At 62.6% G+C, this 57,671-nt stretch carries 48 protein-coding genes, 2 tRNA genes and 3 pseudogenes (1 of these 53 running past the window's edge); 14 read left to right on the top strand and 39 right to left on the bottom strand.

The window, feature by feature from the left end; translation table 11 throughout:
• The 3 genes from livM to ACLEJU_RS15475 form a co-directional block, all read right to left on the bottom strand.
• Positions 1–1,029, bottom strand: the 5' portion of a protein-coding gene (gene livM, locus ACLEJU_RS15485) for a high-affinity branched-chain amino acid ABC transporter permease LivM (protein ID WP_152956978.1). The gene continues 273 nt to the left of window position 1, outside the view; only the first 1,029 of its 1,302 coding nucleotides appear in the window; its start codon is at positions 1,027–1,029; its stop codon lies beyond the left edge, outside the window.
• A gap of 2 nt (positions 1,030–1,031) precedes the next feature.
• On the bottom strand, positions 1,032–1,946 hold the full coding sequence (locus ACLEJU_RS15480) for an ABC transporter permease subunit (protein WP_060477936.1): 915 nt from the start codon (positions 1,944–1,946) through the stop codon (positions 1,032–1,034).
• 154 nt (positions 1,947–2,100) lie between these two features.
• Positions 2,101–3,237 (bottom strand): branched-chain amino acid ABC transporter substrate-binding protein, encoded by a 1,137-nt coding sequence (locus tag ACLEJU_RS15475; protein ID WP_085676782.1) that lies wholly within the window; start codon positions 3,235–3,237, stop codon positions 2,101–2,103.
• Between the two features lie 469 nt (positions 3,238–3,706).
• On the opposite strand from ACLEJU_RS15475, the gene pncB reads away from it, so the two are divergent.
• A complete protein-coding gene (gene pncB / locus ACLEJU_RS15470; protein ID WP_435425192.1) occupies positions 3,707–4,912 on the top strand; it encodes a nicotinate phosphoribosyltransferase in 1,206 nt (401 codons plus the stop codon).
• Positions 4,913–4,915: 3 nt separating this feature from the next.
• Entirely contained in the window at positions 4,916–5,743 is an 828-nt protein-coding gene (gene nadE / locus ACLEJU_RS15465; protein ID WP_435425193.1) for an ammonia-dependent NAD(+) synthetase, read from the top strand.
• Positions 5,744–5,870: 127 nt separating this feature from the next.
• Here the strand turns inward: nadE and azu are convergent, their stop codons facing one another.
• Positions 5,871–6,320 carry an azurin gene (azu, locus tag ACLEJU_RS15460; RefSeq protein ID WP_435425179.1) on the bottom strand — a complete coding sequence of 150 codons (450 nt, stop codon included), beginning with the start codon at positions 6,318–6,320 and terminating at the stop codon, positions 5,871–5,873.
• Positions 6,321–6,668: 348 nt separating this feature from the next.
• On the opposite strand from azu, the gene ACLEJU_RS15455 reads away from it, so the two are divergent.
• A complete protein-coding gene (locus tag ACLEJU_RS15455; RefSeq protein WP_294332704.1) occupies positions 6,669–7,256 on the top strand; it encodes a TIGR00730 family Rossman fold protein in 588 nt (195 codons plus the stop codon).
• A gap of 128 nt (positions 7,257–7,384) precedes the next feature.
• Here the strand turns inward: ACLEJU_RS15455 and ACLEJU_RS15450 are convergent, their stop codons facing one another.
• From ACLEJU_RS15450 to rnr, 8 genes are all read right to left on the bottom strand, one after another.
• Positions 7,385–9,688 (bottom strand): YgiQ family radical SAM protein, encoded by a 2,304-nt coding sequence (locus tag ACLEJU_RS15450; RefSeq protein WP_435425173.1) that lies wholly within the window; start codon positions 9,686–9,688, stop codon positions 7,385–7,387.
• 104 nt (positions 9,689–9,792) lie between these two features.
• Complete coding sequence (gene dnaB / locus ACLEJU_RS15445; protein WP_103446235.1) at positions 9,793–11,190, bottom strand: replicative DNA helicase; 1,398 nt, start codon at positions 11,188–11,190, stop codon at positions 9,793–9,795.
• A 111-nt stretch (positions 11,191–11,301) separates the two neighbouring features.
• Positions 11,302–11,748, bottom strand: coding sequence for a 50S ribosomal protein L9 (gene rplI / locus ACLEJU_RS15440; RefSeq protein WP_008101037.1), 447 nt, complete (start codon positions 11,746–11,748; stop codon positions 11,302–11,304).
• A gap of 20 nt (positions 11,749–11,768) precedes the next feature.
• Positions 11,769–12,632 (bottom strand): hypothetical protein, encoded by an 864-nt coding sequence (locus ACLEJU_RS15435; RefSeq protein ID WP_060485666.1) that lies wholly within the window; start codon positions 12,630–12,632, stop codon positions 11,769–11,771.
• A gap of 33 nt (positions 12,633–12,665) precedes the next feature.
• The gene (gene rpsR, locus ACLEJU_RS15430; protein WP_003249563.1) at positions 12,666–12,896 is read right to left on the bottom strand and encodes a 30S ribosomal protein S18; all 231 of its coding nucleotides are present in this window, start codon (positions 12,894–12,896) and stop codon (positions 12,666–12,668) included.
• Between the two features lie 28 nt (positions 12,897–12,924).
• Entirely contained in the window at positions 12,925–13,350 is a 426-nt protein-coding gene (gene rpsF / locus ACLEJU_RS15425) for a 30S ribosomal protein S6 (protein ID WP_013974420.1), read from the bottom strand.
• 282 nt (positions 13,351–13,632) lie between these two features.
• Positions 13,633–14,379, bottom strand: a complete 747-nt coding sequence (rlmB, locus tag ACLEJU_RS15420) for a 23S rRNA (guanosine(2251)-2'-O)-methyltransferase RlmB (RefSeq protein ID WP_027920757.1) — start codon at positions 14,377–14,379, stop codon at positions 13,633–13,635.
• Positions 14,376–16,961: a ribonuclease R gene (rnr, locus tag ACLEJU_RS15415; protein ID WP_435425174.1), complete on the bottom strand. Its 2,586-nt coding sequence runs from the start codon at positions 16,959–16,961 to the stop codon at positions 14,376–14,378. Before rnr ends, rlmB begins: the two co-directional genes overlap by 4 nt.
• Before the next feature lie 271 nt (positions 16,962–17,232).
• Between rnr and ACLEJU_RS15410 the strand changes: the two genes are divergently transcribed.
• The 4 genes from ACLEJU_RS15410 to ACLEJU_RS15395 all read left to right on the top strand — a co-directional run bounded on the left by ACLEJU_RS15410 (position 17,233) and on the right by ACLEJU_RS15395 (position 20,315).
• Positions 17,233–17,319, top strand: a tRNA-Leu gene (locus ACLEJU_RS15410).
• 88 nt (positions 17,320–17,407) lie between these two features.
• A tRNA-Leu gene (locus ACLEJU_RS15405) sits at positions 17,408–17,494 on the top strand.
• Between the two features lie 242 nt (positions 17,495–17,736).
• Positions 17,737–18,750 carry an extracellular solute-binding protein gene (locus tag ACLEJU_RS15400; RefSeq protein ID WP_435425175.1) on the top strand — a complete coding sequence of 338 codons (1,014 nt, stop codon included), beginning with the start codon at positions 17,737–17,739 and terminating at the stop codon, positions 18,748–18,750.
• Entirely contained in the window at positions 18,750–20,315 is a 1,566-nt protein-coding gene (locus ACLEJU_RS15395) for an ABC transporter permease (protein ID WP_435425176.1), read from the top strand. Before ACLEJU_RS15400 ends, ACLEJU_RS15395 begins: the two co-directional genes overlap by 1 nt.
• A gap of 423 nt (positions 20,316–20,738) precedes the next feature.
• Here ACLEJU_RS15395 and ACLEJU_RS15390 read toward each other — a convergent pair whose 3' ends face one another.
• The 16 genes and pseudogenes from ACLEJU_RS15390 to ACLEJU_RS15315 all read right to left on the bottom strand — a co-directional run bounded on the left by ACLEJU_RS15390 (position 20,739) and on the right by ACLEJU_RS15315 (position 37,664).
• Entirely contained in the window at positions 20,739–21,710 is a 972-nt protein-coding gene (locus ACLEJU_RS15390; RefSeq protein ID WP_435425177.1) for a hypothetical protein, read from the bottom strand.
• 9 nt (positions 21,711–21,719) lie between these two features.
• Positions 21,720–22,209: pseudogene (locus tag ACLEJU_RS15385) on the bottom strand (Hcp family type VI secretion system effector).
• Between the two features lie 249 nt (positions 22,210–22,458).
• The gene (locus ACLEJU_RS15380) at positions 22,459–22,911 is read right to left on the bottom strand and encodes a DUF2867 domain-containing protein (RefSeq protein ID WP_435425178.1); all 453 of its coding nucleotides are present in this window, start codon (positions 22,909–22,911) and stop codon (positions 22,459–22,461) included.
• A 233-nt stretch (positions 22,912–23,144) separates the two neighbouring features.
• A pseudogene (locus ACLEJU_RS15375) lies at positions 23,145–23,660 on the bottom strand (methyl-accepting chemotaxis protein); the annotation flags it as partial.
• Positions 23,661–24,050: 390 nt separating this feature from the next.
• Positions 24,051–24,263 (bottom strand): annotated as a pseudogene (locus ACLEJU_RS15370) (methyl-accepting chemotaxis protein); the annotation flags it as partial.
• Between the two features lie 1,112 nt (positions 24,264–25,375).
• Positions 25,376–26,668 carry an adenylosuccinate synthase gene (locus ACLEJU_RS15365; protein WP_003249542.1) on the bottom strand — a complete coding sequence of 431 codons (1,293 nt, stop codon included), beginning with the start codon at positions 26,666–26,668 and terminating at the stop codon, positions 25,376–25,378.
• Positions 26,669–26,723: 55 nt separating this feature from the next.
• On the bottom strand, positions 26,724–27,911 hold the full coding sequence (locus tag ACLEJU_RS15360) for an ATP phosphoribosyltransferase regulatory subunit (protein WP_103445891.1): 1,188 nt from the start codon (positions 27,909–27,911) through the stop codon (positions 26,724–26,726).
• Positions 27,912–28,212: 301 nt separating this feature from the next.
• Positions 28,213–29,082: a protease modulator HflC gene (gene hflC, locus ACLEJU_RS15355; protein ID WP_060510648.1), complete on the bottom strand. Its 870-nt coding sequence runs from the start codon at positions 29,080–29,082 to the stop codon at positions 28,213–28,215.
• Positions 29,082–30,260, bottom strand: coding sequence for an FtsH protease activity modulator HflK (gene hflK, locus ACLEJU_RS15350; RefSeq protein WP_110633495.1), 1,179 nt, complete (start codon positions 30,258–30,260; stop codon positions 29,082–29,084). The genes hflC and hflK overlap by 1 nt, the downstream gene beginning before the upstream one ends.
• A gap of 96 nt (positions 30,261–30,356) precedes the next feature.
• A complete protein-coding gene (gene hflX / locus ACLEJU_RS15345; protein WP_435424838.1) occupies positions 30,357–31,658 on the bottom strand; it encodes a ribosome rescue GTPase HflX in 1,302 nt (433 codons plus the stop codon).
• A gap of 12 nt (positions 31,659–31,670) precedes the next feature.
• Positions 31,671–31,931, bottom strand: coding sequence for an RNA chaperone Hfq (hfq, locus tag ACLEJU_RS15340; RefSeq protein ID WP_060510654.1), 261 nt, complete (start codon positions 31,929–31,931; stop codon positions 31,671–31,673).
• Between the two features lie 95 nt (positions 31,932–32,026).
• Complete coding sequence (miaA, locus tag ACLEJU_RS15335; protein ID WP_435424839.1) at positions 32,027–33,010, bottom strand: tRNA (adenosine(37)-N6)-dimethylallyltransferase MiaA; 984 nt, start codon at positions 33,008–33,010, stop codon at positions 32,027–32,029.
• 1 nt (position 33,011) lies between these two features.
• A complete protein-coding gene (gene mutL, locus ACLEJU_RS15330) occupies positions 33,012–34,904 on the bottom strand; it encodes a DNA mismatch repair endonuclease MutL (protein ID WP_435424840.1) in 1,893 nt (630 codons plus the stop codon).
• Positions 34,901–36,331 carry an N-acetylmuramoyl-L-alanine amidase gene (locus ACLEJU_RS15325; protein WP_103445897.1) on the bottom strand — a complete coding sequence of 477 codons (1,431 nt, stop codon included), beginning with the start codon at positions 36,329–36,331 and terminating at the stop codon, positions 34,901–34,903. The genes mutL and ACLEJU_RS15325 overlap by 4 nt, the downstream gene beginning before the upstream one ends.
• Before the next feature lie 11 nt (positions 36,332–36,342).
• The gene (tsaE, locus tag ACLEJU_RS15320; RefSeq protein WP_435424855.1) at positions 36,343–36,801 is read right to left on the bottom strand and encodes a tRNA (adenosine(37)-N6)-threonylcarbamoyltransferase complex ATPase subunit type 1 TsaE; all 459 of its coding nucleotides are present in this window, start codon (positions 36,799–36,801) and stop codon (positions 36,343–36,345) included.
• Positions 36,802–36,803: 2 nt separating this feature from the next.
• Complete coding sequence (locus tag ACLEJU_RS15315; RefSeq protein WP_435424841.1) at positions 36,804–37,664, bottom strand: NAD(P)H-hydrate dehydratase; 861 nt, start codon at positions 37,662–37,664, stop codon at positions 36,804–36,806.
• Between the two features lie 64 nt (positions 37,665–37,728).
• Here ACLEJU_RS15315 and queG point away from each other — a divergent pair, with 64 nt between their 5' ends.
• Positions 37,729–38,793 carry a tRNA epoxyqueuosine(34) reductase QueG gene (gene queG / locus ACLEJU_RS15310; protein ID WP_435424842.1) on the top strand — a complete coding sequence of 355 codons (1,065 nt, stop codon included), beginning with the start codon at positions 37,729–37,731 and terminating at the stop codon, positions 38,791–38,793.
• Positions 38,794–38,919: 126 nt separating this feature from the next.
• On the opposite strand, the gene ACLEJU_RS15305 is transcribed toward queG, so the two are convergent.
• Both ACLEJU_RS15305 and orn read right to left on the bottom strand, forming a co-directional pair.
• A complete protein-coding gene (locus ACLEJU_RS15305; protein ID WP_103445901.1) occupies positions 38,920–39,531 on the bottom strand; it encodes a trimeric intracellular cation channel family protein in 612 nt (203 codons plus the stop codon).
• Between the two features lie 91 nt (positions 39,532–39,622).
• Positions 39,623–40,165, bottom strand: coding sequence for an oligoribonuclease (orn, locus tag ACLEJU_RS15300; RefSeq protein WP_435424843.1), 543 nt, complete (start codon positions 40,163–40,165; stop codon positions 39,623–39,625).
• 141 nt (positions 40,166–40,306) lie between these two features.
• Between orn and rsgA the strand changes: the two genes are divergently transcribed.
• Both rsgA and ACLEJU_RS15290 read left to right on the top strand, forming a co-directional pair.
• Positions 40,307–41,338 (top strand): small ribosomal subunit biogenesis GTPase RsgA, encoded by a 1,032-nt coding sequence (rsgA, locus tag ACLEJU_RS15295; RefSeq protein ID WP_435424844.1) that lies wholly within the window; start codon positions 40,307–40,309, stop codon positions 41,336–41,338.
• A gap of 113 nt (positions 41,339–41,451) precedes the next feature.
• Positions 41,452–41,931, top strand: coding sequence for a molecular chaperone Tir (locus ACLEJU_RS15290; protein WP_435424845.1), 480 nt, complete (start codon positions 41,452–41,454; stop codon positions 41,929–41,931).
• Positions 41,932–41,964: 33 nt separating this feature from the next.
• On the opposite strand, the gene motB is transcribed toward ACLEJU_RS15290, so the two are convergent.
• Together motB and motA are read right to left on the bottom strand one after the other, a co-directional pair.
• Entirely contained in the window at positions 41,965–42,999 is a 1,035-nt protein-coding gene (gene motB / locus ACLEJU_RS15285) for a flagellar motor protein MotB (RefSeq protein ID WP_435424846.1), read from the bottom strand.
• A gap of 3 nt (positions 43,000–43,002) precedes the next feature.
• The gene (gene motA / locus ACLEJU_RS15280; RefSeq protein ID WP_079229923.1) at positions 43,003–43,854 is read right to left on the bottom strand and encodes a flagellar motor stator protein MotA; all 852 of its coding nucleotides are present in this window, start codon (positions 43,852–43,854) and stop codon (positions 43,003–43,005) included.
• A 130-nt stretch (positions 43,855–43,984) separates the two neighbouring features.
• On the opposite strand from motA, the gene ACLEJU_RS15275 reads away from it, so the two are divergent.
• Genes ACLEJU_RS15275 through asd form a run of 3 tightly spaced genes read left to right on the top strand, consistent with a single transcriptional unit; the run spans position 43,985 to position 47,251 of the window.
• Positions 43,985–45,520 (top strand): HDOD domain-containing protein, encoded by a 1,536-nt coding sequence (locus ACLEJU_RS15275; RefSeq protein WP_435424847.1) that lies wholly within the window; start codon positions 43,985–43,987, stop codon positions 45,518–45,520.
• A 43-nt stretch (positions 45,521–45,563) separates the two neighbouring features.
• Positions 45,564–46,391: a rhodanese-like domain-containing protein gene (locus tag ACLEJU_RS15270; protein ID WP_435424848.1), complete on the top strand. Its 828-nt coding sequence runs from the start codon at positions 45,564–45,566 to the stop codon at positions 46,389–46,391.
• Positions 46,388–47,251 (top strand): archaetidylserine decarboxylase, encoded by an 864-nt coding sequence (gene asd / locus ACLEJU_RS15265; RefSeq protein WP_435424849.1) that lies wholly within the window; start codon positions 46,388–46,390, stop codon positions 47,249–47,251. The genes ACLEJU_RS15270 and asd overlap by 4 nt, the downstream gene beginning before the upstream one ends.
• Before the next feature lie 57 nt (positions 47,252–47,308).
• Here asd and serB read toward each other — a convergent pair whose 3' ends face one another.
• Complete coding sequence (gene serB / locus ACLEJU_RS15260) at positions 47,309–48,523, bottom strand: phosphoserine phosphatase SerB (protein ID WP_163985954.1); 1,215 nt, start codon at positions 48,521–48,523, stop codon at positions 47,309–47,311.
• 135 nt (positions 48,524–48,658) lie between these two features.
• Between serB and ACLEJU_RS15255 the strand changes: the two genes are divergently transcribed.
• Entirely contained in the window at positions 48,659–50,122 is a 1,464-nt protein-coding gene (locus ACLEJU_RS15255) for a histidine kinase (RefSeq protein WP_435424850.1), read from the top strand.
• A gap of 181 nt (positions 50,123–50,303) precedes the next feature.
• Here ACLEJU_RS15255 and ACLEJU_RS15250 read toward each other — a convergent pair whose 3' ends face one another.
• The 6 genes from ACLEJU_RS15250 to ACLEJU_RS15225 all read right to left on the bottom strand — a co-directional run bounded on the left by ACLEJU_RS15250 (position 50,304) and on the right by ACLEJU_RS15225 (position 57,505).
• Positions 50,304–51,014: a PqiC family protein gene (locus ACLEJU_RS15250; RefSeq protein ID WP_435424851.1), complete on the bottom strand. Its 711-nt coding sequence runs from the start codon at positions 51,012–51,014 to the stop codon at positions 50,304–50,306.
• Between the two features lie 175 nt (positions 51,015–51,189).
• Positions 51,190–53,448, bottom strand: coding sequence for a DNA topoisomerase IV subunit A (parC, locus tag ACLEJU_RS15245; protein ID WP_435424852.1), 2,259 nt, complete (start codon positions 53,446–53,448; stop codon positions 51,190–51,192).
• Between the two features lie 10 nt (positions 53,449–53,458).
• Positions 53,459–53,977, bottom strand: a complete 519-nt coding sequence (locus tag ACLEJU_RS15240; protein WP_159412340.1) for a retropepsin-like aspartic protease family protein — start codon at positions 53,975–53,977, stop codon at positions 53,459–53,461.
• Positions 53,974–54,960 (bottom strand): esterase-like activity of phytase family protein, encoded by a 987-nt coding sequence (locus tag ACLEJU_RS15235; RefSeq protein WP_435424853.1) that lies wholly within the window; start codon positions 54,958–54,960, stop codon positions 53,974–53,976. The genes ACLEJU_RS15240 and ACLEJU_RS15235 overlap by 4 nt, the downstream gene beginning before the upstream one ends.
• Positions 54,957–56,861, bottom strand: coding sequence for a DNA topoisomerase IV subunit B (gene parE / locus ACLEJU_RS15230; protein WP_294333176.1), 1,905 nt, complete (start codon positions 56,859–56,861; stop codon positions 54,957–54,959). Before parE ends, ACLEJU_RS15235 begins: the two co-directional genes overlap by 4 nt.
• A 35-nt stretch (positions 56,862–56,896) precedes the next feature.
• The gene (locus ACLEJU_RS15225) at positions 56,897–57,505 is read right to left on the bottom strand and encodes a YqiA/YcfP family alpha/beta fold hydrolase (protein WP_435424854.1); all 609 of its coding nucleotides are present in this window, start codon (positions 57,503–57,505) and stop codon (positions 56,897–56,899) included.
• Between the last annotated feature and the right edge of the window lie 166 nt (positions 57,506–57,671).

Here is a 57,671-nt window from a genome sequence, read left to right as displayed (position 1 = left end):
GGCAAAGAACACCCCGGCCAAGCCTGCGGTGGAAGCACCGAGGGTGAAGGCCGAGAGCTTGACCAGCACGTGGTTCAGGCCCATCGAGCGGCAGGCGATCTCGTCTTCGCGCAGCGCTTCCCAGGCGCGGCCGACCGGCATGCGGGTCAGCCGGTGCTTGATGTACAGCACCGCCAGCACGACGATGAACAGCACGGCGTAGATGAACACGAACTTGAGGTTGGCGTTGTAGTCGATGCCGAGGAACTCGTGGATCGGCACCCCGCCGTCCTTGGCTCGGCGGCCGAACTCCAGGCCGAAGAAGGTCGGCGACGGCGCCGGCATGCCGTTCGGGCCGCCAGTGAACGACAGCCAGTTGTTCAGCACCAGGCGGATGATCTCACCGAAACCCAGGGTCACGATCGCCAGGTAGTCACCGTGCATTCGCAAGACCGGGAAGCCGAGGATGCACCCCGCCAGCGCTGCGGCGATAGCCGCCAGCGGCAGCACGCTCCAGAAGCCCAGGCCGAGGTACTGGTAGCCCAGCGCCAGGCCGTAGGCACCGATGGCGTAGAACGCCACGTAGCCCAGGTCGAGCAAGCCGGCGAGGCCGACCACGATGTTCAGGCCCAGGCCCAGCAGTACGTAGATCAGGCCGAGGATGACCACGGTCAGCAGGTACTTGTTGGCGAATACCGGGAAGATGATGGCGATCACCACCAGCGCCGGGATGATGTAGCGCAAGCGCGACTTGTAGTCCGGCGCGTTGACGTGCACGCCCGAGCCGCCGCTGTCGAAGCCTTCGAGCATGCGCCGGCCGGCGGCGGTCTGCACGTAGAGGCTGAGCAGGAAGCGCCCGAGCATCACCCCGCCGACCAGCCACGCCACCCGGCGTGGTTCGGCGTTGAAGGTGTAGCCGTCGAGCACCACGCCGACGATCGGGCCAAAGACGATGAGCGCCAGCAGGCCGGCGACGATGGTCTCGAGCAAGCTGCGCTTGATGTCGAAACCTTTGGTTTCAGAGGCAGAGGCAATCTTGGCAATCGACATGTTCACACCTTAGCCACGAGCGGGCGACCCAGCAGGCCTTGTGGGCGGAAGATAAGGATCATCACCAGCAGCGAGAAGCTGAACACATCCTTGTAGTCGGAGTTGATCAGGCCAGAGAACAGCGACTCGGAAATCCCCAGGATGATCCCGCCGAGCATGGCGCCTGGCAGCGAACCGATGCCGCCCAGTACCGCGGCGGTGAACGCCTTGATACCGATGATGAAGCCGGCGTAGAAGTCGAAGGTGCCGTAGTTGAGGGTGATCAGCACGCCGGCCAGCGCGGCCATCACTGCACCGATGACGAACACGTAGGAAATCACCCGGTCGGTGTTGATACCGAGGATCGAGGCCATCTTGCGGTCTTGCTGGGTAGCGCGGCACATGCGGCCGAGCTTGGTGTACTTGATCACGTAGGTGAGCAGGCCCATGCCGAGGAATGCGGCCACCAGGATGAAGATCTTGGTGTAGGTCAGTTGCACGAAGCCGGTGCCGACTTCGATGCGCATGGCGCCTTCGAGCAGGGTCGGCACGCCTTGCTGGCGGGCGCCCTGGCTGATCTGTGCGTAGTTCTGCAGGATCAGCGAGATGCCGATGGCACTGATCAGCGGTGCCAGGCGGGTGGAGTTTCGCAGGGGTTTGTAGGCGATGCGCTCGATGGTGAAGCCATACACGCCCGTGACGACGATGGTGAACAACAGTGTGCCCAGCATCAGCAGGGGGAACGACTCGATACCGAAGTAAGCCAGCAATGCCAGGCTGATCGCCGCGAGGTACGCAGAGATCATGTACACCTCGCCGTGCGCGAAGTTGATCATGCCGATGATGCCATAGACCATTGTGTAGCCGATGGCGATCAGGCCATAGACCGACCCGAGGGTCAGGCCGTTGACCAGTTGCTGCAGGAAAATACCATCCATAACGCAATCTCACCTGAGCGAGACTGCACCAGTGCTGGCTACCACAAGCCACGGATAAAGCGGGCCTGGCAGCGCAGAACCGTGCACGTCTCCGAATAAGGACAGGTACCGCAGGGGCAATGGCCCGGACGAGCGTCCGGGCCAGCTGCCGTTATTATTTTTGTTTTTCCAGCTGGTGGTACTTGCCGTCCTTGTCCCACTGGTAGACCACGTAGTCGGACACGGTCAGGTCACCCTTGCTGTCCCACTTCTTCTCGCCCATGACGGTCTTGACCGGGTTGGCCTTGAGCCACTTGGCGGCATCTTCGCCTTTGTTCGACTTGGCGCCGTTGAACGCAGCGGCCAGGGCCTGCAGCGAGGCGTAGGCGTACAGGGTGTAGCCTTCTGGCTCGGTCCCGGCCTTGCGGAACTCTTCCACCACCGCCTTGCTGTCTGGCAGCAGGCGAGGGTCGGCGCCGAAGGTCATGTACACGCCATCGACATACTGCGCACCGCCTGCGGTAGACACCAGTTCATCGGTGACGATGCCGTCATCGGACATGAACTTGACGTCCTTCAGGCCCTGCTCGCGCAGCTGGCGCACCAGCGGGCCGGCCTCCGGGTGCAGGCCACCGAAGTAGACCACGTCGGCACCAGCAGCGCGGATCTTGGTGACCACGGCGCTGAAGTCTTTCTCGCCTCGGGTCAGGCCTTCATACAGCACCGGCTTGACGCCGCGCTTCTCCAGCTGCGCCTTGGTCGCATCGGCCAGGCCCTGGCCGTAGGTGTCCTTGTCGTGCAGCACTGCGACCTTCTTGCCCTTGAGCACGTCGACGATGTAGTCGCCGGCGACGATCCCCTGCTGGTCATCACGGCCGCACATGCGGAACATGGCAGAAAGGCCGCGCTCGGTAACTTGCGGGTTGGTGGAGCCTGGGGTGATGGCGATCACGCCGGCTTCGTCGTACACCTCGGAGGCCGGGATGGTGTTGGAGGAACAGAAGTGGCCGACCACGCCGATCACCTTGTCCTGGTCGACCAGGCGGTTGGCCACGGCCACGGCCTGCTTCGGCTCGCAGGCGTCATCGCCTTTCACCAGGACGATCTTCTCGCCATTCACGCCGCCAGCGGCGTTGATCTTGTCGGCCGCTGCCTGCGCACCTTTCATGTACTGCTCGCCAAACGCTGCGTTGGCCCCGGTCATGGGGCCCGCGACGCCGATCTTGACGTCGGCCTGAACATACGAAGAAACACCCAGTGCCGTAGCTACGGCAAGAGCCAGGAAACCTTTCTTGTAAAACGTCTGCGACATGAGGTGGTGCTCCTAGAGTTTTTTTAGTGTGGCACTACAACTTCTCAGCCCTGTGCTCAGAGCAAGGGCCGTGCCATCGGTTTTGTCTTCCGGGAAAACACACTGTAAAGGTCGCGCCCTGGCGACCGACGGCCTTTTCTTTATTGAGCGTGCAACCGTCTGCCATGCGGCAGGCGCCACCACACGTACAGACAAGGAGCAACCGTCGAGTGCCATCATTGCAACCCTGGCAAGTGTTTACGTGCAACCGCCCTGTAACAGTGGACGTCACCGAAGTGCACACCGCTGGTGCGCGACTGCTACAGGCAGCACTGTTTCAAGGCTAGCTGGTGCACGGAAAAACACCTGATTTGGCTATTACGCGGCCTCTGTGGGAGCGGGCTTGCCCGCGAACAGGCCGGCCCAGACACAACAAGACTCAAAAGACTGGCACAATGTCCACCATTCGCCGTTTCCGGAGCCCCCATTGATGAGCGAGAGCGCATTCGCCGAGCGCATCGTGCACAACCTGCTCGACACCGACTTCTACAAGCTCACCATGATGCAGGGCGTGCTACACAACTACCCAGACGCCGACGTCGAATGGGAATTCCGCTGCCGCAACGGCGAGGACCTGCGCCCCTACCTTGGCGAGATTCGCCATCAGCTTGAACTGCTCGCCGACCTGACCCTGGATGATGGCCAGCAGGCCTTTCTGGAACGCATCAGCTTCCTCAAGCCCGACTTCCTGCGTTTTCTGCGCCTGTTCCGCTTCAACCTGCGCTATGTGCGCATCGGCATCGAGAACGACCAGCTATTCCTGCGCCTGAAAGGCCCCTGGCTGCACGTGATCCTGTTCGAAGTCCCGCTGCTGGCCATCATCAGCGAAGTGCGCAACCGGCACTTGCACCCGCGCATCCGCCTGGCCGATGCCCGTGATCAGCTGTATCGCAAGTTCGACTGGCTGCACGCCCACGCCAGCGACGACGAACTGGCCGAACTGCAGGTGGCCGATTTCGGTACCCGCCGGCGCTTTTCCAGCCGCGTGCAGGAAGACGTGGTGCGTGTACTGCGCGACGACTTCCCGGGCCGCTTCGTCGGCACCAGCAACGTCGACCTGGCATGGAAACTGGATATCAAGCCACTGGGCACCATGGCCCACGAATGGATCATGGCCCACCAGCAGCTCGGCCCGCGCCTGATCGACAGCCAGATCGCCGCGCTGGACTGCTGGGTCCGCGAGTACCGCGGCCTGCTCGGCATAGCCCTGACCGACTGCATCACCATGGATGCCTTCCTCAACGATTTCGACTTGTACTTCGCCAAGCTGTTCGACGGCCTGCGCCATGACTCGGGCGAGCCGGTGGCCTGGGCAGAAAAGGCCATTGCCCATTACCAGAAGCTGGGCATCGACCCGATGACCAAGACCCTGGTGTTCTCCGATGGCCTCAACCTGACCCGCTCGCTGGAGATCTTCCGTGCCCTGCGCGGTCGCATCAACGTCAGTTTCGGCATCGGCACCAACCTCACCTGCGACATCCCCGGTGTGGCGCCGATGAACATCGTGCTTAAAATGACCGACTGCAACGGCTCGCCGGTGGCGAAGATCTCGGACGAAGCCGCCAAGACCCAGTGCCGCGACGAGAACTTCGTCGCCTACATGCGTCACGTATTCAAAGTCCCCAGCAAGGAGTAACCCATGCAAGCGGTTCAGCAAGAGATTGCCCAGGCGCTGAAGGTACAGCCGCCGTTCGCCGACGCCGCTGCGCTCGAGGCCGAAGTCGCCCGGCGCGTGGCGTTCATCAAGGACTGCCTGGCCAATGCCCGGCTCAAGACCCTGGTGCTGGGCATCAGCGGCGGCGTCGATTCGCTGACCGCCGCCCTGCTCGCCCAGCGCGCCGTCAACGAGCTGCGCGCCGAAACCGGCGACAAGGCCTATACCTTCATCGCCGTACGACTGCCGTACCAGGTGCAACATGACGAGCACGATGCCCAGGCCTGCCTGGAGGTGATCAAGGCCGATGAAGTACACACCGTCGACATCGCCCCGGCCGTGCGCGCACTGGCAGCGGAAGTGGTGGAGTTGAAGAATGGCTCGCCGACCTTGGTGGACTTCGTCGTCGGCAACGTCAAGGCACGCACCCGCATGGTTGCCCAGTACACCATCGCCGGTGCCCGCGCAGGCCTGGTGATCGGCACCGATCACGCCGCCGAGGCGGTGATGGGCTTCTTTACCAAGTTCGGTGATGGCGCCTGCGACCTGGCGCCCCTGAGCGGGCTAGTGAAGAATCAGGTGCGGGCAATTGCGCGCAGCTTTGGTGCGCCGGAGTCACTGGTGGAGAAGGTACCGACTGCGGACCTGGAAGACCTGGAGCCGGGCAAGCCGGACGAGGCTTCGCACGGCGTGACCTACCAGCAGATCGATGCCTTCCTGCATGGGCTGCCGGTGGATCAGCAGGCGTTCGACATCATCGTCGCCACCTACCGCAAGACCCAGCACAAGCGCGAACTGCCGTTCGCCCCTTGAGCCTTCTGGGGCCGCTTTGCGCCCCTTTCGCGACACAAGGCCGCTCCTACAGGACTGTGCAATCCCCTGTAGGAGCGGCCTTGTGTCGCGAAAGGAGGGCGAAGCCCTCCCCGGCATCAAACCATCATTACTTCACTACAACCTTGCCCTTCATCATCGAGATGTGGCCCGGGAAGGTGCAGAAGAAGCTGTAGTCACCACCGGCTTCCAGCTTGGAAGTGTCGAACTTCACTTCGGTCTCTTTTTCCGGCGCGCCGATCATCTTGGTGTGGGCGATGATCCCGGCGTTGGCGGCGTTGATGTAGTCGTTTTCCAAGCCTTTGCTCATACCTTCGGTAGCAATGCCCTGCATGTCTGCAGTCTTGCTGATCACCAGGTTATGGCCCATGACGTTCTTCGGCAGGTTGCCGGAGTGGGTCAGTTTGACAGTGAATTCCTTGCAGCTCTTGTCGACGGTGAATTCCTTGCTGGTGTAGGACATCTGGTCGGTCGACTCGACTGTCACCGAGCACTCGGCGGCGAAGACAGAGGCGCTGGCGAGGGTCAGCAGGGATACCGCTACAGCTTTCGCAAACATCATGAATCTCCTTGGCAGGGTTTTATCAATTGCGAGACTGCCTGAAACCGTTCTGCCCCCGGCTGATATGGGTCAAGGGGGTGTCAAGTGGCCAGACAGTTGAATTGTTCAATGGATTGTATACAACCAATCTAAGGGCACATCATGCCCTTTTAATAGACGATGGGACAACCTCTCATTTAGGAGCAACCGCAATGTCCCTCGCAAGTTTCATGAACAGCCTGCTCGCCGCCTACGCCCACGGAGCCACGGGTGCCAGCTGCGAATTCTCCCGTCCGGAGTGAAACCGGCATTGGAGACGTCAGACTAATCGCTTTACCCTGTCAGCGATATGACTGGAGAAGCACGATGTCTGTACGTTCCGTTTGTGTGTTCTGTGGCGCCAGTATCGGCGCCAACCCCGCCTACCGTGAAGCGGCCGTTGCGCTTGGTCAGGCAATTGCCCGCCGCGGCCTGACCTTGGTTTATGGCGGAGGTGCGGTTGGCTTGATGGGCACCGTCGCTGATGCGGCCATGGCGGCGGGCGGCGAAGTGATCGGGATCATTCCCGAAAGCCTGATGAATGCCGAGATCGGCCATAAAGGCCTGAGCCGGCTGGAAGTGGTCGACGGCATGCATGCGCGCAAGGCGCGCATGGCCGAGCTGAGCGATGCCTTCATTGCCCTGCCGGGTGGTCTGGGTACGCTGGAGGAGCTGTTCGAGGTGTGGACCTGGGGGCAACTGGGCTATCACGCCAAGCCGCTGGGGCTGCTCGATGTGAATGGCTTCTACGAGAAGCTGGGCGGGTTCCTCGACCATATCGTCGAAGAAGGCTTCGTGCGACCACAACATCGGGCCATGTTGCTGCTGGCCCAGCAGGCAGATGAGCTGCTGGACGGGATGGAGCGGTTCGAGTCACCGGTACTGCCCAAGTGGGTCGACAAGAAGCCTGACTGAAGGCTGACATCCTGGGACCGCTTCGCGGTCCTTTCGCGACACAACGCCGCTCCTACAGGGAAATGCGATTCCTTGTAGGAGCGGCCTTGTGTCGCGAAAGGCTGCAAAGCAGCCCCGAAATCAATCAGTCAGCGCGGGATCACTGGCTGGCGCGGCTTCTTGCCCTTGCCGCCACCACCCTTGGCCGCTTCCTTGCGCTCCTTGGCCGCCTGCTGGTTGCGGGCAAACGCCTCGGCCTTGGCCTTCTCGCGCTTGTCCCACGGCTTGCTGCCATCGCTGCCACGCGGTGGCAGGCCGGTGTGCTGGGTAAGAATCTTCTGATCCTTGCCTACCTTGTGGCTGCCGGCCGGGGTCGAGTTCTTGCGGCGCGCGCTCTGGTACGTGTCGGTCTGCGGCTGGTGCAGCGGGATCAGCTGGTGCTTGCCCGGCCCGATCAGGTCGGCACGGCCCATGCGCTGCAGCGCTTCGCGCAGCATCGGCCAGCCTTTCGGATCGTGATAGCGCAGGAATGCCTTGTGCAGGCGGCGCTGCTCCTCGCTCTTGACGATCTCCACCCCTTCGCTCTTGTACGTGACCTTGCGCAGCGGGTTCTTGCCCGAGTGGTACATGGCCGTGGCCGACGCCATTGGCGACGGGTAGAACGCCTGCACCTGGTCGGCGCGGAAGCCGTTGCCCTTGAGCCACAGGGCCAGGTTCATCATGTCTTCGTCAGTGGTGCCCGGGTGCGCGGCGATGAAGTACGGGATCAGGTACTGCTCCTTGCCCGCCTCTTTCGAGAACTTCTCGAACATGCGCTTGAAGCGGTCGTAGGTCCCGATGCCCGGCTTCATCATCTTGTCCAGCGGGCCACGCTCGGTGTGCTCCGGGGCAATCTTCAGGTAGCCGCCAACGTGGTGGGTGACCAGCTCCTTGACGTACTCCGGCGATTCCACCGCCAGGTCGTAGCGCAGGCCCGAGGCGATCAGGATCTTCTTCACGCCCGGCAAGGCACGGGCCTTGCGGTACAGCTCGATCAGCGAGCTGTGGTCGGTATTGAGGTTCTCGCAGATGCCCGGGAACACGCACGACGGCTTGCGGCAGTGCTTCTCGATGTCGTGGCTCTTGCAGGCGATGCGGTACATGTTGGCAGTCGGTCCGCCAAGGTCGGAGACCACGCCGGTGAAGCCCGGCACCTTGTCACGCATCTCTTCGATTTCGTTCAGGATCGACTCGTGGGAGCGGTTCTGGATGATGCGGCCTTCGTGTTCGGTAATCGAGCAGAAGGTGCAGCCACCGAAGCAGCCACGCATGATGTTCACCGAAAAACGGATCATTTCGTAGGCCGGGATGCGCTCCTTGCCATAGGCCGGGTGTGGAATACGCGCGTAGGGCATGCCGAACACGTAGTCCATTTCCTCAGTGGTCATAGGAATGGGTGGCGGGTTGAACCACACATCCACTTCGCCGTGCTTCTGCACCAGGGCGCGGGCATTGCCCGGGTTGGTCTCCAGGTGCAGCACGCGGTTGGCGTGAGCATAGAGCACCGGGTCGTTACGCACTTTCTCGAACGACGGCAGGCGGATCACCGACTTCTCCCGGGTCACGCTCGGGCTGTCGAGAATCTGCACCACCTTGGCTTCGTTCGGGTCTTCCTGGTCGCCCTTGGCCTGCTCGATGGCGCAGGCCTGGGTGTCCTGGGTGTTCACGTACGGGTTGATGATCTTGTCGACGCGACCTGGGCGGTCGATTCGGGTGGAGTCGATCTCGTACCAGCCTTGCGGCGTGTCGCGGCGAATGAAAGCGGTGCCGCGCACGTCGGTAATCTGCTCGATGCTTTCACCCTGCGACAGGCGCTGGGCCACTTCAACGATGGCCCGCTCGGCGTTGCCGTACAGCAAGATGTCGGCGCTTGCGTCAATCAGGATCGAATGGCGGACCTTGTCCTGCCAGTAGTCATAGTGGGCAATGCGGCGCAGCGAGGCCTCGATGCCGCCCAGCACGATCGGTACATGCTTGTAGGCTTCCTTGCAGCGCTGGCTGTACACCAGGCTTGCCCGGTCCGGGCGCTTGCCCGCCAGGCCACCCGGGGTGTAGGCGTCGTCGGAACGGATCTTCTTGTCCGCGGTGTAGCGGTTGATCATCGAGTCCATGTTGCCGGCCGCGACGCCAAAGAACAGGTTCGGCTCACCGAGCTTCATGAAGTCGTCTTTGGACTGCCAGTTCGGCTGGGCGATGATACCCACGCGGAAGCCCTGGGCTTCCAGCAGGCGGCCGATGATGGCCATGCCGAACGACGCGTGGTCGACGTAGGCATCCCCGGTCACGATGATGATGTCGCAGGAATCCCAGCCGAGCTGATCCATCTCCTCCCTGCTCATCGGCAGGAATGGTGCTGGCCCGAAGCATTCGGCCCAGTACTTGGGATAGTCGTAGAGTGGTTTGGCTGCTTGCATGTCAGTGACCGGTTCTGGTGTGCAGGGAAATCGCGGGCGCGGAATATAGCACAAATTTTGATCAAATCCGACGGTGGTTGTCGGATTCATGTGAGGCCAGTGGCTTATTCGTCGTCGTCGAAGTTGTACATGCCCGGCGCGAGGTTCTCGAAGCGGGTGTACTTGCCAATGAACGCCAGGCGCACGAAGCCGATCGGGCCGTTACGCTGTTTACCAATGATGATTTCGGCCACGCCCTTGTGCTCGGTCTCGGGGTGGTATACCTCGTCGCGGTACACGAACATGATCACGTCGGCGTCCTGCTCGATTGCACCGGATTCACGCAAGTCGGAGTTCACCGGGCGTTTGTTCGGCCGCTGTTCCAGGGAGCGGTTCAGCTGCGACAGGGCAATCACCGGGCAGTTGAATTCCTTGGCCAGGGCCTTGAGGGAACGGGAGATCTCGGAAATCTCGTTGGTCCGGTTGTCTCCGGCCGAGCCTGGGATCTGCATCAGCTGTAGGTAGTCGACCATGATCATGCCGATTTCACCGTGCTCACGGGCCAGACGGCGGGTACGCGCACGCATTTCCGAAGGGCTGATGCCGGCAGTATCGTCGATGAACAGCTTGCGGTCGTTGAGCAGGTTGACTGCCGATGTCAGGCGCGGCCAGTCGTCGTCGTCCAGCTGACCGGAACGCACCTTGGTCTGGTCGATGCGCCCAAGCGACGAGAGCATACGCATGATCAGCGATTCACCTGGCATCTCGAGGGAGAACACCAGCACCGCCTTTTCGCTGCGCAGCACGGCGTTTTCCACCAGGTTCATGGCGAAGGTGGTCTTACCCATCGACGGACGGCCGGCGACGATGATCAGGTCGGCCGCCTGCAGGCCGCTGGTCTTCTCGTCGAGGTCGGTGAAGCCGGTGGACACACCCGTGATGTCGCTGTCGGAGTTGAACAGCGTATCGATGCGGTCGATGGCCATGGTCAACAGTTCGTTGACGCCCACCGGGCCACCGGTTTTCGGCCGCGCCTCGGCGATCTGGAAGATCTGCCGTTCGGCATCGTCGAGGATTTCTGCAGCGCCACGCCCTTGCGGGTTGAAGGCGTTGTCGGCGATATCGGTGCTGATGCTGATCAGTTGGCGCAGCGTGGCCCGTTCGCGAATGATCGCGGCGTAGGCCTTGATGTTGGCCACCGACGGGGTGTTCTTGGCCAGTTCGGCCAGGTAAGCCAGGCCGCCGACCTGCGAAGAGACGCCTTCCTTGTCCAGCTGCTCGTGCAGCGTCACCACGTCGAATGGCTGGTTGGCGTCGGCCAACTTGTGCACGGCACGGAAGATCAGGCGGTGGTCATGCCGGTAGAAATCGCCATCCGACACCTGGTCCAGCACCCGCTCCCAGGCATTGTTGTCCAGCATCAGGCCACCGAGTACGGCCTGTTCGGCCTCGATGGAATGCGGCGGCACCTTCAGGGCTGCGGTTTGCAGGTCGAGCTGTTCGGAGTTGGTGATCTCGTTCATGGCCACGAAAGAATTCTGGAGGATGAAAAAGACAAAGGGCACGGCCTGAATGAACAGGACCGTGCCCGATGTTAACCGGCTATCCCGTGAGGGACCACCAGTCAGCGCAGCTTAGGCAGCTACGACGACCACACGTACGGTGGCTTCAACGTCGCTGTGCAGGTGCACGGCTACGTCGTATTCGCCAACCTGACGGATGGTGCCGTTCGGCAGACGAACTTCAGCTTTGGCCACTTCAACGCCGGAGGCGGTCAGGGCGTCAGCGATGTCGTGGGTGCCGATCGAACCGAACAGCTTGCCTTCGTCGCCAGCGGTGGCAGTGATGGTCACTTCCAGCTCGGCCAGTTGGGCAGCACGGCTTTCAGCCGAAGCTTTACGGTCAGCAGCTGCTTTTTCCAGCTCGGCGCGACGCTCTTCGAACGCAGCCAGGTTGGCGGCGTTGGCAACGGTGGCCTTGCCGAATGGCAGCAGGAAGTTACGGCCGTAACCAGCCTTAACTTTAACTTTGTCGCCCAGGTTGCCCAGGTTAGCGACTTTTTCCAGCAGGATCAGTTCCATTTGGTAAAACCTCTTAACTTTTAACCTTCACCGTTCGCGGAGTCTTTCCCCGGAGGGGACTTGCGACCGCGAAAATCAATCAGGCTGTCGACAATGGCCAGGACCATCAGCAACGGGTAGATCAGCTGCATGATCAGCGGCAACGTCACGTACATGCCCACCAGCCAGAAACCGGCCAGTCGCCCCTGTGCCACAAGGCCGTGCATCAAGGCGATGCCAGCCAGCACCAGTACCAGGCTCGACGCCGATGCCAGGATGATGAACTGCGACCCGATAAACGGAGCCACCACCATCACTGCCACCAAGACCGCCATGGTCTGTTTCGGCAACTTCAGTTCGCGAAACTCGCGACCGAAGCCTCCAGGGTTGTACAACGCTGCCTGCCAATAACGCGCCAGCACCAGGGCCAACACGCTGAACAATTGCACCGTCACTGCTGTGGAAGCGACCAGCACAGGGCGGATCAGCTCACCGGAGAGCACCGGCTCGCCTTCGATTTTCGGCATGGCTTCGGCAAACGCCTTGGCCAGCACATCGAAGGTTTGCGCCAGGGCCATGTCGAGCACGAGGCTGAAAACCACGGCGAACACGGCACTGGCGACCAGCACACGGCTCCAGGGATGCTCGGCGCGCAACAGCGCGGCCAGGCCCAGGGCACCGGCAATCACCAGGAAGGTGATCGGATCGCCCATGAACCACACGGCCAGCCCGGCCAGCAGGCCGCCGGCGATGACCGTTGAAGCATCCTTGAACCCACGCCGCAGCAGCACAAGGCTGCCGGCAGCGGCACTCAACCAGAACAGCAGCGGCAGTACCGCGCTGATGACCACCACCAGGGTGGCCTGCACACGACCGCGCATGATGAAACTTGCTAACGCTCGCATGCTAATCCCTTACTGCTTGTCGACGACCCGGTCTCAGCGGCCGTGGCTGTCGGTGTAGGGCAGCAGGGCCAGGAAGCGGGCGCGCTTGATAGCGGTAGCCAGCTGACGCTGATAACGAGCTTTGGTACCGGTGATACGGCTTGGAACGATCTTGCCGGTTTCGGATACGTAAGCTTTCAGGGTGTTGAGATCTTTGAAGTCGATCTCTTTCACGTCTTCAGCAGTGAAGCGGCAGAATTTACGACGACGGAAGAAACGTGCCATTTAATAGGCTCCTCTAAAGGTCCGTGGATTACTCGTCAGCGTTATCGCTGGAGTCGCTGTCATTGCTGTCGTCGCCGTCGGCGGATTCAGCATGCTCAGGACGCTCACGACGCTCACGGCGCTCGCTGCGGTTTTCTTCAGCCTTCAGCATCTCGGACTGGCCAGTTACGGCTTCGTCGCGACGGATGACGAGGTTACGGATAACGGCATCGTTGTAGCGGAAGTTGTCTTCCAGCTCGGCCAGGGCCTTGCCGGTGCACTCAACGTTCAGCATCACGTAGTGAGCCTTGTGAACATTGTTGATTGCGTAGGCCAGTTGACGACGGCCCCAGTCTTCCAGGCGGTGGATTTTGCCGCCATCTTCTTCGATCAGCTTGGTGTAACGCTCAACCATGCCGCCGACTTGCTCGCTCTGGTCCGGGTGAACCAGGAAGATGATTTCGTAATGACGCATGAATGCTCCTTACGGGTTAGTAGTCTGCCAGCGTATCTGGTCAGACAAGGAGTGAATGACACTGTATGTCTTGCACGGAGGGGAGGCACATAGGCGCCTGCCAGCTCGGCAAGGGGCGCAATTGTAGAGAAGGCGGGACGTACAAGCAAGGTGATTGGTGATTATTTGAACAGCCGGAAACATATTCGCAGGCTACCGGCCCTTTCGCGGGACAAGCCCGCTCCTACACGATCCCTGTAGGAGCGGGCTTGTCCCGCGAACTGGCCGGTGAAGCTTACGCGATCAGCGCTTGGCCTGACGCTGGCGCACCGCCTCGAACAGACACACGCCCGTCGCCACCGACACGTTCAGGCTGCTGACGCTACCACTCATCGGCAACTTCACCAGGAAGTCGCAATGCTCGCGGGTCAGCCGGCGCATGCCCTTGCCTTCCGCGCCCATGATCATCACCAGCGGGCCGGTCAGGTCCTGCTGGTAGATCTCCTGTTCAGCCTCGCCAGCGGTACCCACCACCCACAGGCCACGCTGCTGCAGCTTCTCCAGCGTGCGCGCCAGGTTGGTCACGGCCACCAGCGGAATCACCTCCGCCGCGCCGCAGGCCACCTTGCGAACCACTGGCGTCAGGGTAGCCGACTTGTCCTTGGGCACGATCACCGCCGTGGCACCGGCCGCATCGGCGGTGCGCAGGCAGGCACCAAGGTTGTGCGGGTCGGTCACGCCGTCCAGCACCAGGATCAGCGGCGGGGTTTCGCTGCGCTCGAGCAGCTCCTCGAGCATCAACTCGCCCCACACCTGGCTCGGGCTCACCTCGGCAACCACGCCCTGGTGCACGCCTTCGACCCAGGCATCCAGCTCACGGCGTTCGGCCTGGCCGACCGGCACGCGGTTCTCCGCAGCCAGCTCCAGCAACGCCTGGATGCGCGGCTCACTGCGCCCTTCCGACAGCCAGATCTGCTTGACCCGCTTCGGATGATGCTGCAGCAGCGCCTGCACGGCGTGCACGCCGTAGATCTTTTCCAGCTGACTCATGACTTGTTCTTGCTCTTGCGTGGCGCGCCGGACTTCGGCGGGCCTTTACGGTGCTTGGTCGGCTTGCCGGATGGCTTGCCACCCTTGTCCGACTTGCTGCTGGCGTGGCCGCTGGTGCGCGCCTCGCTCATCAGCGCCTTTTTCATTTCACGGCTCTTGCGCACTTCGGCGTTGCGCTGCACGGCGTCTTTCGGGAAGTACGCTTCGGCAGTTTCGCTCTTGCGGCTGCGCGGCTTAGGCGTGGCCTTGGCTTCGACGGCTGGCTCGGACTTCTCGGATTTTTCGGCGGCTGGCGCGGCAGCACCACGCCCCTTGCGGCCAATCGGCGCATTGAGCTGCTGCTCGGAGACTTCGAAGTCGATCTTGCGCTCGTCGAGGTCGACGCGCATGACCTTGACCTCGATGGTGTCGCCCAGGCGGAAGCTGCGCCCGGTACGCTCGCCCGACAGGCGGTGGTGCACCGGGTCGAAGTGGTAGTAGTCGCCCGGCAGAGCGCTGACGTGAACCAGGCCTTCCACATAGATGTCGGTCAGTTCGACGAACAGGCCGAAACCAGTGACCGCGGTGATCACACCCGGGAAGGTCTCGCCCACGCGGTCCTTCATGAACTCGCACTTGAGCCAGTTGACCACGTCACGGGTGGCTTCGTCGGCGCGGCGCTCGGTCATCGAGCACTGCTCACCGAGCTGCTCGAGGGCATTCACATCGTACGGGTAGATACGCGCCTTGGGTATGCTCATTGCGCCAGCACGCTTGACGTGCGGGGTATCGACCTTGGAACGGATAACGCTACGGATGGCGCGGTGCACCAGCAGGTCAGGGTAACGGCGGATCGGCGAGGTGAAGTGGGTATACGCCTCGTAGTTCAAGCCGAAATGACCGTTGTTGTCGGTGCTGTACACCGCCTGGCTCAGCGAGCGCAGCATCACGGTCTGAATCAGGTGGAAGTCCGGGCGCCCGGCGATGCTCGCCAGCAGGGCCTGGTAGTCCTTTGGCGACGGGTCCTTGCCCTTGTGCAGGGTCAGGCCCAGCTCGCCGAGGAAGGCGCGCAGTTTTTCCAGGCGCTCCGGCGGCGGACCATCGTGCACGCGGTAAAGGGCTGGCACTTCGTGCTTCTGCAGGAACGCAGCGGTAGCGACGTTGGCTGCCAGCATGCATTCTTCGATCAGCTTGTGGGCATCGTTGCGCACGGTAGGGCGGATTTCCGCGATCTTGCGCTCATCACCGAAGATGATGCGGGTTTCCTGGGTCTCGAAGTCGATGGCGCCCCGGGCGTGACGGGCATCCAGCAGCACCTTGTACAGGTTGTACAGGTTCTTCAGGTCCGGCAGGACCTCCTTGTACTCCTCGCGCAGCGCCTTGCCCTCACGGGTGCGGGCATGTTCGAGCATGCTGCTGACCTTGTTGTAGGTCAGACGGGCGTGGGAGTGAATGACGCCCTCGTAGAACTGGTAGTCGACCATCTGGCCGGCTTTGTTCATGGTCATTTCACAGACCATGGCCAGGCGATCGACATGCGGGTTCAGCGAGCACAGGCCGTTGGACAGCTCTTCGGGGAGCATCGGCACCACGCGCTCGGGGAAGTACACCGAGTTGCCGCGTTGCTGGGCTTCGTTGTCCAGGGCCGAGCCCAGGCGTACGTAGCTGGAGACGTCGGCGATTGCCACATACAGGCGCCAGCCGCCAGAGAACATGCGCAGCTTGCCCAGCGGTTCGCAGTAGACGGCGTCATCGAAGTCGCGGGCGTCTTCGCCGTCGATGGTGACGAACGGCAGGTGACGCAGGTCGATGCGCTTCTCTTTGTCCTTCTCTTCGACTTCGGAGCGGAACTTGCGCGCTTCCTTGACCACATCGTTGGGCCAGACATGGGGAATGTCGTAGCTGCGCAGGGCAACGTCGATTTCCATGCCCGGCGCCATGTAGTTGCCGATCACCTCGACCACATCACCCTGCGGCTGGAAGCGCGGTGTAGGCCAGTGGGTGATCTTGATCTCGACGAACTGGCCGATCTTGGCGCCACCGTTACGCCCGGCGGTCACCAGCACTTCCTGCTGGATCTTCGGGTTGTCCGGGGTCACGTAGCCGATGCCGCCTTCTTCGAAGTAACGGCCGACCACGCTTTCATGGGCGCGGGAGATGACTTCGACCAGCACGCCTTCGCGGCGGCCACGGCGATCGACGCCCGAGACGCGGGCCAGGCCGCGGTCGCCGTCGAACACCAGGCGCATCTGCGACGGGCTGAGGAACAAGTCTTCGCTGCCATCATCGGGGATAAGGAAGCCGAAGCCGTCACGGTGGCCGGACACACGACCACAGATCAGGTCCAGCTTGTCTACCGGGGCATAAGTGCCGCGCCGGGTATAGATAAGCTGGCCATCACGCTCCATGGCACGCAGGCGGCGGCGCAGGGCTTCGATCTGGTCTTCTTCATAAAGACCGAACTCTGCCGCCAGCTCCTCGCGCGCGGCCGGTTCGCCACGGTCGGCGAGGCGCTGCAGGATCAGCTCACGGCTGGGAATAGGGTTGTCGTATTTTTCCGCTTCGCGAGCGGCCTCGGGATCGAGGGATTGCCAATCGGCCATCAGAAGGGGTTCACCTTGGGGTATATAGATAGGAATTCTGGCATGTGCGTATTGAAACCGGAAATGTCAGCCTTGGACAGCCCCCGCTGCTGTGTATAGAGAGGGGCAATAGGCCTTCGGAATCAACAAGTTGAATTTTTTGAAATTTTTTTCGCTTGGGGGGTTTACAGCCCCCCGGACCGTCCGTATAGTGCGCACCACAACGACGGACAAGCCCGAAGTTGTAGTAGAGATGAGCGGCGCTGTAAAGCATCTTTTATCTCGAATGTGTGCCCAGGTGGCGGAATTGGTAGACGCGCTGGTTTCAGGTATCAGTGACCGCAAGGTCGTGGAAGTTCGAGTCTTCTCCTGGGCACCAAATATTTTCAAGTAACAGATGACCAAGGATCTGTTACTACTGTGTGAAAGCGAACGATAGTCGCCTTCTCCAGATGATGTAAAGCTTTGCCCAGGTGGCGGAATTGGTAGACGCGCTGGTTTCAGGTATCAGTGACTTAACGGTCGTGGAAGTTCGAGTCTTCTCCTGGGCACCATACAAAAACCCACTAGCTTGCTAGTGGGTTTTTTCTTGCCTGCGATTTTTGCATCCCCTCCCCCAATACCCACCACAACCCCTGTGGGAGCGGGCTTGCCCGCGAAGAGGCCAGCACTGCAGGCACACCTTCCTGCGTTGTACCTTCGTCTGCCGATGAATTTCTCGTCACCCGGCCACTTGAGAAACGATTTCGTTTACCATTGTTTCCGAATATGTAGCCGTAAGCGAGGAAGTACCCGCATGACGATCCGCCCGCAACCGCTGATGCGCACCCTGGCCGCCGCAGTTCTGAGCCTGGTGATCGGCGCTCCGGCCGCCCTGGCAGACGAACCGGTCACGCTGACCATGTACAACGGCCAGCACAAGGAAATCGGCGAAGCCATCGCCAAGGCCTACGAGGCCAAGACCGGTATCCACATCAATATCCGCAAGGGCAGCAGCAACCAGCTGGCCAGCCAGATCATCGAGGAAGGCGACCGCTCGCCGGCCGACATCATCTATACCGAAGAGTCCCCGCCGCTGAACAACCTGGGCGAACTGGGCCTGCTGGCGAAGATCGATGACGCCACGCTGAACATGCTGCCCAAGGAATACGTGGGCGCCAACGGCACCTGGATGGGCGTGACCGCACGCACCCGCGTGGTGGTGTACAACCCGAAGAAAGTCGACGAGAAAGACCTGCCGACCACCGTGATGGACTTCGCCGACCCCGAGTGGGAAGGCCGCGTCGGCTACGTGCCCACCAGCGGCGCCTTCCAGGAGCAGGCCGTGGCCATCCTGAAGATGCACGGCCGTGAAGCCACCGAAGAATGGCTGACCGGCCTGAAAGCCTTCGGCAAGACCTACACCAACAACATGGTCGCCCTCAAGGCCGTGGAAAAAGGCGAAGTCGCCGCCGTACTGGTCAACAACTACTACTGGTATGCCCTGGAGCGCGAGCGCGGCAAGCTCGACTCCAAGCTGTACTACCTGGCCGACGGCGATGCCGGCAACCTGGTGACCATCTCCGGCGCTGCTGCGGTCAAGGCCAGCAAGCACCCGAAAGAGGCCCAGGCCCTGCTCAACTGGATGGCCAGCGAAGAAGGCCAGCGCGTGATCACCCAGACCACCGCCGAGTACCCGCTGCACAAGGGCATGGTCTCCGACCGTGGCCTGAAGCCGTTCGAAGAGCTGCGCCCGCCGAAGATCTCGCCAGCCGACCTGGGCAATGCCGAGGAAGCGATCGAGCTTGAACGCGAGGTCGGCCTGCTCTGATGACCGCCGCCCTGTCCGAGCCGGCGCAGGTACGTTTCGTGCCGCGCCGCAAGCGCCCCTCGATCTGGGTGCTGCTGCCTGTGCTATTCCTGGTGGCGATGAGCTTGCTGCCGTTGCTGTACGTCGCCATGAAAGCCTGGGAGGCTGGCTGGCGCGAAGCCCTGCACCTGCTTTGGCGCCCGTTCGTCTGGGGGTTGATGCGCAACACCCTGATGCTGATGGCCGGGGTGACGCTGGCATGCATGGTGGTCGGCCTGGCCCTGGCCTGGCTGCTCGAGCGCAGCAACCTGCCCGGCCGCCGGCTGTGGGGCGTGGTGCTGTGCCTGCCATTCGCGGTGCCGTCCTTCGTCAGCAGCTTCACCTGGGTGTCGCTGAGCTCGGACTTCGAAGGCCTGGGCGGGGCGATCCTGGTCATGGCACTGTCCAAGTACCCACTGGTGTTCCTGCCGGTGGCGGCGACCCTGCGCAACCTCGACACTTCGCTTGAAGAGTCGGCGCGCACCCTGGGTTACAGCCGCTGGGGCGTGTTCCGCAAGATCACCCTGCCACTGCTGTGGCCGTCGATGCTGGGCGGCGCACTGCTGATCGCCCTGCACATGCTGGTCGAGTTCGGCGCGCTGTCGATCCTGGGCCTGCAGACCTTCACCACGGCGATCTACCAGCAATTCGAACTGGAGTTCAGCAACGCCAACGCGGCGATGCTCTCGGCTGTGCTGCTGGCGCTGTGCCTGCTGATGCTGTGGCTGGAACTGCGCGTGCGCGGCAAGGCTCGCCATGTGCGCATCGGCCAGGGCGTGGCGCGTCGCGGGCAGCCGGTGCGCCTGCGTGGCTGGATGCCGCTGGCGCAACTGTTCTGCCTGGGCTTGGCGATTCTCGGCAGCGGCATTCCGCTGGCGATGCTGGGTTACTGGCTGAGCGTGGGTTCGTCGGCGGCCTTCCCGGTGGCGGCGATCAGTAAAGCGCTGATGACTTCGCTGTCGGTGTCGCTGGGTGGCGCAGGTTTCTGCGTGCTACTGGCGCTGCCAGTCAGCTTTCTGGTGGTGCGCTACAAAGGCCGCCTGGCGATCTGGGCCGAACGCCTGCCGTACCTGTTACACGCCCTGCCCGGTCTGGTGATCGCGCTGACCCTGGTGGTGTTCTCGCTGCACTATGTGCCGGCGCTGTACCAGACTACCGCGCTTTTGCTGCTGGCTTATGCGCTGCTGTTCCTGCCGCTGGCCCAGGCGCCGGTACGCACCGCGCTGAACAAAGCCTCGCCAACCCTCGAAGAAGCAGCGCGCACCTTGGGCGCAAGCAGCGTCGCGGCGTTCTGCCGGGTTACCCTGCCGATCATCTTCCCGGCGCTGGCGGCGGCGTTTGCACTAGTATTCCTCGATGCCATGAAGGAGCTCACCGCCACCCTGCTGCTCAGCCCGACCGGCATGACCACCTTGGCCACTGAGGTCTGGGCACATACCGCCAACGTCGAGTTTGCGGCGGCGGCGCCTTATGCGGCGCTGTTGATTGTGGTGTCGGGGTTGCCGGTGTATTTGCTGACTACGCGGATGTATTTGAACAAGGCTTGAGAACGAATCCAGGCTGGCGAGCAGCCTGGGTTTTCGAACGACACACACGAGCTCACCGCAAGTACTCAATCCAAACGAAAAACAGAACAATCAGTGCAATCAGCAAGATTTGTACAGTCCACAAGCGCACTAACAGCCTCTGCAGGTCGGCGGGAGCCTTTACAATATCATTGCTATCCAATAGCCCCTTCCGAACGCTAAAATATTTCATAGATAGCATTGCAGAAATTGACCCTAGCCGCATGACTTTCCCTAGCAGCCCAGCATGAGAATATATTTCTCTGTTCACAGCCACCATTCGGCTATTTGACAGGATTGACTCGATACGATCCAGATATCGATGCGCAACGAATATCCACACACCAAACATTAGAAAAGGCGAAATAATTACAAACACACCAAGCACTGCGAGGTGCAAGTTACTCATCGCACTGCCTCATACAAAATCTCCCCCACTCTTTCTCCCAAAGTCTCACCAAACCCACCACCAGCAATACCTCCAGCCGCTCCCCCCAATACCGCACATGCGAAAGTTGCCGTTCCACCGGTGTGTATACTTACAGCAACACATGCGATTGGCCCCAAGACGCCCCCGACATATCCACCAACTCCTCCCAGCCCCAAGCCACCAACGAGCGAACTCCTCTCCACGTACTTGGCCTCTCTACACTCCTCCTCCCGTCCAAGCACGCACGCGTTACGAATTGACAGTTCGGTTGACGCCACATCAAGTGCCATGCCTAAATACGTACCTTTTTTTACCCAATTAGCCGCCTTAGCCACGCCAGATATTTTTGCTGCATAGCCTCTAATCTCACCACCGTGAAGAAATCTTTTGGTAGATATATCCAGCGCATGCTTGATTTTGCCCCGATTGCGTAACCCTGACCCATACGCAGCCATACTATCTAGCTGGGCCTGCAACTTCAAAAACAGCGCTGTACGCTTCGAATAGAATTCATTACGAGCTTTCAACGTGCCTTGATGCAAGTAATTCCGGTGTAGCTGTTCTATTTCCTCTAACGTTTTCTTGATAGCTTCAAGATGCTTGCTCCAAGCGTCACTAGCTGTACCAGCGCCGATGGAAGCACGAGACAGCAAGCTCTGCAGCAACTCAAAATTCTCCAGAAGGAACCCGTCAAAGCTACCGCCGCTCAATTCGATGTCGAGGTGTATACCTAACGCCTTACCCATGAGAAATGCCTCATGAGCAGTACAGGACGGCGTGCTTGGGTCACCCATGATTATCAGCTCCCCAGGGAAAACAACAGTGTTGACGACATGCGCGTTCAACACATCAAACTTGGCCCGCTGATTCGCGTTCATGGGCGTATCGGCCTTCAGCGACTCATACGACTGCGCTTGCGGATTAATGAAGCTGCGTGCCTCGGACATGGTCGCACCTCACGCATACTTCTTATTGTTGATGCGGTCCCAACCGCCCGTGACGTTGCCGCCGGCACTGCCGTCAAGGCGTTTCTGCCGCGTGTAGGTCGTCTTGATGCGCCCGTAGTTAAGCTGCACGACTTCCACTGGCACCCCAGCGCTGGCGCTCTGTGCATAGTCGGCGATGATCACTTCCTCGAGGACGACTTCGTAGTACTTGAGCTTATCGCCACCAGCACGACAGAGCACGAGCTTCACCTCCTTCAGGTGCTGCCCGGCACAGCTAGCCTCCAGCAGCTTGCAGCTAGCACTGTCCAGGTATTTGGTGAAGGTAAAGTTGGTGAGCGTGGTGCGGCCTGATGATGCGCCGCCCGCTGAGCTTGCGGTGGCAGAGGTACTCTGGTTTGCACCGAACTTGTAGCCGATGATTTCGATCCAGTTGGCGTACTGCTTCGTCCAGCGCTTCGCCAGTGATTTCCGCGATTTGAATATAAGCATCGAAAGCCATGCTTACCTCTCCTTGGTAAAGATTGGGCTGATAACGACGATGTTCCGACATCGCCGTCCTGAGGTTGTTCCTGAAGGAAGCGGCGAAGTCTGCCGAGTGCCTTCAGGCCCAATCGACACTAGCTCCCTGTGTCTAGTGCTGCAACAGCAAACATTCTAGCGGGACCTATTTGGGAAATTTCCTGCGATTTTGACGAAGATGATAGCTTGATCACGTAAATAAATGTTTCACCCTCACATTCAGCGCTGTCTACAAATTCGCTAACATCCGACGCACGATCAGGCCATGTATCTGGCCAACCGGCAGCATGTATAGCCGGCCAAAGGCGTTGAAACACCGCACCGACGTGGTCACTTTCAAGCGCAGCCCATCCACCTCCATACAGACCATCACCGCCAGGTGCGTATCACGCGAAGTCAGCACCAGTTGCTGGTCGCTGATGGCCTCGACGGTGAAGAAGTCCAGATGCTCACCTATAGCCGGCACATGCCCTGGATCGCGGGGAGAGAAGCCATGGATATCGGCGACATTGAATCGACGTGAGATGAAGTCACGAATGCGGAAGGCCCTGGCCAGCCAGCCTGGGACATCCGAGGTCATGGCGCAGTAGGCTTGCAGGGCGGTCATCGGGGTAGTGACCTGTACGCTGGCACTGTGGAGAAAATCGAGGTCGGCCTGGGCGGCGACCAGCTGGGCGGACATGAGCAACTCCCTTTGTCATGTATCGCTGACAGCCTAGCAAAACCGCTCGGTGTGAGATCAACTGTCTTGCTCAATTTCCAGAATTTAGCGCGATCACTGTGGGAGCGGCCTTGCGTCGCGAAAGGGCCGCGAAGCGGCCCCAGCAATAGATGTGTTCATGCGGATATCCTGGGACCGCTTTGCGGTCCTTTCGCGACGCAAGGCCGCTCCCACAAGAAAGGACCACGCAAGCTTCAAGCCCTGAACTGACCCAGGCTGGCGCGCAACTGCGCCGCCAGATCATCCAGCACCTTGCTGCTGGCCGTGGTCTGCATCACCACCTCAGCCGAACGCTCAGCCTGGGCATGGATGTTCTCCACCCGTCCCCGCACCGCTTGTGCGCCATGGGCTTGCTGCTCAGCAGCGCGGGTCGCCAGGCCGATGGCCGCATGCACCTGCTCCACGGCGGCCTGCACCGACTGCTGGCGACGCTCGTTATCACGCAACACCAACAGGCCTTCGCTGGCCTTGAGCCCGGCCTGGCTGATGGTCGTCACCGCTTCCTTGGCACCTTTCTGCAGGGCGGCAATGTGCGCCTGGATGTCGCCGGTAGAGCTTTGGGTCTTGCTCGCCAGCGCGCGCACCTCGTCGGCTACTACGGCAAAGCCGCGCCCCGTCTCACCCGCGCGCGCAGCTTCGATTGCAGCATTGAGGGCCAGCAGGTTGGTCTGCTCGGCAATGCCATGGATGACGGTCAGCACCACTTCAATCTGTTCGCTCTGCTTGGCCAACCGCTCAATCACCTGGGAGCCAGTCTCCACCTGCCCGGCCAGGTTCTCGATCAGGCTCGCCAGTTGCGTCGAGGAACGGCTGTTCTCATCGGTTGCCTGACGAATGTCCACTACCTGCTGCAACGCCGCCTGCATGGCATGGCTTTCGGCCTGGGCCTCGTCAGCCATGCTCGACAGGTCGCGCAGGCTGGCGGCCACTTCGTCACGCTGCAATGCCGCCGCGGCATCGGCGCCAGCATTGCGCTGGGCCATCGCGCCGATCTCGACACCGGTACGCTGGGCCACCTCGCCGGCCTCGCGGACGATGGGTTGCAGCTTGTCGACGAAGCGGTTGACCGCCGAGGCCATGTCGCCGATCTCGTCGCGGCTGTCGAGGGGCACGCGCTTGGTCAAGTCGCCCTCGCCGGCGGCCAGGTCGTTGAGCGCGGCAATCAGCAGGCGCAACTTGCTGAGTACCCGGCGACCAAGAACCAAAGCCACCACCAGCAGTACGCCCAAGCCCACCACCACCAAGCCCAGGCCGATCCGCCAGCGCAGCTCGGCCGCCGCATCACGCACGGTCTGTGCAGTATTGGCCTGCATCGCGGTGGCGCTCGCCTGTGCAGTTTCCAGGCGCTCGCGCAGGGCCTTGCCGCTGTCGGCGGCCGCAGCACCAAGGCTATCGCCCACCAGTTGCTCGCCACTGGCGATCAGGGCATTGAAGCGCTGATCGAGGGCCTTGAGTTCCTGATCAACGCCAGCCGTGGAAACACCCATCAGGACTTTGCCGATCTCGGCACCATTGGGGTTGATCGGCGCCTCGACGAAATACACCGAAGGATCGCGACGCGCGGCGTCGAGCACCTTGTCCAGCGCCCGCTCACCCTGGCCCTTGTCGATCAAAGCCTGATTGATCGGGTTCTGCCGGTTCAAGTAGCGGGTCAGGTGCTGGCCCTGGGCATCGTCATAAATCACAAACAGCACGTTGGGGTTGCGCTGGGCGCGGCGAGCGAAGTCGGAGAGCATCGGTACATCGTTATCCCAGATCGCCCGCGGGGCGACCGAGGCCAGCAGCTCGGCCATGTCGTTGGCCGAGTCCTTGAGGTTTTTCTCCAGCGTGGTGCGCAGCTGCTGCTGTTCATCCTGCAACCGCGTGGAAAGGCCCGCGCTCAAACGCTGGCGGGTGCTACTGGAAAGGCTCTCAAGCCCCCCGCGCACGTCCTGCCCGGCCTGCTCCAGCTCGCCAGCAAGCTGACGGCTGTCCTTGCCCAAACGCTCGCCCAGGTCGGCCTCCAGGGCCGTTACGGTGCTGCGGGTCAGCGCAACGGCAACCAGCACCTGCACCAAAAGGGCGATACCAAGGGCAACAAACACAGGCCGCAAGAGGCGGCTTCGTAACAGTGAAAGGATGGCAGACACGGTGTAACCCTCGTGTTTTCTGGCGCCACTATTTTGATGGCATCTACAGAAACTTCTTACAGCAAGGGTTGTGCCGTATACAGCAGGGATAAGCGCCAAGGTTTAGCAATGGGTTTTCCTGTACGGGCCTCTTCGCGGGTAAACCCGCTCCCACAGGTACTGCACATGCCTTGAAATTTGTGCGGTCCCTGTGGGAGCGGGTTTACCCGCGAAGAGGCCGGCACAGGTGAACCCCACAAATGAAAACGCCGCGATCCTTTTCAGGAGCGCGGCGTCAGGTCAGCCTGGAGGGCAGATCAAGCGAACGGGTGACGCAGAACGATGGTCTCGTTGCGGTCCGGGCCGGTCGAAATGATGTCGATCGGCGCGCCTACCAGCTCTTCGATGCGCTTGATGTAGTCACGCGCAGCTTGCGGCAGCTCTTCCAGGGTTTTCACGCCCAGGGTCGACTCGCTCCAGCCTGGCATCTCTTCGTACACCGGCTCCAGGCCGATGTAGCTATCGGCGTCGGAAGGCGCGTCGATGACGGCACCGTTCTCGTTCTTGTAGCCAACGCAGATGTTGATGGTTTCCAGACCGTCCAGCACGTCCAGCTTGGTCAGGCAGATGCCCGAGATGCTGTTGACGTCGATGGCGCGACGCAGGATGACGGCATCGAACCAGCCGCAACGACGGGCACGGCCAGTGGTGGAGCCAAACTCGTGGCCACGCTTGGCCAGGGTGGCACCGGTCTCGTCGAACAGTTCGGTCGGGAACGGACCGGAACCAACGCGAGTGGTGTAGGCCTTGGTGATACCCAGGATGTAGTCCAGGTACATCGGGCCAACGCCGGAACCGGTGGAGATGCCGCCAGCGGTGGTGTTGGAACTGGTGACGTACGGGTAGGTACCGTGGTCGATGTCCAGCAGCGAGCCCTGGGCGCCTTCGAACATGATGTCCTTGCCAGCGCGACGCAGGTTGTGCAGCTCGGCGGTGACGTCGAGCATCATCGGCTTGAGCTGTTCGGCGTAGGCCATGCACTCGTCCAGGGTCTGCTGGAAGTCGATGGCCGGCTCTTTGTAGTAGTTCACCAGCTGGAAGTTGTGGTAGTCCAGCAGCTCACCCAGCTTGGCAGCGAAACGCTCGCGGTGGAACAGGTCGCCGACGCGCAGGCCGCGGCGTGCAACCTTGTCTTCGTAGGCTGGGCCGATGCCACGGCCGGTGGTGCCGATCTTGGCTTCGCCACGGGCTTTCTCACGGGCCTGGTCCAGGGCCACGTGGTACGACAGGATCAGCGGCGCAGCCGGGGAGATGCGCAGGCGCTCGCGCACCGGTACGCCCTTCTCTTCCAGCTTGGTGATTTCACGCATCAGGGCGTCCGGAGCAACGACCACGCCGTTACCGATCAGGCACTGTACGCCTTCACGCAGGATGCCCGAGGGAATCAGGTGCAGAACGGTTTTCTCACCGTTGATCACCAGGGTGTGGCCCGCGTTGTGGCCACCTTGGTAGCGCACTACGGCGGCAGCATGTTCGGTCAGCAGATCGACGATCTTGCCTTTGCCCTCATCACCCCACTGGGTGCCCAGGACGACGACATTCTTACCCATTACATTGGTCCTCATTCACGCAAACTTGGTTGCCGGCCTTTGCCGACGCAGAAACTCACTGGGCCAGCGGCAGAACCTGCCAGCGCCCGTCTTGCTGAATCAATTGACGATCACAATCCGCCTCGAGAGCAGCACTCAACGGCTGGCCAGGCAGAGCCTGGACCACACGCTGGCCCTCGTTGCGCAACTGGCAGACCTGCTGCCAGAGGGCCGCGTCGCCACTGTCCGGCATCCAGATGCCGCCAGTTGGCAATACGACCTCCGCTCGCCCCAGTGTGACCAGGGTCTTCAAATCCGTGGAGAAACCGGTGGCCGGGCGTGCCCGGCCAAAGTCGGCGCCGATGTCGTCGTAGCGGCCGCCCTGGGCGATCGATTGACCTTCGCCCGGGACGAACACGGCGAACACCACGCCGGTGTGGTAGTTGTAGCCACGCAGCTCACCGAGGTCGAAGTACAACGGCAGGTCAGGGTAGCGCGACGCCAGGCGATCAGCGATCGCCAGCAAGTCGTCGAGCGCCGCCAGGACGCTGGCCGGGGCGCGCCCCAGGCGCACGCGGGCCTCGGCCAGCACTTCACGGCCACCGCACAGTTCGACCAGGGCGCGGAGCATGTTGCCCAGGTCCTTCGGCAGGTCGGCGGTCAGCGCCTGAACTTCATCGACCGATTTGCGCTGCAGGGCGTCGAACAACTGCTGTTCGACCGCACCCGACAGGCCAGCGGCACGGGCCAGGCCGCGGTAGATACCGACGTGGCCGAGGTCCATGTGCACATCGGCAACGTCGGTCAACTGCAGCGTGGCGAGCATCAGGCTGATGACTTCGACATCGCTGGTCGGGCTGGCGTCGCCGTACAGCTCGGCACCCAGCTGGATCGGGCTGCGCGAGGTGGACAGGGCGCGCGGCTGGGCGTGCAGCACGCTGCCGGCATAGCACAGGCGGCTCGGGCCTTCACGGCGCAGGGTGTGGGCGTCGATGCGCGCCACCTGCGGGGTGAAGTCGGCGCGGAAGCCCATCAGGCGGCCCGACTGCGGGTCGACCACCTTGAAGGTGCGCTGATCCAGGTCCTGGCCGGCGCCGGTGAGCAGCGACTCCAGGTACTCGATATGCGGGGTGACGACCAGCTCGTAGCCCCAACTCTGGAACAGGTCCAACACCTGGCGACGCGCGATCTCGATACGCGCAGCCTCAGGTGGCAGTACTTCCTCGATGCCATCTGGCAGCAGCCAGCGGTCTACCGTTGCCATTACGCCATTTCCCCTCTGGTCCGGGCGGCTTGCCAGCTGGCGAGCCATCAGTAAAGCCGGTATCGCGCACAGCAGCGGGCAGCACTGATCCCAGCGCAGCCACCGTACCCGATACCCTCAAATTGCCTTGCGACCTGACCAAACCGTCAACTGGCGCTTTGCCAATCAACCTTGCAGACGCAAAAAAGCCGGGAAATTTCCCGGCTGCCTCATCATACACCCCTTTTCATTCAGGATGCACCCCGCCTGGTGTTTTAGCTGCCAGGCGGGGTGCCACTGCATGAAAATCAGGGCCTGAGCATCACGGCTTGCTCTTGTCGAGGAAGCGGAAGAACTCGTTCTTCGCGTCCAGGACCAGCACGTCGCTCTTGCTCGAGAAGCTGTCGCGGTACGCCTGCAGGCTACGGTAGAACGCATAGAAATCGGCGTCCTGGGTGTAGGCCTTGGCGTAGATGGCGGCCGACTGAGCGTCGCCGTCACCACGGGTCTCTTCCGCTTCGCGGTAGGCTTCGGCCAGCAGTACACGGCGCTGACGGTCGGCGTCGGCGCGAATACCTTCGGCCAACTCGTTACCTTTGGCGCGGTGCTCGCGGGCTTCACGCTCACGCTCGGTGCTCATGCGGTCGAACACGCTGCGATTGACTTCCTTCGGCAGGTCGATGGCCTTGACGCGCACGTCGATGACCTCGATACCCAGTTCCTTGCTGGCCATGCGGTTCAGCGATGCGGTGATGTCAGCCATCAGCGCGTCACGTTCACCGGAAACCACCTCGTGCAGGGTGCGCTTACCGAACTGGTCACGCAGGCCGCTTTCCAGACGACGCGACAGACGTTCGTCGGCGATCTGCTTCATGCCGGAAGTGGCGGTGTAGAAGCGCTCGGCATCCTTGACGCGCCACTTGGCGTAGGCGTCGACCATCACCGCCTTCTTCTCCAGGGTCAGGAACCGCTGGGTCGGGGCGTCGAGGGTCATCAGGCGTGCGTCGAACTTGCGTACCTGGTTCACGTACGGAATCTTCACGTGCAGGCCCGGCTGGACATCCGCCTGGACCACCTTACCAAAGCGCAGCAGTACCGCACGCTCGGTCTGGGACACGATGTAGAAGCTGTTCCAGGCCACAATGGCCAAAACCACGGCGGCGATCAGGGCGATCAGCGATCGGTTGCTCATCAGCGGCTCTCCCTAGTGCGCAGTGGCTGCTGTTGCTGTTGCAGGTCCTGCGCGGCGCGCGTGGCCGCATCGTTGACCGACGGGCTGACGCTGGTGCTTGGCGCGGAAGCGTTGCGGCTGCCTTCGACCATCTTGTCCAGCGGCAGGTAGAGCAGGTTGTTCTGCCCGTCCTTGGCCGTGACCAGGACCTTGCTGGTATTGCTGTAGACCTCTTGCATGGTCTCCAGGTACAGGCGCTGACGGGTTACGTCAGGGGCCTTGCGGTACTCGGCGACCAGCTTGGTGAAGCGATCAGCCTCACCCTTGGCGCGGGCAATGACTTCGTCGCGGTAACCGTTGGCGTCCTCGATGATGCGCTGGGCCTGACCGCGGGCTTCCGGCACCACGCCATTGGCGTAGGACTCGGCCTGGTTGCGGGCACGCTGCTCGTCTTCGCGGGCGCGGATCACGTCGTCGAAGGCTTCCTGCACTTCACGCGGGGCTGCCGCGCTCTGTACGTTGACCTGGGTGACGGTGATACCGGTGCGGTAGTTGTCGAGGAAGCGCTGCAGGCGCTCGCGGATATCCACGGCCATCTGCTCACGGCCCTCGGTCAGCACCTGGTCCATCGAGGTGGAGCCCACCACGTGGCGCAGGGCGCTGTCGGTCGCATGCTGCAGGCTGACCTCAGGCTGGTCGACGTTAAGCACGAAGTCCTGCAGGTTGCTGATCTTGTACTGGACGGTCAGCGGCACCTCGACAATGTTCTCGTCTTCGGTGAGCATCTGCCCCTGCTTGGTGTAGGCACGCTCGCGCGTGACGTTTTCCATGTACTTGCGATCGATTGGCGGGAAGTAGATGTTCAGGCCGGGACCGACCGTCTCATAGTACTTGCCGAAGCGCAGCACCACGGCCTGCTCCTGCTCGTCGACCACGTACACGGCGCTGTACAGCCAGATTGCAGCAAGCACCGCCAGGCCAATGCCCAGCAGACCATAGCCGCCACCCTTGCCGACATTGCGGTCACCGCCGCCACGTTTCTTGCCACTGCCGAACATGCCGTTCAGGCTGTCCTGCAGCTTGCGGAAGGCCTCGTCCAGATCCGGCGGACCCTTCTTGTCGCCACCACCGCCGCCACCGCGACGGCCGCCCCAGGGATCCTGATTGTTCGAGTTGCCACCCGGCTCGTTCCAAGCCATAGCGCTCTCCATCTGATAAAGCAAAGACGCGCCCACGGCGCGCCGTCCAATGCTACAGAATGCCTGCCACTGCTGCCCGGCGACCTCACCGGGCATTTATTGCAAAGTGTGTTGCTCGACAAACACTTGCGGCTCCATGCCTTCACGACTGACCAGGCGATTCAACTCGATCCTGGGCAGGCGAACACTCAGCAGGCTGCGCCCTTCTTCGTCATGCTCTTCACTTCGCACGGCACCCAGGGCAAAGAATTGCGCGCGCAAGCGGGCAAAACGCTGCTCCAGGCACAGGGTACCGACAAACAGATCATCCCCCAGCAACTCGGCAATCGCCTGGCCGACCAGCTCCAGGCCACGTCCATCTCGTGCCGACACCCAGACTCGCTGCGGCTTGCCATCGGCATCGCGCTGAATCTGCGGCTCGACATCTTCGAGCAGGTCGAGTTTGTTATAGACCTCGAGGATCGGCAAGCCTTCGGCACCGATCTCGCCCAACACGGCCAGCACTTGCTCGATCTGCTCCATGCGCTCTGGCTCATGGGCGTCGATCACATGCAGCAGCAGGTCCGAGTTGCTCGATTCTTCGAGCGTAGCCCGAAAAGCCTCGACCAGCTTGTGCGGCAGGTGGCGAATGAAGCCCACGGTGTCTGCCAGCACGATCGGCCCCAGGTCGGCCAATTCGAGCCGGCGCAAGGTCGGATCGAGCGTGGCGAACAGCTGATCGGCCGCGTACACCTCGGATTCGGTCAGGGCGTTGAACAGTGTGGACTTGCCGGCGTTGGTGTAGCCAACCAACGAAACCGAAGGGATATCCGCACGCTTACGGCCACGACGGGCCTGCTCGCGCTGGCTGCGCACCTTCTCCAGGCGCCCCTTGATTTGGCGGATGCGTACCCGCAGCAGACGGCGGTCGGTTTCCAGCTGGGTTTCACCCGGACCACGCAGGCCGATACCACCCTTCTGCCGCTCAAGGTGGGTCCAGCCGCGCACCAGCCGCGTGCTCATATGGTCGAGCTGGGCCAGTTCGACCTGCAGCTTGCCTTCATGGGTACGCGCCCGCTGGGCGAAAATGTCGAGAATCAGCCCGGTACGGTCGAGCACGCGACACTCGAAGATGCGCTCGAGGTTGCGTTCCTGACTGGGCGTGAGGGTGTGATTGAAAATCACCAGGTCTACCTGTTCGGCTTTGACCAGGTCGCGCAATTCCTCGACCTTGCCGCTGCCAATCAGGTATTTGGCCGTAGGCTGATGCCTGGCTACCGTGGCCAACGAGACGATGTCGGCTCCGGCCGACAGTGCCAGTTCCTGAAACTCCTGCGGGTCTTCGCGCGCCTCAGGGTTCTGACCTTCCAAGTGAACGAGCAACGCCCGCTCACCACCACCGTGGCGCTCAAAGAACAATGCAGGCTCCTATCAGGCGTTGCCTGGCTCGCTGTCGCCGTGCTCGCCGTCGGTCGGGCTTGGCAGGCGGACCGGACGGGCCGGAACTACGGTCGAAATGGCGTGTTTGTAGACCATCTGGCTGACGGTGTTCTTCAGCAGTACCACGAACTGGTCGAAGGATTCGATCGAGCCCTGCAGCTTGATCCCGTTGACCAGATAGATCGATACCGGGACCTTTTCCTTTCTCAGTTGATTCAAGTAAGGGTCTTGTAGCGAATGCCCTTTTGACATATGCCGCACTCCTGTAAGGATAAATAAATAGAAAATCAGAAAATTTGATAAGTCAGGCCGCCCCTTCGCAAGAATAGACGGCTATCAGCAGGGACTCAGCTCAATATGGAGACGGCCCCAAGGTATTTCAAGGTGCGGGACAGATTGTCGCAGGCCAGGCTGTCAAGCCAATGCACGTCAGGCCAGCCACGCAACCAGGTGAACTGCCGCTTGGCCAGCTGTCGAGTGGCAATGATACCGCGTTCGCGCATCTCATTCTCAGTCAGCTTGCCGTCGAGGTAGTCCCAGACCTGTCGATAGCCCACTGCCCGTATAGACGGCAGTCCGGCGTGCAAGTCACTTCTGGCTCGCAGCGATCGGACCTCGTCGATGAAGCCCTGTTCCAGCATCTGCGAAAATCGTAACGCAATTCGCTTATGCAGAATGTGACGATCCGCAGGCGCAATCGCCAAACTTGCGACAGTATAGGGCAAATGCCCGCCAGCGCCTGCGTCTGCGCCGCTACTTTCCGCGAATTGACGCTGGCGCTGACGTTGTCGATGCCCTGTCATGGTCTCGCCGCTCACCCGGAACACTTCCAGCGCGCGGATCAGCCGCTGCGGGTCGTTGGGGTGAATGCGCGCCGCCGACTCCGGATCGACCTCTGCCAGTTGCCGGTGCAACTCGGCCAGGCCCAGCGCCGCGGCCTGGGCCTCGAGCTCTGCGCGCACGGCGGCATCGGCCGCCGGCATGTCTGCCAGGCCGTCGATCAGCGCCTTGTAATAAAGCATGGTGCCGCCGACCAGCAGCGGAATCTTGCCGCGCGCGGTGATATCGGCCATCGCTTCCAGGGCGTCGGCGCGAAATTGCGCGGCCGAGTAGCTTTCAGCGGGGTCGCGAATATCGATGAGCCGGTGCGGGTAGGCGGCCAGAATCTCTTTGGAAGGCTTGGCCGAACCAATGTCCAGGCCGCGATAGACCAGCGCCGAGTCGACACTGATCAGCTCGCAGGGCAGGACCTTGGTCAGTTCGATGGCGAGGTCGGTCTTGCCGGCCGCCGTCGGGCCCATGAGGAATATTGCAGGGGGTTTGCCGCTCATGTCATCGACCGCGCAGGAATAGTTTGTCCAGGTCGTCCAGGCCCATCTGGGTCCAGGTCGGACGGCCGTGGTTGCACTGGCCGCTGCGCTCGGTGTTTTCCATGTCGCGCAGCAGGGCGTTCATCTCGGGGATGGCCAACCGCCGGTTGGCGCGCACGGCGCCGTGGCAGGCCATGGTGCCGAGCAGTTCGTTGAGGTGCGCCTGGATGCGGTCGCTGGTGCCGTATTCCATCAGGTCGGCGAGCACATCCTGGACCAGGCGATTGGCTTCGGCCTGCTTGAGCAGCGCCGGGATCTGGCGGACCGCCAGTGTCTCGGGGCCCAGGCGCTGCAGCTCGAAGCCCAGGCGCTGGAACCACTGGCCATGCTCTTCGGCACAATCGGCCTCGCGCTGGCTCAGCGCCAGGGTTTCCGGCACCAGCAGCGGCTGGCCGCTGAGGCCTTCACTTGCCATGGCCACCTTGAGCCGCTCGTACATGATGCGCTCGTGGGCCGCGTGCATGTCCACCAATACCAGGCCGACGGCATTCTCTGCGAGGATGTAGATGCCCTTTAGCTGGGCCAGGGCATAACCCAGTGGCGGGATGTCGCCCTGGCTCTCCGGCAGTGCCGAAGCAGCTGGCGCGCCCTCGTTGTTCAGTGGCTTGTAGAACTCGCGGTAGACTGCGTGGGACTCGGCAGCCGGCAACGGCTGCGACGGGCGCGGCGTGTACTGATACTGGTAACCGGCGCCACTGCCGCCATTGGAAATGGAATGCTGCGGCTGCTCCAGCACTGGCGAGGCCAGGCGCATTTCTCCCTGCGGGCCGAACTCACCGACCTGCTGCCCGGTCGGGCGAACCACTTCAGGCAAGGCAGCAGGCGCAGCCAGCTGATCTTCAGGGCGTACGTCAGCCAGGGCACGGTGCAGCGTGCCATACAGGAAGTCATGCACCGAGCGGCCTTCGCGGAAGCGCACTTCGTGCTTGGTCGGGTGCACGTTGACGTCCACGCCATTCGGCTCGAGTTCGAGGAACAGCACGAAGGTCGGGTGCCGGCCGTTGAACAGCACGTCGCGGTAAGCCTGGCGCACGGCGTGGGCGACCAGCTTGTCACGCACCGCACGGCCGTTGACGAAGAAGTACTGCAGATCGGCCTGGCTGCGCGAGAACGTCGGCAGGCCGACCCAGCCCCACAGCCTCAAGCCATTGCGTTCGACGTCGATCGGCAGCGCCTGCTCCATGAAGCCTGGGCCGCAGATGGCGCCGACCCGTCGCGCACGGGCAGTTTCGTCATGCGCCTCATGCAGGCTGAGGATGCTCTTGCCGTTGTGGCGCAGGTGGAAACCGACATCGAAGCGGGCCAGGGCCAGACGGCGAATGACTTCCTGCAGGTGATCGAATTCGGTCTTTTCGGCCTTGAGGAACTTGCGCCGGGCCGGGGTATTGAAGAACAGGTCGCGCACTTCCACCGAGGTGCCGACCGGGTGCGCGGCAGGCTGCACGCGCGGGGTCATGTCACGGCCTTCGGTCTCTACCTGCCAGGCCTCACCAGCGCTGGCAGTGCGGGAAGTCAGGGTCAGGCGCGCCACCGAGCTGATCGATGCCAGTGCCTCACCTCGGAAACCCAGGCTCAGTACGCCTTCAAGGTCTTCCAGCTCGCGAATCTTGCTGGTGGCGTGACGGGCCAGGGCCAGCGGCAGGTCATCGGCAGAAATGCCGCTGCCATCGTCACGCACCCGCAGTAGCTTCACGCCCCCCTGCTCGACTTCCACGTCGATGCGCCGGGCACCGGAGTCAAGACTGTTCTCCAACAGTTCTTTGGCCACCGACGCCGGGCGTTCGACCACCTCACCGGCGGCAATCTGGTTAGCCAGCCGCGGGCTGAGCAGCTGGATGCGCGAACCGCCACTCATTGCGAAGCCAGCGTGGTAGCAGGGATATCGAGGTGCTGGCCGACCTTCAGCTCATCGGTCTTGAGGCTGTTGGTGCTGCGCAGGCTGGTCACGCTGACCTGATAGCGCACGGCGAGCATCGCCAGGGTTTCGCCCGGGCGCACGGTGTGCTCACGCGGCCCCTGGGCAATCTTGCCGCTGTCACGCAGCCAGGCAATGTATGTGCCAGGCGGCGGGTTTTGCTGGAAGTACTGGCGCACGCCGGTATGAATCGAACGCGCCAAGGCCTGCTGATGGCTGGCGGTGGCCAGCTTGGCCGCTTCGTTGTTGTTCGAGATGAACCCGGTTTCAACGAGGATCGACGGGATATCCGGCGATTTCAGCACCATGAAGCCCGCCTGTTCCACCCGCTGCTTGTGCAGCGAGGTGACGCGCCCCATGTTGCCGAGCACCTTTTGCCCGACGTTCAGGCTGGAACTCAGCGTGGCGGTCATCGACAGGTCGAGCAGCACGCCCGCGAGCATGCGGTCCTTGTCGTCGAGGCTGACGTTGCCGGCACCACCGATCAGGTCGGAACGGTTTTCCGTGTCGGCCAGCCAGCGCGCGGTCTCGGACGTGGCGCCACGGTCGGACAGGGCGAACACCGAGGCGCCAAAGGCGGCGCGCGATGGTGCGGCGTCGGCATGGATCGAGATGAATAGATCGGCACCCTTCTTGCGGGCGATCTCGGTGCGTTTGCGCAGCGGGATGAAGTAGTCACCGGTGCGGGTCAGTTCGGCGCGGTAGCCCTTCTCGGTGTTGATCTGGCGCTGCAGTTCCTTGGCGATCTGCAGCACGATGTCTTTCTCGTGCTGGCCGCGCGAGCCGGATGCGCCCGGGTCTTCACCGCCATGACCGGCATCGATGGCGACCACGATGTCGCGCTTGCCACTCGGCACGGGCGGCAGCTTGATCGCTGGCTGGGCTGGGCTCACCGGCACGGCGGGCGTGGTCGCCGGGGTTTGCACCGGGGTTGGCGGCGGGGTCGGCGCCGTGGCAGCGATGGCGTCGGCTTCCTGGTCGTACAGGTCGACCACCAGGCGGTTGCCGTACTGGGCATTGGGCGCCAGGGTGAAGCTCTTGGGCGTGACCGATTTCTTCAGGTCAACCACCACACGCAAGTCGGTAGGGGTACGTTGAGCCGAGCGCACGCTGCTGATCGGCGTATTCGCGGTCGACACGTTCAGCGGCGCGGCCAGGGTCGCGCCATTGATGTCGATCACCAGGCGATCGGGTGCACTGAGGGTGAAGACGCTATGCTGCACGGGGCCGGACAGATCGAAGACCAACCGCGTGTTGTCCGGCGCGCGCCACAGGCGCACGCTCTTGACTTGAGTGACGGCCAGAGCGTCAACGGTCACCGCTGTCAGCAGCAATCCAACGACAGCGACCAGTGCGCGTATGCGCATACCTACCCCACTTACTGTTTATAGTGTTCGGCCAGTGCAGTGCACCAGGCCTCGCCGCGAGCCCCCTGCGGCGTAAGGTCAAGCGAGCGGCCGCTCGCTTGGGGGCTTATGGTAATGGTCAGGTCGGGCTTTGGCAAAACGCCCGCACCCTTTTGTGGCCATTCGAACAGGCACAGCGCATCACCGTCGAAATAGTCACGAATGCCCATGAACTCCAGCTCTTCCGGGTCGACCAGGCGATACAGGTCGAAATGGAAGGCGCGTATTTCCCCAATTTCGTAGGGTTCTACAACGGTGAAAGTCGGACTTTTTACTGCACCAGTATGGCCCAGCCCACGGATCAAGCCACGCGAGAGCGTGGTCTTGCCCGCCCCCAGGTCGCCTTCCAGGAAAATCACGCCACGACCGCCGGTCACCTCGGCCATTTTTGCGCCGAAATCGACCGTGGCCGCTTCATCGGCCAGAAACAGGGTTAAGCCAGACACGCAGAATGCTCCTCCAACAATTCACGAATGACTGGCGCCAGATCACTGGCTGCCAGGCCTCTACCTTTGACGCCCAGGCGCTCCCCTGCACAGGCGTGCAGCCATACCCCCAGGCCAGCCGCGCTCCAGGCATCCAGCCCTTGAGCCAGCAACGCCGCCAGCACGCCGGTCAGCACGTCGCCCAGCCCTGCGCCGGCCATTGCCGGATGCCCTCGATTGCACAGCGCCAGCTGGCCGGCGGGGTCGGCCACCAGGGTACCGGCACCCTTGAGCACGCAGACGCTGGCATAGCGACGTGCCAGCTTGCGCGCCGCCCCCGAGCGGTCGGCCTGCACAGCCTCGGTGGAAATGCCCAACAATCGCGCCGCCTCCCCCGGGTGCGGGGTGAGGATGCTACCGCTGGGTAGCGCCAGTGGTGTGCGGGCCAGCAGGTTCAGGGCGTCGGCATCCCACACCTGAGGCCGCTCGGCGTTGGCCACCGCAGACAGCAGGCTGCGGCCCCAGGCGGCCTGCCCCAGGCCAGGACCCACCACCAGCACCGAGCCACGCTCCAGCACAGCAATCAATTGATTAGCCGACTCGATCCCCAGGCACATGGCTTCCGGCATGCGCGCCAGCCCGGCCATGACGTGCTCCGGGCGCGTCGCCACGCTGACCAGCCCGGCACCGCAGCGCAACGCAGCCTCGGCACTGAGCAGCACGGCGCCGCCGGTGCCCAGATCACCACCGACGACGAGCACATGGCCGAAGTCGCCTTTATGAGCATGCGCATGGCGCGCCGGCAGGCGTGCGACGGTGACGCTGCTGAGCATTTGCGGGGCATTGCTGGGGTGTTTGGTCTGCGGCATGGGGTCAAAGGCTCCAATGTCTGGCAGAATTATACGCACCTGAGCCCGTATTGCCTGCCCATCCATGTCCGCCTGTACTCCTGACCTCGCCCAACTGGCCCAATCCATCAAGATCTGGGGCCAAGACCTCGGTTTTGCCCACGTCGGCATCGCCGGTGTCGACCTTGGCGAACACGAACAGCACCTGCAACGCTGGCTCGAGGCCGGCTACCAGGGCGAAATGGAGTACCTCGGCGCACACGGCAGCAAGCGCGCCCACCCCGACCAGCTGATTCCCGGCACGGTACGCGTGGTGTCGCTGCGCATGGACTACCTGCCCGGCGACACGCAGATGGCGCAACGCCTGGCCCAGCCAGAGAAAGCCTACGTTTCGCGTTACGCCCTGGGCCGCGACTACCACAAGCTGGTGCGCAAGCGCGTGCAGTTCCTGGCGGACCGCATCCAGGAAGCGATCGGCCCGTTCGGCTACCGCGCCTTCGTCGACAGCGCCCCAGTGCTGGAGAAGGCCCTTGCCGAGCAAGCCGGGCTGGGCTGGATCGGCAAGAATACCCTGCTGCTCAACCGCAAGGCCGGCAGCTACTTCTTCCTTGCCGAACTGTTCGTCGACCTGCCGCTGCCGGTGGACGAGGCGCATACCAGTGAACATTGCGGGCGCTGCCAGGCGTGCCTGGACATCTGTCCGACCCAGGCGTTCGTCGGGCCGTATGTACTGGATGCGCGGCGTTGCATCTCCTACCTGACTATCGAGTTGCGCGGCCCTATTCCGGTCGAACTGCGCTCAATGATGGGCAATCGTGTGTTCGGCTGCGATGACTGCCAGATCGTCTGCCCCTGGAACCGCTTTGCCAATCACAGCAAGGAACAGGACTTCCAGCCACGGCATGGGCTGGAAAATGCCGAGCTGGCTGAAATGTTCCTGTGGGACGAGCGCACCTTCCTGCGCAAGACCGAAGGCGGGCCGCTGCGGCGGGCGGGGTATGAGCGATTCTTGCGCAACCTGGCGGTGGGGCTGGGTAATGCGCCTTCGACGATTCCGGTGATAGAGGCGTTGAAGGCGAGGCGGGAGGATGAGTCGGAGCTGGTGCGCGAGCATGTGGAGTGGGCGCTGGCCCGGCACTGCGTTGAATAGCCGGGGCCGCTGCGCGGCCCATCGCAGGCAAGCCAGCTCCCACAGGGATAGCGCCGGACTTGAGACCAGTGCTTTCCTGTGGGAGCTGGCTTGCCTGCGAAAGGGCTGCAAAGCAGCCCCAGGAACTCACTGCTGATCGTTGTAGTGAAACTTGGGCATTTCCCAGTGGAAACGGATCGCCAGCAAACGCACCAGGAAGCCACCGAACAAGGTCAGCAGCATCGCCTGCTCCGCCGGTAGCTTGAAGTACACGCAGCCTAGATAGAACCAGGCCGCCGCGAACGACACGCTGGCATACAGCTCGCGACGAAACACCAGCGGGATGTCGTTGCAGAAGATGTCCCGCAGGATCCCGCCAAACACCCCGGTGATCACCCCGCTGATCGACGCCACCAGCATGCCCTGGCCCATCTCCAGCGCGGTCATGCAGCCAATCAGGGTAAAGGCCACCAGGCCCAAGGCATCCAGCACCAGGAATAGCGAACGCAAACGGCGCATCATCGGCGCGATGAAAATCGTCAGGAGCGCGGCGCAGCTGGTCAATACCAGGTATTCCGGGTGCTTCACCCATGTCAGCGGGTAGTGCCCAAGCAGCACGTCACGCACCGAGCCGCCACCCAGGGCGGTCACGCAGGCGATCAGCACCACGCCAAACCAGTCCATGCCGCGGCGGCCGGCGGACAGGGCACCGGTCATGGCTTCGGCGGTAATGGCGATCAGGTAGAGCATCAACAACATGGCGCGGGTCCGTGCGGGAAAGGCGCGCAGTCTAACCAGTTGCCTATGGCACCAAAAGAGGGCGCGAGCACAATATCTGCGCCCTTTCAGCTCACACCTTGATGAAATGCTCGCGGTAGTGACGCAGTTCGGCGATCGACTCGCGGATATCGTCCAGCGCCAGGTGGGTGCTGCCCTTCTTGAAACTGTCACGCACATCCGGCGCCCAGCGTGCGGCCAGCTCTTTCAGGGTGGAGACATCGAGGTTGCGATAGTGGAAGTAGTTTTCCAGGCTGCGCATGTGCCGGTAGAGGAAGCGGCGATCCTGGCAGATGCTGTTGCCGCAGATCGGTGACTTGCCTTTTGGCACCCACTGCTCGAGGAAGGCGATGGTCTGCGCTTCGGCTTCGGCCATGCTGATCTTGCTGTCACGCACGCGCTGGGTCAGGCCCGAAGCGCCATGGGTGCGGGTGTTCCACTCGTCCATGCGCGCCAGCACTTCGTCACTGTGGTGGATGGCGATCACCGGGCCTTCGGCCAGGGTGTTGAGCTCGCTGTCGGTGACGATGGTGGCCATCTCGATGATGACGTCGTGGTCCGGATCCAGGCCGGTCATTTCCAGATCGATCCAGATCAGGTTCTGTGGGTTCTGCATGAAGGGGCTCCTCGTATAGGCCGTCATATTAGCCTAGCGACGCCGGCCTGCGCATGCGCGGCGCAAAGGTAACCAGAATGGTCAGTGAGCTGGCGTGCTAAACTGCCTGCCGTTTTCAACTTGCCCCACCTTGGAAGGTCCATGGCCAAACGCCAGCTCAATCGTCGCCAGAACTGGCGTATCGAAAAAATCCAGAACGAACGCGCCGCTCGCGCCGCCAAACGCGAGCAGCACGTGCTGCAGGAGCTGGAGGGCGGTGACCTGGGGCCGGAACAATTGGGCCTGGTGATCGCCCACTTCGGTGTGCAGGTCGAGGTGGAGGCCCAGGACGGCGAAGCTGCCGGCCAGGTATTCCGCTGCCACCTGCGGGCCAACCTGCCAGCGCTGGTCACGGGCGACCGCGTAGTCTGGCGCGCCGGCAACCAGGGCATCGGCGTGATCGTCGCGCAGATGCCGCGCAGCACCGAGCTGTGCCGGCCTAACAACCACGGCCAGCTCAAACCGGTTGCGGCCAACGTCGATCTGATCGTGATCGTCTTCGCCCCCGCACCAGAGCCGCACCCGAACCTGATCGACCGCTACCTGGTGGCCGCCGAGCACGCCGGCATCCGTCCGCTGCTGCTGCTGAACAAGGCCGATTTGATCGACGAAGAGAACGGCCCGGGCCTGCATGCGCTGCTTGAGGTCTATCGTGACCTGGGCTACCCGCTGCTGGAAGTTTCCGCGCACCACGGCGACGGCATGCTTCGCCTGCAGCAGATGCTCGATGGGCACATCAGCGTGTTCGTCGGCCAGTCGGGCGTGGGCAAGTCGTCGCTGGTGAACAGCCTGCTGCCAGATGCCGGCACCCGCGTCGGCGACCTGTCCGAATGGTCTGGCCAGGGCCAGCACACCACCACCACCGCGCGCCTGTATCACTTCCCCAACGGCGGCGACCTGATTGACTCGCCGGGCATCCGCGAATTCGGCCTCGGCCATGTCAGCCGCGACGACGTCGAGGACGGTTTCATCGAGTTCCGCGATTTGTTCGGCACCTGCCGCTTCCGCGACTGCAAGCATGATCGCGAACCGGGATGCGCACTGCTCAAGGCCCTCGAAGACGGCCGCATCAAACCGCAGCGGATGAACAGCTACCGTTCGATCATCGCCAGCTTGCCGGAAGACAGCTACTGATTTGTAGGAATTATTACCGGAGCGTGTAGGACGCCTCCGGTTTTCCTGCCATCTATTGCCCTACCTGCCGCTTTCCCTGAAGGTCATGACTTCTATCAGGGAGGGCATCGTCGATGCCGGTTTTTATCAGTTACCGCCACGAAGAGCGGCTTGACGCCTTCATCCTCAACGAACGCCTGCTGCTCGAAGGCATCACCGCCCAGCTGGTGGAGTTCGGTGCCGACGGGCAAACCCGCGAAGACGCTCATGGCAGTGCCTGCCAACAGATAAGCGATGCAACCCACTGGATCGGCCTGCTACCCGCAGAAGCCAGCGATGACTGGTGGACTGCCAGGCTGCTGGAGGCTGCGATGACAGCCAATCGACGGGTGAGTTTCTATTGCAGCGGGAGCTGCGAGCTACCCGAACCGCTCGACAGGTGGCCAGTGATGCGCGAACGGGCACATATCGACCTGTTCGTGCGGGCGTATCACGATGAGTGCACGTTTCAGCGAGCGATGATTCTGCCAGCGGAGCATGGGTCGAATGTCGACCGGGACAATGCGGATTTCTTTCATGCCGATCTCAAGGCCAAGATCAGGCGAGGTTTTTGAAGCATTGGGCTGCGTTGCAGCCCCTGTCAGCCGTTACTGGTCCTTTTGCTCATCCATCTTCAAGGTCCCATCCTCGAAGATGTTCAGCTTCTGGCGCAGCTCACGCGGTTGCATCGGCGCCTGGGCAGGCGCATCCCCTGCCGCCGGTGCTGCCGGGGCCGCAGCCCCAGGCGCTGCCCCGGCTGGGGGAGCAGGCTGAGCTGGCGCTTCGGGTGTACCCTGCTCACCCTCGATGTCGCGCTGCGCCTTCTTGGTCAGGACGATGATGTCGATACGCCGGTTGACCGGGTTGAACGGGTCCTTGCGATCGAACAGCGACGACGAGGCATAACCCACCACCCGTGCCACCTGGCCATCCGGATAGCCGCCGGCAACCAGGGCTCGACGGGCTGCGTTGGCACGGTTGGCGGAGAGTTCCCAGTTACCGAAGTCGCCAGTTCCGGAGTACGGTTTGGCATCGGTGTGCCCACTGATACTGATCTTGTTCGGCACCGCCTTGATGGTGTCGGCCATGGCCAGCAGGATGTCTTCGAAATATGGCTGCAGGCGCGCACTGCCGATGTCGAACATCGGCCGGTTCTCGGCATCCATGATCTGGATGCGCAGGCCGTCCTGGGTAATCTCGAAGAGGATCTGGTCCTTGAACTTCTGCAGTTGCGGGTTTTCCTCGACCTTGTTCTGCAGCTCCTGCAACAGCAACTCGAGGCGCTCGCGCTCGACCTGTTCGGCCATGGTCTCGACCTGGTCCTTGTCCAGCTGGATGCTGGTGTCAGGCGTAGGCTCGGACTTCTGCTCCGGGTTGATGGTCTTTTCCGGCGCCAGCTGCGGCGAACCACCGAGGTCGATGATGTAAGGCGTGCCACTCTCGGAAAAACCGATCGGGTCCTTGAAGTAGCCGGCAATGGCGATCTTCTGTTCAGGCGTAGCGGTGGATAACAGCCACAGCACCAGGAAGAACGCCATCATCGCCGTGGCGAAGTCGGCGAAGGCGATCTTCCAGGCGCCGCCATGGTGCCCGCCACCGAAGCGCTTGACGCGCTTGATGATTATCGGCTGATTGTTCTCCATGACTCAGCGACCGCGAACCGCTTGTTCCAGCTCGGCGAAGCTTGGGCGATGCTTCGGATAGAGCACCTTGCGCCCGAACTCGACAGCCAGCGAAGGCGGCATGCCCGAAGCCGAGGCCACCAGCGAGGCCTTGATCGATTCGTAGAGGTTGAGCTCTTCCTTGGCATCGTGCTCGAGGCACTTGGCCAGCGGGCCGAAGAAGCCATAGGCCGCGAGAATACCGAAGAAGGTACCGACCAGTGCCGCACCCACGTGCATGCCGATGGCCTTCTGGTCGCCATCGCCGAGCGATGCCATGGTCACCACGATACCCAATACCGCCGCGACGATACCGAAGCCAGGCATGCCGTCGGCGATGCCGGTGACCGCATGCGACGGGTGCTCGAGCTCTTCCTTCATGCTCAGCAGCTCCATGTCGAACAGGCCTTCGAGCTCATGGGGCGCCATGTTGCCGGTGGACATGATGCGCAGGTAGTCGCAGATGAACGCGGTCATGCGCTCATCGCCCAGCACCGCCGGGTACTTGGCGAAGATCGGGCTGGCGGCGGCGTCTTCGATATCGCTCTCGATCGCCATCATGCCTTCGCGACGGCTCTTGTTGAGGATCTCATACACCAGGCCCAGCACTTCCAGGTAGAACGCATGGGAAAAGCGTGAGCCAAACATCTTCATCGACTTCTTGATTACATGCATGGTCATGTAACCAGGGTTGGCCTGCATGAAGGCGCCAAAGGCTGCACCGCCGATGATCAGCACTTCGAACGGCTGGATCAGCGCCGCGATCTTGCCGTGGGAGAGTACATATCCGCCGAGCACGCTCGCGAATACGACGATGATGCCGATAATTTTAGCCATAGGATCAAAGCACTTGCTGTCGTGGTCAGGGAGTGGGACGGGAGCTTTAAAACTCTTCTTCTACTTATCGGCAGAACTGCGCCAGACTATAGCCACTAAAAGCGAAAAGCCAGTTCGGACTGATGTCAAAATGCCAATGGAATCCAAGGTGCCCACTCAGAATCCGCGTACTGTAGAAGCCTGGGTCAAGCTGCTCGACGGTGTTCGTGTACCGGTCCCGAAGCAGAGTTACGACCGGGTCATGAGCGCGATCAACGACAACCGCCGCTCGTTGCGCGACATCGCCGAACTGATGCAGGACAGCCCCGCCCTGGTGTTGTCGGTGATGCGCGAGGCCAACCACCCCGCCAACGCCAGCCAGGCCGAGCCCGCCGAAAGCCTGGAAGTCGCCCTGAATCGCCTGGGCCTGGCACGCAGCAAGGAACTGCTGATGCGCCTGCCCGCCCTGCCGGAAGACGACATTCCGCCGGTGCTGCGTCAATTCCTGCTGATCAGCCAGCACGCCGCGCAACAGGCCAACGGTCTTTTTGCCAGCCGCCTGGCGCGACTGTGGCAGGAGATCCACTGGGGCAGCCTGCTGTTCCTCGCCCCGCTGTGGCCACTGGCCCTGGCCTACCCCAAGCTGCTGGACGCCTGGGAGCTGCGGGTAATCCACAAGGGCGAAACTGCGGCAGACGTGGAGCAGGAACTGTTCGGCGTGCGCATCTTCGCCCTGTGCCAGGCCATGGCCGAACATTGGCGCCTGCCCAAGTGGGTGACCCAAGGCTATCGCCTGCTGCTCGAAGAGCGCGACCAACTGGCATTAGTATTGAGCATCGCCCGCGAAGAAGACCCGCTCAGCCAGCAGCATCACCTGGACGAAGCACCCGGCTTGCGCCGCTGGTTCAACGAACCGGCCAACACTGTGCTGCTGGCCAACAACCTGGCGCTGGCAGCGCAGGTGGGCTGGGACAACCCGCATCTGCTGCGCTGGCAACTGCTGACCGCACTCTACCTGCAGACTTCGCTGGAAGACGTGCAACAGCAGGTTCACCAACAAGCGGCGGCCAGCGCCCGGCGCCACGCCCGCCATGCCCTGTTCCACCCTGCCGAGGCGCTGATCTGGCCTTGGGACCAGCGTCGCCCGCACCCGGACATGCTCACCCCGCCACCGCCTTCCAGTGAAGCGCTCGGTCGCTGGCGCAAGCTGTGCCAGGAACTGCTGGCACAACCAAGCCCGTTCACCAATGCCGTGCACCTGGCCACCCATGCGCGCCAAGCACTGGAAGCCTGCGGGATGCAGCGCATCATGCTGCTGAGCCTGGACAAGACCGCCGATTATCTGCGCGTGCAGCAGATCGCCGGCCTGCCCAAGGAAGCCGGTGGCATTGCTCTGGACATCGAACAGAACAAACTGCTGCAAAAGCTGATGAGCAAAGTCGGCCAACTGCGCCTGACGCCCGAGAACCACGCCCAGTTCTCGGCGCTGCTGCCAGCACCACTGCGTGCGCTGTTCCACAGCGAACACCTGTTGCTGCGCTCGCTGGCCGTCGGTGATCAGGTGCTGATGCTGGCGGTGGCCGACCAGGGTGGCAAACCACTGGCCGATGTCAGCGTGCAAGCCTTCGGCAAGACTTCGCAATGTATCGAGCGTGCGCTGGCGGTGTTTGCCAACCGCGGCGCCTGAGCCTTGCGCTACAATCGCCCCCTTTCCACACTGGAGAACGTGGATGACTGACTTTTCCGGCCTGCCTTTGGTGATCGAAGCCGCAGACCTGCTGCCGCGCCTGGATTCACCCCAGCTGATTCTGGTCGACCTGAGCAGCGCCAACCGCTATGTCAGCGGGCACATCCCCGGCGCCCGCTTCGTCGAGGGCAAGCGCACCCAGCTCGGCCAGCCTCCGGCACCCGGCCTGCTGCCGGCCCTGGCCGATCTGGAAAAGCTGTTCAGCGAGCTGGGCCACCGCGACGATGCCGTCTACGTGGTGTATGACGACGAAGGTGGCGGCTGGGCCGGGCGCTTCATCTGGCTGCTCGATGTCATCGGCCATTCGCGCTACCACTACCTCAATGGCGGTATCCAGGCCTGGCCAGCGGACAAGCTCTCCACCGACGTACCAACGCCGGGCAACGCCCCCGTGCACCTGCAACTGCACAGCGAGCCGACTGCCACGCGCGAATACCTGCAAAGCCGCCTGGGCTCGGATGACCTGGTGGTCTGGGATGCCCGCGGCCCGCAGGAATTCAACGGCGAAAAAGTCCTGGCCGCCAAGGCTGGGCACATTCCCGGCGCCGTCAATTTCGAGTGGACGGCCGGCATGGACCTCAACGACCATCTGCGCATCCGCAAAGACATCGCTGAAGTTCTGCAACAATTGGGCATCACGCCGGACAAGGAAGTGATCACCCACTGCCAGACCCACCGCCGCTCCGGTTTCACCTACCTGGTGGCCAAGTCCCTCGGCTACCCACGCATCAAGGCCTATGCCGGTTCGTGGAGCGAATGGGGCAACCACCCGGACACGCCTGTCGAAGTTCAAGGACAATCAACTCAATGAAATCCCGTCTGTTCATCCTCAGCCAGTACCTGCTGCCGCACCACTTGCTGTCGCGCCTGGCTGGCTGCGTCGCCGAGTGCCGTGCGCGCTGGTTCAAGAACGCCTTCACCGCCTGGTTCGCCAAGCGCTACCAGGTGAACATGAGCGAAGCGCTGGTCGAAGACCTCACCGCCTACGAGCACTTCAACGCCTTCTTCACCCGCGCCCTGAAACCAGGTGCACGCCCGCTGGACGAAACCCCGGGCGCAATTCTCTGCCCGGCCGACGGTGCCGTCAGCCAGTTGGGCCCAATCGAACACGGTCGTATCTTCCAGGCCAAGGGCCACAGCTTCAGCGCGCTTGAGTTGCTCGGCGGTGACCCGGCACTGGCCGCGCCGTTCATGGGCGGCGAATTCGCCACCATCTACCTGTCGCCTAAGGATTACCACCGCGTACACATGCCGCTGGCCGGCACCTTGCGTGAGATGGTCTACGTGCCGGGCCGCCTGTTCTCGGTCAACCAGACCACTGCCGAAAACGTACCGGAGCTGTTCGCCCGCAACGAACGCGTGGTGTGCCTGTTCGATACCGAGCGCGGGCCAATGGCCGTTGTGCTGGTCGGCGCCATGATCGTCGCTTCGATTGAGACTGTGTGGGCAGGCCTGGTCACTCGGCCGAAGCGTGAGCTGAAGACGTTCCGTTACGACGAACAAAGCCGTGCGCCGATTCACCTGGAAAAAGGCGCCGAACTGGGCCGTTTCAAGCTGGGTTCAACCGCTATCGTGCTGTTCGGGCCAGAGCAAGTGAAATGGGCCCAAACCCTGGGCGCAGCTTCGGCTGTGCGAATGGGTGAACTCCTGGCGACCCCTGCCCAGGCTTGATCCTGGCAATAAAAAAAGCCCTGCTTGCAAATGCAGGGCCTTTTTTTTAACGGCGGATCAGCCGCGGGCGTCGCGGTCGCGCAGGCCCAGCAGGTACAGCACGCCATCCAGCCCCAGGGTGGAAATCGCCTGCTTGGCCGACTGGCGCACCAGCGGCTTGGCGCGGAAGGCCACGCCCAGGCCGGCCAGCGACAGCATCGGCAGGTCGTTGGCGCCATCGCCCACGGCGATGGTCTGTTCCAGCTGCAGGCCTTCTTCACTGGCCAGCTGCTGCAGCAGGTCAGCCTTGCGCTGGGCATCGACGATCGGTTCCACGGCCACGCCGGTCACCTTGCCATCGACCACTTCCAGTTCGTTGGCGAACACGTAATCGATGCCCAGGCGTGCCTGCACCTGCTTGGCGAAATACGAGAAGCCGCCGGACAAAATGGCCGTCTTGTAGCCAAGACGCTTGAGCTCGGCGAACAGGTTCTCGGCACCCTCGGTCAGGCGCAGGGAAGCACCGATCTCGTCGAGTACACCGACATCCAGGCCCTTGAGCAGCGCCATGCGCTCCTTGAAGCTGGCGCGGAAGTCCAGCTCGCCACGCATGGCCCGCTCGGTGATCGCGGCAACCTGCTCGCCCACGCCAGCCGCCTTGGCCAGTTCGTCGATGACTTCAGCCTCGATCAGCGTCGAGTCCATGTCGAAGACCGCCAGGCGGCGATTGCGACGGAACAGGTCGTCCTTCTGGAACGCGATGTCGATGTTCAGCTCTTCGGACAACGCGAAGAAGTCAGCACGCAATGCCTGGGCGTCGCTCGGCACGCCACGCACGGAAATTTCCAGCGCCGCCTTGCCCTTCTCGCTCGGAGCACCCAGGGTAACCCGCGCCGACAGGCGCTCGATACGCTCGATGGTCAGGCCGTACTGGCTGATGACGGCGCTGACGCGCTGCAGCTGCTCGGGCGTGATCTTGCGGCTGAGCAGGGTCGCGATATGTCGCGCTTCGCCCTGGGCATCGGCCCAGTGCTGGTAATCGGCTTCGGAGATCGGCGTGTATCGCGCTTGCAGGTTCAGCTCATGGGCCTTGGACTGCACGCTCTGCAGCAGGCCGGTAGCCACTTCGTTGTCCGGGATATCGACCAGGATGCCGAACGACAGGGTGCCGTGCATGACCGCCAGGCCGATGTCGAGGATGTTCACACCGCCCTGGAGCAGGACGCCGGTAATGGCGGCGGTGAGACCCGGGCGGTCCTCACCGGTGATGTTGATCAGAACGATTTCGCGCACAACCTGGCTCCGACTTCGATGAAAAATGCGCATTCTACCGATTTTCCATGACCATCGGGCGCCAACTCTACTTTGCCGACAAAACACTGCTCGCTATACTGCCCAACACTTTTATGCCATTAAGAGCCGCGCTCTGTGAACCGGCCCACGCCCGTCAAAACCGACAACTTCTTCATCATGATCTTCCGAGCCCTGCGCCAACGTCGCGTGCCGCTGGCACTACGCATCGCCACCACCAACATTTTCCTGGTGGCGCTGGCGCTGGTGATCTATGCCTGCGTGATGGGCCTGCAGTTCAAGCAGGCCATGCACGAGCAGGCCGATGCCCTCGGCCAGAGCCTGACCACCCAGACCGCCACCTCGGCGACCGAGCTGCTGGTGTCGAACGACATCCTCAGCCTCAACGTGCTGCTGGGCAACCTGGTGAAGAACCCGCTGGTGGCCCATGCGGCCATCTACAGCGTGGATAACCGCATCCTCGCCGAGGCTGGCCAGCGCCCGCGCAACAGCCTGCTGGGCGAAGCCGAAGGCCTGTACCAGACCAAGATCACGTTCCAGGACGTGACCGCCGGTCAGCTGCGCATCAGCCTGGACATGAGCCAGTTCCAGCAGCCGATGCTGATCAGCCTGCAGAGCATGGGCATCCTCGCCGCCATCCTGCTGGCCCTGGCGCTGAGCCTGAGCTTGCGCCAAGGTCGCCACATCACCCTGCCGCTGCTGCAACTGCGGGTGTGGCTGCGTGACCCGCACCCTTACACCCCAGCCATCGATCGCCAGGATGAGATCGGCGACATCGCCCGTCAGCTTCATGCGCGCCTGGCGCCGCCACCTCCGCCCGAGCCGGAACCGGAGGAAGAAGAGGACGAAGACGAGTTCGACGACCTGCACGACGAAGCCCCGGCCAAGCCCGCACAGCGCGCCAAGGCCGTGGTCCAGGCGGACGAGGATGACGACGAGGCCTTCGCCGGGCTGCTGGACGATGAGGAGCAACCGGCGGCCAAGCCTGCCGTGGTCGAGTCCGACGAGCCACAGAATACCGCTGTACTGGCCGTACAACTGGGTTCCCAGGAGCAACTGCGTCGCCTGCCACGCACGCGCCTGACCGAGCTGCTGGAACGCTATCGTGGCTGCCTGGAGCAGGCTGCCTCGCTGTATGAAGGCGACATCCACACGCTCAACGATGGCAGCACGCTGGTACTGTTCCACAGCCGCGACTGCGGTGAGGATTACCTGACCAATGCCATCTGCTGTGGCGAGCTGCTGCGGGCGCTGGGCCATGCCCTGCAGATCGAAGTGGCTGACAGTGGCATCACCCTGCAACTGCAACTGGGCCTGGCCTTGGGGGATGACCTGCAAGGCCTGGAACAGGTCGACCTGCTGATGGCCGAAAAGGCCCAGGACGCATTGGCACTGTCGCAACACAGCCGCAACCTGCTGCTGGTAGAGCGGCAAATCAGTGATGACGAGCTGATCCGCAAGCGCGCCCGGATCCGGCCGATCGCCAGCCCTGAGGGGGCATGCTGTGTGGAGCGGTTGATGGAGCCTTACCCTTCGATGCTGGAGCGTCAGTTGGCGCGCATGCACGAGCGCCGGGCCTGACTTCAGATCCCTGGGGCCGCTTTGCGGCCCTTTCGCGACACAAGGCCGCTCCTACAAGAGACCGCAATCCCCTGTAGGAGCGGCCTTGTGTCGCGAGAAGGCTGCAAAGCAGCCCCAGCCATTTCGAATACCCACAAAAAAGCCCGCAAGCATGCGGGCTTTTTTGTGGGTGGCGGTTCGATCAGAACCGATAGACTTCCATATCGGTGCGAATCGGCGAAGCCATCGGGATCTTCGACTTCTCCGGTTCTTTCTTGACCTGTACCGGCGCTGCCTGTTTCTTCGGTGCTTCTTCGGCAACCGCGGGCTGGTTGGCCAGCGGCTTGACCGCCGTGCTCAACTGTTCGGCGAGCTTCTGCAGCAACTGCCCCTGGGCCTGAACCTGGGACGACTCGCTACCCTCGTGCGGCTGCTCGAGGTGAACGATACGGTTGTCACGCACATGGCCACGACGGTCGAGCAGGCGCCATTGCGCATCGAGAATCGCTGGCTGGTTCTTGCCCGAGTCCAGGCGAGTGATCGACAGCAGCACCTGCACGTCCGGGGTGAAGCCAGTGCTGGCCGGGGCCAGCACCACGCGCTGGCTGTCCAGGCGCCAGGCCAGCTGGCGCACCAGTAACTGATCGATGTCCGCTGACAGGCTGCCGGCCCAACGACCGTCGGTCGCCGAACTCAGGCTGCCATCGGCCTGACGCTGCAAGAAGGTTTCACGCTGCAGGTAATCGGCTACCGACACCGGGCCGAGCACCACGGCCATGCCCGCACTCTGTGAAGGCTGGCCAGGATCACCGCTGTCGAGTTGGTACAGGGCAACCGGCTGATGCATGCTGCATCCGCTCAGTCCCAGCAAACCCGTCATCAACAGCGCAAATGGAAGGCGCAGGAATTTCATTCAACCCATCCAGGCGGTCGCTACCAGGCAAACCGCAGTGATACTGATAGAGATTCAATCGGGCACACGGCCACGCCGGCACCGCAGGGGCACTATCATCCGCGAAATATCGGCCCGACTCCAGCATTTCTGGCTGGAACGGCGCTGAAATTGCCGTTCCAGACATTTCGTCGGATTAAGCCGGCAGTTCCACCTGCAACCCGTCAACGCGCTGGAAGCCGCGTGGCAGCTTGCTGCCGCGCCGGCCACGTTCGCCTTTGTAGTGCTCCAAGTCGTCTGGCTTAAGAGACAGGGTACGCTTGCCGGCTTGCAATACAAGGGTTGCACCCTCGGCAACCACCGCCAGATCGGTGACAAATTCTTCACGACTGGCGACCCGATCACCGGGCACACCGATGATCTTGTTGCCCTTGCCTTTACCCAGTTGTGGCAGGTCGGAAACCTTGAACACCAGCAGGCGACCCTCTGTGGTCACCGCCGCCAGCCAGTCCTGCTCGCGGTTGGCCACCGGGCGCGGGGTCATGACCTTGGCACCGTTAGGCAAGCTGAGCAGGCCTTTGCCGGCCTTGTTCTTGGCCTGCAGGTCCTCGCCCTTGACCACGAAGCCGTAACCGGCGTCCGAGGCCACCACGTACAATGCATCATCGTCTGGCAGCAGCACGCATTCGAAGGTCGCCCCAGGCGGTGGCGTCAGGCGGCCGGTCAGCGGCTCGCCCTGGCCGCGCGCCGATGGCAGGGTATGCGCGGCCACCGAATAACTGCGCCCGGTGGAGTCGATCAACACGGCAAACTGGTTCGAACGGCCTGCAGCAGCGGCCTTGAAGCCGTCGCCGGCCTTGTAGGACAGGCCGGTGGCGTCGATGTCGTGGCCCTTGGCGCAGCGCACCCAGCCCTTTTCCGACAGCACCACGGTGACTGGCTCGGTCGGCATCAGCTCGTTTTCCGACAGGGCCTTGGCTTCGGCGCGCTCGACGATCGGCGAGCGGCGGTCGTCGCCATAGGTTTCCGCGTCCTTGATCAGCTCGCTGCGCACCAGCTTGCGCAGCTTGGCGTCGCTGCCGAGCAGGGCCTGCAGCTTGGCCTGCTCCTTGAGCAGTTCGTCCTGTTCGCCACGAATCTTCATCTCTTCAAGGCGCGCCAGCTGACGCAGGCGGGTCTCGAGGATGTAGTCGGCCTGGATCTCGGTCAGCTGGAAGCGCTCGATCAGGGCCTGCTTGGGGTGCTCTTCGGTACGGATGATGTGGATCACTTCATCCAGGTTGAGGAACGCAGTGAGCAAGCCTTCCAACAGGTGCAGGCGCTTCTCCACCTTGTCCAGGCGGTGCTGCAGGCGGCGGCGAACGGTGTTGGTGCGGAACTCCAGCCACTCCAGCAGCAGCGCGCGCAGGTTCTTCAGCTGCGGGCGGCCGTCGAGGCCGATGATGTTGACGTTGACCCGGTAGCTGCTCTCAAGGTCGGTGGTGGCGAACAGGTGCTGCATCAGTTCGTCGGCATCGACGCGGTTGGAACGCGGGATGATGACGATACGGCACGGGTTCTCGTGGTCCGACTCATCACGCAGATCGGCGACCATCGGCAGTTTCTTGGCCTGCATCTGGGCGGCGATCTGCTCCAGCACCTTGGCCCCGGAGACCTGGTGCGGCAGCGCGGTGACCACAATGTCACCGTCTTCGACGCGGTACACAGCGCGCATGCGGATCGAACCGCGGCCGCTTTCGTAGATCTTCTGGATCTCCGCACGCGGGGTGACGATCTCGGCTTCGGTCGGGTAGTCCGGGCCCTGGATGTGCTCGCACAGTTGCTCGATGGTGGCCTTGGGCTCGTCGAGCAGGCGCACGCAGGCGCTGGCCACTTCACGCAGGTTGTGTGGCGGCACGTCGGTGGCCATGCCCACGGCGATACCGGTAGTGCCGTTGAGCAGGATGTTCGGCAGACGCGCCGGCAGTACCGCAGGCTCCTCCAGCGTGCCGTCGAAGTTCGGCACCCAGTCGACGGTACCCTGGCCCACTTCGCTGAGCAGCACTTCCGAGTAGCGCGACAGGCGTGCCTCGGTGTATCGCATGGCGGCGAACGACTTCGGATCGTCCGGCGCACCCCAGTTGCCCTGGCCGTCGACCAGGGTATAGCGGTAGCTGAACGGCTGCGCCATCAGCACCATGGCTTCGTAGCAGGCCGAATCGCCGTGGGGGTGGAACTTGCCGAGCACGTCGCCGACGGTACGGGCGGACTTCTTGTGCTTGGCGTCGGCATCGAGCCCCAACTCGCTCATGGCGTAGACGATGCGTCGCTGCACCGGCTTGAGGCCGTCGCCGATGTGCGGCAAGGCCCGGTCCATGATCACGTACATGGAATAGTTGAGGTAGGCCTGTTCGGTGAAGTCAGCCAGCGAGCGGCGTTCGACGCCGTCCAGGCTGAGTTCCAGTGAGTCGCTCATGCGGGCCTCGTCATTTCAGGTTCTGGCGCAGCAGCATGGTGCCGCCGCGCTGGGTAAATTCAAGTTGTTTCAGGGCGCTCATGCCCAACAGCACGGTCTGCCCGTCCAGGCCCGGCACCACCAGGGCGCGCACATTCTGCAGGTGGATATCACCCAGCTGCAGGGTATCCAGCCGGGTGCGATAGCCTTCGGTGCGGCCGTTGGCGGTGCTAAGCATCACCGGGCTGCCACGCTGCAGGTTCAGATCCTTGGCCAGTGACTCCGGGATCGCCACATCGGTGGCACCGGTGTCGAGCATGAAATGCACCACCTGGCCGTTGATCGCGCCGTCCAGCACGAAATGCCCCTGGCCATTACCCAGCAGGCGCACTTCGATGAAACCGTCGCCATGGGACGACTGCACCTGGGTGTTAGGGTTGCGCTCGTGGTCTTCCCATTGCCCGAAGAAGCGCGTGGCAAGGAACAGCCCCGCCGCCCAGGCGACGATCATCAGGACCTTGCCGGCGCGTTTGCCCGGTGGCTGGCTCATGGCGTGGCGCTCCAGCCGCCCTGCGGCGCCTCGAAGCGCCAGACGATTGGCCGGCTTTCGCCATCGGCGCGATCACCGTTGTTGTTGTCCAGGCCGATCCAGGCACCCTTGGCATCGATCACCAGCGCTTCGGCCAGGCCGTACGGCTGGTCGTAGCGGCGCTCCGGCACCAGTGCCTCGGCGGCGAACGACCAGCACTGCTCGACCTTGCCATCAGTGGCATCACGCCGGCACACGCGATAGGCATTGCGTTCGAGGGTGAACAGCTTGCCGTCGAACCAGGCGAGGTCGGCAAAGTCGCGCGACAGTGCCCGGGGATCGGGCATCTGTGGTGGCTGCATCTCGACCCCGGCTTCGCTCAGCAACACGCAGCTGCGCCCGCAGGTCCACACCGACTGCTGACGCTCGATGGCCACCAGGCCGCGCCGCTCGCGCTCGGCCGCCAGCCACAGGCGATCACCTTGCGGGTTGATGGCCAGGCCCTCGAAAAGGGCGTTGAAATTGAGCAACATGCCGCTGGCACGGGCCTGACGCACCATCATCGGGTCGATTTTCAACCACTCCGGATCACCCTCGGCAGGCAGCTGCAACACCGCCGCATGGGCCTCGCTGACCAAGTAGAGATTGCCTGCCTGGTCGCAGGTGATGCCTTCGTAATCCAGCTCGCCACCGCGCACGTAGGAGGCCGCCCAGTTACGCGACTTCAATCCCCACGGCAGGCCGCTCTCGGGCACGGCAGGTGGCGTGAAGGTCAGCGGCTGCGCGCGCCAAACGGCGTCCTGCTGGTCGAAGCGGTAAATGCGGTCGTCATCACGATCGGAAACACCCCAGAGGCCGCCCCGGCACTCGACCAGGCCAGACAGGTTGCCGCCGCGCATGCCCTCGATCGGGTGCTCGGAGGCCAGCTTCAGCTCCGGCCAGTTGCCCGCCAGGCTCGGCAGGGCAACCAGCGACAGGCAGGCCGCGACCAGCAGACGAATCAAACCAGTACCTCAGCCAGGTTGCCTTTGGTTTCCAGCCAGTTCTTGCGGTCGCCTGCGCGCTTCTTGGCCAGCAGCATATCCATGATCTCGGTGGTGCCTTGCACGTCGTCCAGGGTCAGTTGGACCAGGCGCCGGGTGTTCGGGTCCATGGTGGTTTCGCGCAGCTGCGGCGGGTTCATTTCACCCAGACCCTTGAATCGAGTGACCTGCGGCTTGCCACGCTTCTTCTCGGCCACCAGGCGGTCGAGGATGCCGTCACGCTCGGCTTCATCGAGGGCGTAGTAGATTTCCTTGCCCAGGTCGATGCGGTACAGCGGCGGCATGGCAACATAGACATGGCCGGCCTCGACCAGCGGACGGAAGTGCTGGACGAACAATGCGCAGAGCAAGGTGGCGATGTGCAAGCCATCGGAGTCGGCGTCGGCGAGGATGCAGATTTTGCCGTAGCGCAGTTGCGACAGGTCGGCAGCGCCCGGGTCGACACCGATGGCCACGGCGATGTTGTGCACTTCCTGGCTGGCCAGGACTTCGCCACCGTCCACTTCCCAGGTGTTGAGGATCTTGCCGCGCAACGGCAGGATGGCCTGGAACTCCTTGTCGCGGGCCTGCTTGGCCGAACCACCGGCAGAGTCACCCTCGACCAGGAACAGTTCGGCGCGCATCGGGTCCTGCCCGGCGCAGTCGGCCAGTTTGCCTGGCAACGCCGGGCCCTGGGTGATGCGCTTGCGCTCGACCTTCTTGCTGGCCTTGAGGCGACGGCCTGCGTTGCTGATGGCCAGTTCCGCCAGCTGCATGCCCAGCTCGGGGTGGGCGTTGAGCCACAGGCTGAAGGCGTCCTTGACCACACCAGAGACGAACGCGGCGGCCTCACGGGACGACAGGCGCTCCTTGGTCTGGCCGGAGAACTGGGGTTCCTGCATTTTCATCGAAAGGACGAAGGTGATGCGCTCCCAGACGTCTTCCGGCGCCAGCTTGACGCCGCGCGGCAACAGGTTGCGGAACTCGCAGAACTCGCGCATGGCATCGAGCAAGCCCTGGCGCAGGCCGTTGACGTGGGTACCGCCCTGGGCGGTAGGGATCAGGTTGACGTAGCTTTCCTGAACGCTGTCACCGCCTTCGGGCAGCCACAGCAAGGCCCAGTCGACGGCCTCCTTGTTACCCGCCAGGCTGCCGCAGAACGGCTCGTCGGGCAGGCGCTGGAACTCGCTGACCGAGTCGACCAGGTAGGAACGCAGGCCATCTTCGTAGTGCCACTCGACCTTCTCGCCGCTGGCCTTGTCCTCGAAGCTGACCAGCAGGCCCGGGCACAGCACGGCCTTGGCCTTGAGCACGTGCTTGAGGCGGCTGATGGAAAACTTCGGCGAATCGAAATACTTCGGGTCCGGGCTGAAGTAGACGCTGGTACCGGTGTTGCGCTTGCCGACCGTGCCGACCACTTCCAGCTCGCTGGCCTTGAAGCCATCGGCGAAGGTCATCTGGTACTCGTTGCCGTCGCGCTTGACGCGTACGCGCACCTGGGTCGACAGGGCGTTGACCACCGAGATGCCCACGCCGTGCAGGCCGCCGGAGAACTGGTAGTTCTTGTTGGAGAACTTGCCGCCGGCGTGCAGCTTGGTGAGGATCAGCTCAACGCCTGACACGCCCTCTTCGGGATGGATATCCACCGGCATGCCACGGCCATCATCGCTGACTTCCAGCGAGTGGTCGGCGTGGAGGATGACCTGCACCGAGCGGGCGTGGCCGGCCAGGGCTTCGTCGACACTGTTGTCGATGACTTCCTGGGCCAGGTGGTTAGGCCGGCTGGTATCGGTGTACATGCCCGGGCGTTTACGCACCGGGTCGAGGCCGGAGAGGACTTCGATGGCGTCTGCGTTATAGGCGCTAGCGCTGGGATTGGCCATGGGTTCTCGTCGTCAGTCTGGTGAATGCAATAAGATCAAAATACAGAAAAATCGAGCGCCGCATACTGCTGCCGGGCAATGCCGGCGAAGGCCAGCAGGCCTGGCAGCTGCTCGGCAAAGCCCTGGAAGCTGTGGTCGCCACCGGCCTGGATACGCAGGGCGCAAGCCCGGTAATACTGCTCGGCGTGGCGATAGTCCAAGGTTTCATCGGCGGTCTGCAGCCACACTTGATAGCGGCCTGGGTCGGTCGGCACCGGCACTTCCAGTTCGGCCAGGGCCTGCACATGGTCCAGGGTCAGCTCCCAAGTCTCGCCAGTGTAGTGGTTGCGCTGGGTACCCAGATAACCATCGAAGCGCTTGTGCGGGGTGACTGCCGGGTTGATCAGCAGGGCTTTCAGCCCATGGCGCTCGGCCAGATGGGTGGCATAGTAGCCGCCGAGCGAACTGCCGACCAGCAGGGGCGCCCCGAGCTCGGCGATGGCGGCTTCGAGCTGGACCATGGCCTGGCGTGGGTGGTGGTGCAGTTCCGGGACGCGCAGCTGCTGCGACAGACCCAGCTGCTGCATCACCGCCGCGAGCTGGCGCGCCTTGGTGGAAAGCGGCGAGCTGTTGAAGCCATGGATATAGAGGATGGAACCCGACATGCTGCCCCCGGAATCTGTGGCTTCGCGCCCGATCGTGTGGGCGCAGGGACGCGCAGTGTAGCGCGTTCGCCGGGTTTTGGCGCCGGATGGCCAATTTCGCAACAATTTCTTCAAAAAGCTGGGGCCGCTGTGCGGCACATCGCCGGCAAGCGCGGCTCCCACAGGT

The sequence above is a fragment of the Pseudomonas sp. SMN11 genome (genome assembly GCF_052041945.1).
Lineage (GTDB): Bacteria > Pseudomonadota > Gammaproteobacteria > Pseudomonadales > Pseudomonadaceae > Aquipseudomonas.
Note: the sequence above shows the minus strand (reverse complement) of the source record. Positions and strands in the feature narration are given on the sequence as shown.

Coding starts and splice junctions, on each gene's coding strand:
- ACLEJU_RS15480 (WP_060477936.1), bottom strand. CDS start 1,946: ATGGATGGTATTTTCCTGCAGCAACTGGTCAACGGCCTGACCCTCGGG.
- ACLEJU_RS15475 (WP_085676782.1), bottom strand. CDS start 3,237: ATGTCGCAGACGTTTTACAAGAAAGGTTTCCTGGCTCTTGCCGTAGCT.
- pncB (WP_435425192.1), top strand. CDS start 3,707: ATGAGCGAGAGCGCATTCGCCGAGCGCATCGTGCACAACCTGCTCGAC.
- nadE (WP_435425193.1), top strand. CDS start 4,916: ATGCAAGCGGTTCAGCAAGAGATTGCCCAGGCGCTGAAGGTACAGCCG.
- azu (WP_435425179.1), bottom strand. CDS start 6,320: ATGTTTGCGAAAGCTGTAGCGGTATCCCTGCTGACCCTCGCCAGCGCC.
- ACLEJU_RS15455 (WP_294332704.1), top strand. CDS start 6,669: ATGTCTGTACGTTCCGTTTGTGTGTTCTGTGGCGCCAGTATCGGCGCC.
- ACLEJU_RS15450 (WP_435425173.1), bottom strand. CDS start 9,688: ATGCAAGCAGCCAAACCACTCTACGACTATCCCAAGTACTGGGCCGAA.
- dnaB (WP_103446235.1), bottom strand. CDS start 11,190: ATGAACGAGATCACCAACTCCGAACAGCTCGACCTGCAAACCGCAGCC.
- rplI (WP_008101037.1), bottom strand. CDS start 11,748: ATGGAACTGATCCTGCTGGAAAAAGTCGCTAACCTGGGCAACCTGGGC.
- ACLEJU_RS15435 (WP_060485666.1), bottom strand. CDS start 12,632: ATGCGAGCGTTAGCAAGTTTCATCATGCGCGGTCGTGTGCAGGCCACC.
- rpsR (WP_003249563.1), bottom strand. CDS start 12,896: ATGGCACGTTTCTTCCGTCGTCGTAAATTCTGCCGCTTCACTGCTGAA.
- rpsF (WP_013974420.1), bottom strand. CDS start 13,350: ATGCGTCATTACGAAATCATCTTCCTGGTTCACCCGGACCAGAGCGAG.
- rlmB (WP_027920757.1), bottom strand. CDS start 14,379: ATGAGTCAGCTGGAAAAGATCTACGGCGTGCACGCCGTGCAGGCGCTG.
- rnr (WP_435425174.1), bottom strand. CDS start 16,961: ATGGCCGATTGGCAATCCCTCGATCCCGAGGCCGCTCGCGAAGCGGAA.
- ACLEJU_RS15400 (WP_435425175.1), top strand. CDS start 17,737: ATGACGATCCGCCCGCAACCGCTGATGCGCACCCTGGCCGCCGCAGTT.
- ACLEJU_RS15395 (WP_435425176.1), top strand. CDS start 18,750: ATGACCGCCGCCCTGTCCGAGCCGGCGCAGGTACGTTTCGTGCCGCGC.
- ACLEJU_RS15390 (WP_435425177.1), bottom strand. CDS start 21,710: ATGTCCGAGGCACGCAGCTTCATTAATCCGCAAGCGCAGTCGTATGAG.
- ACLEJU_RS15380 (WP_435425178.1), bottom strand. CDS start 22,911: ATGTCCGCCCAGCTGGTCGCCGCCCAGGCCGACCTCGATTTTCTCCAC.
- ACLEJU_RS15365 (WP_003249542.1), bottom strand. CDS start 26,668: ATGGGTAAGAATGTCGTCGTCCTGGGCACCCAGTGGGGTGATGAGGGC.
- ACLEJU_RS15360 (WP_103445891.1), bottom strand. CDS start 27,911: ATGGCAACGGTAGACCGCTGGCTGCTGCCAGATGGCATCGAGGAAGTA.
- hflC (WP_060510648.1), bottom strand. CDS start 29,082: ATGAGCAACCGATCGCTGATCGCCCTGATCGCCGCCGTGGTTTTGGCC.
- hflK (WP_110633495.1), bottom strand. CDS start 30,260: ATGGCTTGGAACGAGCCGGGTGGCAACTCGAACAATCAGGATCCCTGG.
- hfq (WP_060510654.1), bottom strand. CDS start 31,931: ATGTCAAAAGGGCATTCGCTACAAGACCCTTACTTGAATCAACTGAGA.
- miaA (WP_435424839.1), bottom strand. CDS start 33,010: ATGAGCGGCAAACCCCCTGCAATATTCCTCATGGGCCCGACGGCGGCC.
- mutL (WP_435424840.1), bottom strand. CDS start 34,904: ATGAGTGGCGGTTCGCGCATCCAGCTGCTCAGCCCGCGGCTGGCTAAC.
- ACLEJU_RS15325 (WP_103445897.1), bottom strand. CDS start 36,331: ATGCGCATACGCGCACTGGTCGCTGTCGTTGGATTGCTGCTGACAGCG.
- ACLEJU_RS15315 (WP_435424841.1), bottom strand. CDS start 37,664: ATGCCGCAGACCAAACACCCCAGCAATGCCCCGCAAATGCTCAGCAGC.
- queG (WP_435424842.1), top strand. CDS start 37,729: ATGTCCGCCTGTACTCCTGACCTCGCCCAACTGGCCCAATCCATCAAG.
- ACLEJU_RS15305 (WP_103445901.1), bottom strand. CDS start 39,531: ATGTTGTTGATGCTCTACCTGATCGCCATTACCGCCGAAGCCATGACC.
- orn (WP_435424843.1), bottom strand. CDS start 40,165: ATGCAGAACCCACAGAACCTGATCTGGATCGATCTGGAAATGACCGGC.
- rsgA (WP_435424844.1), top strand. CDS start 40,307: ATGGCCAAACGCCAGCTCAATCGTCGCCAGAACTGGCGTATCGAAAAA.
- ACLEJU_RS15290 (WP_435424845.1), top strand. CDS start 41,452: ATGCCGGTTTTTATCAGTTACCGCCACGAAGAGCGGCTTGACGCCTTC.
- motB (WP_435424846.1), bottom strand. CDS start 42,999: ATGGAGAACAATCAGCCGATAATCATCAAGCGCGTCAAGCGCTTCGGT.
- motA (WP_079229923.1), bottom strand. CDS start 43,854: ATGGCTAAAATTATCGGCATCATCGTCGTATTCGCGAGCGTGCTCGGC.
- ACLEJU_RS15275 (WP_435424847.1), top strand. CDS start 43,985: ATGCCAATGGAATCCAAGGTGCCCACTCAGAATCCGCGTACTGTAGAA.
- ACLEJU_RS15270 (WP_435424848.1), top strand. CDS start 45,564: ATGACTGACTTTTCCGGCCTGCCTTTGGTGATCGAAGCCGCAGACCTG.
- asd (WP_435424849.1), top strand. CDS start 46,388: ATGAAATCCCGTCTGTTCATCCTCAGCCAGTACCTGCTGCCGCACCAC.
- ACLEJU_RS15250 (WP_435424851.1), bottom strand. CDS start 51,014: ATGAAATTCCTGCGCCTTCCATTTGCGCTGTTGATGACGGGTTTGCTG.
- parC (WP_435424852.1), bottom strand. CDS start 53,448: ATGAGCGACTCACTGGAACTCAGCCTGGACGGCGTCGAACGCCGCTCG.
- ACLEJU_RS15240 (WP_159412340.1), bottom strand. CDS start 53,977: ATGAGCCAGCCACCGGGCAAACGCGCCGGCAAGGTCCTGATGATCGTC.
- parE (WP_294333176.1), bottom strand. CDS start 56,861: ATGGCCAATCCCAGCGCTAGCGCCTATAACGCAGACGCCATCGAAGTC.
- ACLEJU_RS15225 (WP_435424854.1), bottom strand. CDS start 57,505: ATGTCGGGTTCCATCCTCTATATCCATGGCTTCAACAGCTCGCCGCTT.